At 62.1% G+C, this 42,839-nt stretch carries 41 protein-coding genes and 1 pseudogene; 19 read left to right on the forward strand and 23 right to left on the reverse strand.

What is annotated here, in order from left to right:
- The 8 genes and pseudogenes from FY112_RS19100 to FY112_RS19135 all read left to right on the forward strand — a co-directional run.
- Window positions 1–186, forward strand: a pseudogene (locus tag FY112_RS19100) (sugar ABC transporter ATP-binding protein); the annotation flags it as partial.
- On the forward strand, window positions 183–1,187 hold the full coding sequence (locus FY112_RS19105) for an ABC transporter permease (RefSeq protein WP_017957483.1): 1,005 nt from the start codon (window positions 183–185) through the stop codon (window positions 1,185–1,187). The pseudogene FY112_RS19100 and the gene FY112_RS19105, both read left to right, overlap by 4 nt.
- A gap of 4 nt (window positions 1,188–1,191) precedes the next feature.
- Window positions 1,192–2,271: a phosphotriesterase gene (locus FY112_RS19110; RefSeq protein ID WP_131719467.1), complete on the forward strand. Its 1,080-nt coding sequence runs from the start codon at window positions 1,192–1,194 to the stop codon at window positions 2,269–2,271.
- A gap of 118 nt (window positions 2,272–2,389) precedes the next feature.
- Window positions 2,390–3,163 (forward strand): glutamine amidotransferase, encoded by a 774-nt coding sequence (locus FY112_RS19115; protein WP_151519051.1) that lies wholly within the window; start codon window positions 2,390–2,392, stop codon window positions 3,161–3,163.
- Window positions 3,164–3,196: 33 nt separating this feature from the next.
- The gene (locus FY112_RS19120) at window positions 3,197–4,039 is read left to right on the forward strand and encodes a BtpA/SgcQ family protein (protein ID WP_094088999.1); all 843 of its coding nucleotides are present in this window, start codon (window positions 3,197–3,199) and stop codon (window positions 4,037–4,039) included.
- 2 nt (window positions 4,040–4,041) lie between these two features.
- Entirely contained in the window at window positions 4,042–4,689 is a 648-nt protein-coding gene (locus FY112_RS19125; RefSeq protein ID WP_094089000.1) for a TenA family protein, read from the forward strand.
- A 23-nt stretch (window positions 4,690–4,712) separates the two neighbouring features.
- Window positions 4,713–5,606, forward strand: a complete 894-nt coding sequence (locus tag FY112_RS19130; protein WP_151519052.1) for a ribokinase — start codon at window positions 4,713–4,715, stop codon at window positions 5,604–5,606.
- 104 nt (window positions 5,607–5,710) lie between these two features.
- Complete coding sequence (locus tag FY112_RS19135) at window positions 5,711–6,544, forward strand: inositol monophosphatase family protein (RefSeq protein WP_017957489.1); 834 nt, start codon at window positions 5,711–5,713, stop codon at window positions 6,542–6,544.
- 28 nt (window positions 6,545–6,572) lie between these two features.
- Here FY112_RS19135 and FY112_RS19140 read toward each other — a convergent pair whose 3' ends face one another.
- Genes FY112_RS19140 through FY112_RS19155 form a run of 4 tightly spaced genes read right to left on the reverse strand, consistent with a single transcriptional unit; the run spans window position 6,573 to window position 10,540 of the window.
- Window positions 6,573–7,649 carry an ABC transporter ATP-binding protein gene (locus FY112_RS19140; RefSeq protein ID WP_017957490.1) on the reverse strand — a complete coding sequence of 359 codons (1,077 nt, stop codon included), beginning with the start codon at window positions 7,647–7,649 and terminating at the stop codon, window positions 6,573–6,575.
- Window positions 7,650–7,680: 31 nt separating this feature from the next.
- The gene (locus tag FY112_RS19145; RefSeq protein WP_017957491.1) at window positions 7,681–8,508 is read right to left on the reverse strand and encodes an ABC transporter permease subunit; all 828 of its coding nucleotides are present in this window, start codon (window positions 8,506–8,508) and stop codon (window positions 7,681–7,683) included.
- Window positions 8,505–9,395: an ABC transporter permease subunit gene (locus FY112_RS19150; RefSeq protein WP_017957492.1), complete on the reverse strand. Its 891-nt coding sequence runs from the start codon at window positions 9,393–9,395 to the stop codon at window positions 8,505–8,507. Before FY112_RS19150 ends, FY112_RS19145 begins: the two co-directional genes overlap by 4 nt.
- Entirely contained in the window at window positions 9,395–10,540 is a 1,146-nt protein-coding gene (locus tag FY112_RS19155) for an extracellular solute-binding protein (RefSeq protein ID WP_017957493.1), read from the reverse strand. The genes FY112_RS19150 and FY112_RS19155 overlap by 1 nt, the downstream gene beginning before the upstream one ends.
- Window positions 10,541–10,727: 187 nt before the next feature.
- Between FY112_RS19155 and msrA the strand changes: the two genes are divergently transcribed.
- Window positions 10,728–11,237 (forward strand): peptide-methionine (S)-S-oxide reductase MsrA, encoded by a 510-nt coding sequence (gene msrA / locus FY112_RS19160; RefSeq protein WP_012760071.1) that lies wholly within the window; start codon window positions 10,728–10,730, stop codon window positions 11,235–11,237.
- A 6-nt stretch (window positions 11,238–11,243) separates the two neighbouring features.
- Here msrA and FY112_RS19165 read toward each other — a convergent pair whose 3' ends face one another.
- On the reverse strand, window positions 11,244–12,116 hold the full coding sequence (locus FY112_RS19165) for a LysR family transcriptional regulator (RefSeq protein ID WP_017957494.1): 873 nt from the start codon (window positions 12,114–12,116) through the stop codon (window positions 11,244–11,246).
- Window positions 12,117–12,212: 96 nt separating this feature from the next.
- Here FY112_RS19165 and FY112_RS19170 point away from each other — a divergent pair, with 96 nt between their 5' ends.
- Window positions 12,213–12,998: an SDR family oxidoreductase gene (locus FY112_RS19170; RefSeq protein WP_151519053.1), complete on the forward strand. Its 786-nt coding sequence runs from the start codon at window positions 12,213–12,215 to the stop codon at window positions 12,996–12,998.
- A 27-nt stretch (window positions 12,999–13,025) separates the two neighbouring features.
- Window positions 13,026–13,724, forward strand: a complete 699-nt coding sequence (locus tag FY112_RS19175; RefSeq protein WP_017957496.1) for a ribonuclease activity regulator RraA — start codon at window positions 13,026–13,028, stop codon at window positions 13,722–13,724.
- 61 nt (window positions 13,725–13,785) lie between these two features.
- On the opposite strand, the gene FY112_RS19180 is transcribed toward FY112_RS19175, so the two are convergent.
- From FY112_RS19180 to FY112_RS19205, 6 genes are read right to left on the reverse strand one after another with little or no spacing between them, the layout of a single operon-like run.
- Entirely contained in the window at window positions 13,786–15,075 is a 1,290-nt protein-coding gene (locus tag FY112_RS19180; RefSeq protein ID WP_017957497.1) for an amidohydrolase family protein, read from the reverse strand.
- Between the two features lie 26 nt (window positions 15,076–15,101).
- Entirely contained in the window at window positions 15,102–16,046 is a 945-nt protein-coding gene (locus FY112_RS19185) for an ABC transporter permease (protein WP_017957498.1), read from the reverse strand.
- Window positions 16,043–17,092, reverse strand: coding sequence for an ABC transporter permease (locus FY112_RS19190; protein ID WP_017957499.1), 1,050 nt, complete (start codon window positions 17,090–17,092; stop codon window positions 16,043–16,045). Before FY112_RS19190 ends, FY112_RS19185 begins: the two co-directional genes overlap by 4 nt.
- Window positions 17,082–18,614 (reverse strand): ABC transporter ATP-binding protein, encoded by a 1,533-nt coding sequence (locus FY112_RS19195; protein ID WP_131643628.1) that lies wholly within the window; start codon window positions 18,612–18,614, stop codon window positions 17,082–17,084. The genes FY112_RS19190 and FY112_RS19195 overlap by 11 nt, the downstream gene beginning before the upstream one ends.
- Window positions 18,611–20,023 (reverse strand): amidase, encoded by a 1,413-nt coding sequence (locus tag FY112_RS19200; RefSeq protein ID WP_131643629.1) that lies wholly within the window; start codon window positions 20,021–20,023, stop codon window positions 18,611–18,613. Before FY112_RS19200 ends, FY112_RS19195 begins: the two co-directional genes overlap by 4 nt.
- An 8-nt stretch (window positions 20,024–20,031) precedes the next feature.
- Window positions 20,032–21,018, reverse strand: coding sequence for a BMP family protein (locus tag FY112_RS19205; protein WP_011649722.1), 987 nt, complete (start codon window positions 21,016–21,018; stop codon window positions 20,032–20,034).
- A 206-nt stretch (window positions 21,019–21,224) separates the two neighbouring features.
- Between FY112_RS19205 and FY112_RS19210 the strand changes: the two genes are divergently transcribed.
- From FY112_RS19210 to FY112_RS19220, 3 genes are read left to right on the forward strand one after another with little or no spacing between them, the layout of a single operon-like run.
- Entirely contained in the window at window positions 21,225–21,854 is a 630-nt protein-coding gene (locus tag FY112_RS19210) for a CDP-alcohol phosphatidyltransferase family protein (RefSeq protein ID WP_131621654.1), read from the forward strand.
- Entirely contained in the window at window positions 21,851–22,471 is a 621-nt protein-coding gene (locus tag FY112_RS19215) for a lysophospholipid acyltransferase family protein (RefSeq protein WP_131629814.1), read from the forward strand. Before FY112_RS19210 ends, FY112_RS19215 begins: the two co-directional genes overlap by 4 nt.
- Window positions 22,468–23,397 carry a phosphatidate cytidylyltransferase gene (locus FY112_RS19220; protein ID WP_131643631.1) on the forward strand — a complete coding sequence of 310 codons (930 nt, stop codon included), beginning with the start codon at window positions 22,468–22,470 and terminating at the stop codon, window positions 23,395–23,397. Before FY112_RS19215 ends, FY112_RS19220 begins: the two co-directional genes overlap by 4 nt.
- 13 nt (window positions 23,398–23,410) lie before the next feature.
- Here FY112_RS19220 and FY112_RS19225 read toward each other — a convergent pair whose 3' ends face one another.
- The 3 genes from FY112_RS19225 to FY112_RS19235 all read right to left on the reverse strand — a co-directional run bounded on the left by FY112_RS19225 (window position 23,411) and on the right by FY112_RS19235 (window position 25,263).
- A complete protein-coding gene (locus FY112_RS19225; RefSeq protein ID WP_062943155.1) occupies window positions 23,411–23,734 on the reverse strand; it encodes a chaperone modulator CbpM in 324 nt (107 codons plus the stop codon).
- 2 nt (window positions 23,735–23,736) lie between these two features.
- Window positions 23,737–24,651, reverse strand: coding sequence for a J domain-containing protein (locus tag FY112_RS19230; protein ID WP_131629812.1), 915 nt, complete (start codon window positions 24,649–24,651; stop codon window positions 23,737–23,739).
- Window positions 24,652–24,795: 144 nt separating this feature from the next.
- Window positions 24,796–25,263 (reverse strand): universal stress protein, encoded by a 468-nt coding sequence (locus FY112_RS19235; protein ID WP_131629811.1) that lies wholly within the window; start codon window positions 25,261–25,263, stop codon window positions 24,796–24,798.
- A 160-nt stretch (window positions 25,264–25,423) separates the two neighbouring features.
- On the opposite strand from FY112_RS19235, the gene FY112_RS19240 reads away from it, so the two are divergent.
- A complete protein-coding gene (locus FY112_RS19240) occupies window positions 25,424–26,326 on the forward strand; it encodes an NAD(P)-dependent oxidoreductase (RefSeq protein ID WP_131629810.1) in 903 nt (300 codons plus the stop codon).
- 193 nt (window positions 26,327–26,519) lie between these two features.
- A complete protein-coding gene (yghU, locus tag FY112_RS19245) occupies window positions 26,520–27,395 on the forward strand; it encodes a glutathione-dependent disulfide-bond oxidoreductase (RefSeq protein ID WP_017957510.1) in 876 nt (291 codons plus the stop codon).
- An 83-nt stretch (window positions 27,396–27,478) separates the two neighbouring features.
- On the opposite strand, the gene FY112_RS19250 is transcribed toward yghU, so the two are convergent.
- The 5 genes from FY112_RS19250 to FY112_RS19270 are packed head-to-tail and all read right to left on the reverse strand — an operon-like array spanning window position 27,479 to window position 33,447.
- On the reverse strand, window positions 27,479–28,993 hold the full coding sequence (locus FY112_RS19250; RefSeq protein ID WP_094089012.1) for an ABC transporter substrate-binding protein: 1,515 nt from the start codon (window positions 28,991–28,993) through the stop codon (window positions 27,479–27,481).
- Between the two features lie 19 nt (window positions 28,994–29,012).
- On the reverse strand, window positions 29,013–30,722 hold the full coding sequence (locus FY112_RS19255) for an ABC transporter ATP-binding protein (RefSeq protein ID WP_151519054.1): 1,710 nt from the start codon (window positions 30,720–30,722) through the stop codon (window positions 29,013–29,015).
- A complete protein-coding gene (locus tag FY112_RS19260) occupies window positions 30,719–31,570 on the reverse strand; it encodes an ABC transporter permease (protein WP_131629808.1) in 852 nt (283 codons plus the stop codon). The genes FY112_RS19255 and FY112_RS19260 overlap by 4 nt, the downstream gene beginning before the upstream one ends.
- Entirely contained in the window at window positions 31,567–32,505 is a 939-nt protein-coding gene (locus FY112_RS19265; RefSeq protein ID WP_017957514.1) for an ABC transporter permease, read from the reverse strand. Before FY112_RS19265 ends, FY112_RS19260 begins: the two co-directional genes overlap by 4 nt.
- Window positions 32,506–32,556: 51 nt before the next feature.
- Window positions 32,557–33,447, reverse strand: a complete 891-nt coding sequence (locus FY112_RS19270; RefSeq protein WP_151519055.1) for a proline iminopeptidase-family hydrolase — start codon at window positions 33,445–33,447, stop codon at window positions 32,557–32,559.
- A gap of 130 nt (window positions 33,448–33,577) precedes the next feature.
- Between FY112_RS19270 and FY112_RS19275 the strand changes: the two genes are divergently transcribed.
- Both FY112_RS19275 and FY112_RS19280 read left to right on the forward strand, forming a co-directional pair.
- Window positions 33,578–34,390 carry a LuxR family transcriptional regulator gene (locus FY112_RS19275; protein ID WP_017957516.1) on the forward strand — a complete coding sequence of 271 codons (813 nt, stop codon included), beginning with the start codon at window positions 33,578–33,580 and terminating at the stop codon, window positions 34,388–34,390.
- Window positions 34,391–34,455: 65 nt separating this feature from the next.
- Window positions 34,456–35,358: a proline iminopeptidase-family hydrolase gene (locus FY112_RS19280; RefSeq protein ID WP_017957517.1), complete on the forward strand. Its 903-nt coding sequence runs from the start codon at window positions 34,456–34,458 to the stop codon at window positions 35,356–35,358.
- A 12-nt stretch (window positions 35,359–35,370) separates the two neighbouring features.
- Here the strand turns inward: FY112_RS19280 and FY112_RS19285 are convergent, their stop codons facing one another.
- Window positions 35,371–36,279, reverse strand: coding sequence for an acetamidase/formamidase family protein (locus tag FY112_RS19285; protein ID WP_151519056.1), 909 nt, complete (start codon window positions 36,277–36,279; stop codon window positions 35,371–35,373).
- Between the two features lie 368 nt (window positions 36,280–36,647).
- Between FY112_RS19285 and FY112_RS19290 the strand changes: the two genes are divergently transcribed.
- The gene (locus tag FY112_RS19290) at window positions 36,648–39,623 is read left to right on the forward strand and encodes an NAD(P)-dependent oxidoreductase (RefSeq protein ID WP_151519057.1); all 2,976 of its coding nucleotides are present in this window, start codon (window positions 36,648–36,650) and stop codon (window positions 39,621–39,623) included.
- A gap of 109 nt (window positions 39,624–39,732) precedes the next feature.
- On the opposite strand, the gene FY112_RS19295 is transcribed toward FY112_RS19290, so the two are convergent.
- The 3 genes from FY112_RS19295 to FY112_RS19305 are packed head-to-tail and all read right to left on the reverse strand — an operon-like array spanning window position 39,733 to window position 42,395.
- Window positions 39,733–40,515: a 3-hydroxybutyrate dehydrogenase gene (locus FY112_RS19295; RefSeq protein WP_017957520.1), complete on the reverse strand. Its 783-nt coding sequence runs from the start codon at window positions 40,513–40,515 to the stop codon at window positions 39,733–39,735.
- A gap of 12 nt (window positions 40,516–40,527) precedes the next feature.
- A complete protein-coding gene (locus FY112_RS19300; protein WP_151519058.1) occupies window positions 40,528–41,268 on the reverse strand; it encodes an acetoacetate decarboxylase in 741 nt (246 codons plus the stop codon).
- Window positions 41,265–42,395, reverse strand: coding sequence for a patatin-like phospholipase family protein (locus FY112_RS19305; RefSeq protein ID WP_151519059.1), 1,131 nt, complete (start codon window positions 42,393–42,395; stop codon window positions 41,265–41,267). The genes FY112_RS19300 and FY112_RS19305 overlap by 4 nt, the downstream gene beginning before the upstream one ends.
- Window positions 42,396–42,839 lie beyond the last annotated feature (444 nt).

Below are 42,839 nucleotides of genomic sequence, written 5' to 3' on the forward strand. Positions count from 1 at the left end.
ATCAACCGCGTCAAGGCGAACGGCGTTTCGGTGATCCTCATCACCCACCGGCTGCAGGACCTTTTCCGGGTCTGCGACCGCATCGCGGTAATGTACGAGGGCACGAAGGTCGCCGAACGGCAGATCGGCAGCACCAATCTCGAAGATCTCGTCAGGCTGATCGTCGGTGAAGGAGCCAGACAATGACGGCTTATACGGAACGCGGCCACGGCTCGCGCGTCGCCGATTTCTTCGGTGAACACGCACAGGTCCTGTCGATCGCCATTTTCTTCCTGGCCTGCATGATCTTCTTCTCGATCGGCAGCGAAACCTTCTTCACGCTCGGCAACATCCTGAACATCATCAGGCAGGCGGCCCCCATCCTGATCGTCGCCATCGCCATGACCTTCGTCATCATCACCGGCGGCATCGATCTTTCGGTCGGCTCGCAGGTCGCGCTCGTCAATGCGGTCGCGGCGATCGTCATGGCGATGGGTGTTCCCTGGCCGTCTGTAGTCATCGGTATGCTCGTGCTCGGCGGCTTCATGGGGCTGGTTCAGGGCTGGTTTACCGCCTATCAGGGCATCCCGGCCTTCATCGTGACACTTGCCGGCCTCTCGATCCTGCGCGGCCTGGCGCTCTATCTGACGCAGGGCTATTCCATTCCGATCAAGGATGCGCCGGGCTTCTTCGCACTCGGCCGGGGCGAAATCTTCAGCTTCCCGATTCCGGCGGTCATTGCCGTCGTCATCGCTATTCTCGGCTACGTCGTCATCACCGCGACCAAATATGGCCGCCAGGTCGTGGCGGTCGGCTCCAATGCAGAGGCGGCGCGGCGCGTCGGCATGCCCGCCAAATGGATCATCGCCTCGGTCTATATCATCTCCGGCGTCGCCTGCGCCGTCGCCGGCCTGCTGATCGCCGCCCGACTCGGCTCCGGCTCGTCTAATGCCGCCGTCGGTTTCGAGCTGCAGGTGATCGCCGCCGTCGTGCTCGGCGGAACGTCGCTGATGGGCGGACGCGGCACCATCCTCGGCACCGTATTGGGAACGCTGACCATCGCCGTCATCGGCAACGGCCTGATCCTGATGCATATATCGCCGTTCTTCACCCAGATCGTCACCGGCGCCATCATCCTCGTCGCCATCTGGCTGAACACGCGCATCTTCACGGCCAATTTCCATTTCCGGCTGGGCAGGAAAGGATGAGGCGATGAGCGAACAGACAGCAGAAAGCCTGTCCGAAGCGCATGTCCGCTCCGGCAAGGTGATGACCGTTACCGGTCCCGTTTCGGCGGATGCACTCGGCGTGACGCTGATGCACGAGCATATCCTCAACGACTGCCGCTGCTGGTGGCATGCGCCGAAGACGCCGGAACGGCAATATCTCGCCGAAAGCTTCGTCTGCATGGAGATCCTCGGCGAACTCAGGCAGGATCCCTTCGTCAACAAGCACAATATCACGCTCGACGACGAACATCTGGCGGTGGCCGAGCTCAAGGATTTCGCCACGGCGGGCGGGCGCACCGTGGTGGAACCGACCTGCAAGGGCATCGGCCGCGATCCGCTGGCGCTCCGGCGTATCTCCGAAGCCTCAGGCCTCAACATCGTGATGGGCGCGGGTTATTATCTCGGCTCCTCGCATCCGGAAGGCGTCGCCACGATGAGCGTCGATGACATCGCGGGCGAAATCGTCCGCGAGGCGAGGGAAGGAGTCGACGGCACCGGCGTCAGGATCGGCCTGATCGGCGAAATCGGCGTCTCCTCGGATTTCACCGCCGAGGAGGAGAAATCGCTGCGCGGTGCCGCACGCGCGCAGATGCTGACCGGTCTTCCGCTGATGGTGCATCTGCCGGGCTGGTTCCGTCTCGGCCACCGCGTGCTCGACGTGGTGGCGGAGGAGGGGGCGGATCTCCGCCACACCGTGCTTTGCCACATGAACCCGTCGCATGACGACATCAGCTATCAGAGCGAGCTGGCCGAGCGCGGCGCCTTCATTGAATACGACATGATCGGCATGGATTTCTTCTATGCCGACCAGCAGGTGCAGTGCCCGAGCGACGAGGAGGCGGCGCGCGCGATCGTGCGTCTCGTCGAGGCCGGTTATCTCGACCGGATTCTTCTGTCGCACGACGTCTTTCTGAAGATGATGCTGACGCATTACGGCGGCAACGGCTACGCCTACATCCTTCGCCACTTCCTTCCCCGTCTTCAGCGGCACGGCCTCGACAGGACGGTTCTCGACGAAATGATGCGCAGCAATCCGCGCCGCGTCTTTCATGCCGGAGGCTAAAGCGCGTCGCGCTTTAGGTCTTTGTTTTTACGCATGTCGTTATCGCAAAACCGCTGCACACTTTTGCGCGACATGCTTTAGCTCCATCCATTCAATCGATCACAGGTAAACGCAGACCATGACCAAGAAAATCCTCCTTGCCGGCGAGAGCTGGGTCAGCTCCGCTACCCATTACAAAGGCTTCGACCAGTTCGGCAGCGTCACCTTCCATCTCGGCGCCGAACCGCTGGTCAAGGCGCTCGCCGGCAGCGCCTTCGAGCTCACCTATATGCCGGCGCATGAGGCAGTGGAGAAATTTCCCTTCGATATGGCCGGGCTCGACGCCTATGACACCATCATTCTCTCCGATATCGGCGCCAACTCGCTGCTGCTGCCACCGGATGTGTGGCTGCATTCGCGCACCGTGCCGAACCGCCTGAAGCTTCTGAAGGCGTGGGTGGAGAAGGGCGGCGGCCTGCTGATGGTCGGCGGCTACTTCTCCTTCCAGGGCATCGACGGCAAGGCTCGCTGGCGGCGCACCCCCGTCGAAGACACGCTGCCCGTCACCTGCCTGCCTTATGACGACCGCGTCGAAATTCCCGAGGGCACCGTTGCTGAGGTCGTGAAGCCGGAGCATCCGACGATGCAGGGTCTCGAAGGCGCCTGGCCGGTGCTTCTCGGCGTCAACGAGGTCGAAGTGCGAGACCGTGCCGATGTCGAGATCGTCGCGCGCCTGCCGGAGGATCAGGGCGGCCATCCGCTGCTCGTCGTCGGCACGCACGGCACTGGGCGGACGGCAGCCTGGACGTCGGATATCGGCCCGCACTGGCTCTCGCCCGCTTTCTGCGAATGGGAAGGCTACGGCCGGCTCTGGAAGAACATCCTCGGCTGGCTCACCGAAAAGCAGGCGTGATTTCAGCGCGGCAGGAATTGGAAAGGGAATGACATGCAGGAAATTTCGGACAGGCCGTCCAACGCCATCAGGGATATCTTCGGCAGGGACAAGGTTCTGATCGGCATGATCCATTGCCCGGCCTTTCCGGGCGCGCCGCGCTACCGGGGGGCTGCGATGGATGCGATCTACGACGCGTGCATGCGCGACGCCGAAGCCTGCGTGGAAGGCGGCCTGCATGGGCTGATCATCGAAAATCACGGCGACGTGCCGTTCTCGAAGCCCGAGGATATCGGCCCCGAGACGACCGGTTTCATGTCCGTCGTCACCGATCGAATCGCGCGGGCGGCCGGCATTCCGCTTGGCGTCAACGTGCTTGCCAACGCGCCGATCCCGGCCTTCGCCATCGCCATGGCCGGCGGCGCCAAATTCATCCGCGTCAATCAATGGGCCAATGCCTATGTCGCCAATGAAGGCTTCATGGAGGGCAGGGCCGCCGAAGCCATGCGTTACCGCTCGCTGCTGAGAGCCGAGCACATCAAGGTTTTTGCCGACAGCCACGTCAAGCATGGCAGCCACGCCATCGTCGCCGACCGCTCGATCCAGGAGCTGACGCGCGACCTCGCCTTCTTCGATGCCGACGGCGTCATCGCCACCGGCGAGCGAACCGGCAATTCGGCAACGATGGAGGCGATCGAGGAGATCGGCGCGGCGACGCACCTGCCGCTGCTCGTCGGCTCCGGCGTCAACAAGGACAATATCGTCGATATTCTGAGCCGCACCAACGGCGTCATCGTCGCCTCTTCGCTGAAGCATGGCGGCGTCTGGTGGAACCCGGTCGACATAGAGCGGGTGCGCGCCTTCCGGGCTGCCGCCGAGCCAGGGCTGGAGGGTTGAGCATGGCGGCAGAAAGCCTTTCAGACCGCATCCTGCGCGAGAACAACGCCGTCTTCCGGACGATGCTGAGCCACCGCTTCGTCGAGGACGTCAAGAACGACAGGCTGAGCAAGGAGGCTTTCGAGCGTTATCTCGTCTATGAAGGCGCCTTCGTCGACAGCGCCATCTCGATCTTCGCCTTTGCCGCGGCGACCGCCGGGACGATGGCGCAGAAGCGCTGGCTGATCGCGGTTCTCGATGCGCTTGCCAACGAGCAGATCACCTATTTCGAGCGTACCTTCGCCAGTCGCGGCATCGATCCCTCGTCCTTCGATACCGGCATCGCCGAGGTCGAGGCCTTTCGCGCCGGCATGTTGGAGATCGCCCGCCAGGGCGGCTTCCTCGATACGGTCGCGGCGATGTTTGCGGCCGAGTGGATGTATTGGACCTGGTGTAGGCAAGCAGCCAGCCGCCCGATCAGCGATCCCCTCTTGAAGGAATGGGTCGACATGCATGTCGATCCGAATTTCGCCGCCCAGGCGCAATGGCTGAAGAATGAACTCGACGTGGCAGGAGAAACGCTGGAAGAGGATGAAAAAGCGCGGCTCAGCGCGATCTTCGGCCGGGCGATGCAGCTCGAGATCGATTTTCACGATGCGCCTTACCTTTAGCCTTACCTTGCGAAAGTGGATGCATGCGCGCCTACATAGTCGGTAACGTCGCCATCGACGAAACCATCGCCGTCTCCGAACTTCCCGTTATCGGCGTCTCCATCCTCGGCAATGCCGGGGGCAGCGATCTCGGCGGCAAGGGCACGAACCAGGCGGTCGTCATGGCCCGCTGCGGCGTTCCGACAACGCTGGTGGCGCCCGTCGGCAGGGATGCGAGGGCCGATACGATACGCCATTACCTCGCGGATGAGCCGCTTCGGAGCGAACTGATCGAAATGGAAGATGCATCGAGCGACGTCTCGATCATCTTCCGGCTGCCGGGCGGCGAGAATGCCATCGTCACGACGACGGAATCGGCGCAAAGCCTGTCCCTCTCCGATGTCAGGCGTATCCTCTCGACGGCCGGCTCCGGCGATCTGATGATGCTGCAGGGCAACCTCTCCGACCGGACGACGCGCGACATTCTCGAGCATGCGAGAGCGATCGGCATGGTCACCGCTTTCAATCCCTCGCCGGTGCGCTCCTATTTCTCCGATCTCTGGGATCTGATCGACATCGCCTTCCTCAACAAGGGCGAGGCGCAGGCCCTGACGGGAACGACGGGCAGGGATGCTGCCGAATATCTGCTGAGCCGAGGCCTGCGTGAAATCGTCCTGACGCTGGGCGGTGACGGCGCGACGCTCGTGAACCGGCACGATAGCATCGAAGTGCCCGCCCACGTCTGCGAGGTTGTGGATACAACGGGCGCAGGCGATACCTTCATGGCCGCAGCACTTGCATCCTGCGCGCTGCGCGGGCAGCGCCTGGACAGGCTAGCCATCGAACACGCAGTTGCAGCCGCAGCCATCACCGTCTCAAGACATGGAACAAGAAAGGCATTTCCGACCATTTCCGAGCTTGAAGCGATCTTGAGATAATCCGCTCGGCATGGGCGCGCTTCATAAAACCATCATTGGCCTCTGCGAAGGGATGGGCTCCTCGCGATTCACTCCGTCATATCAGCAGCATCCGGACTTTTCTCATGACATCTTCCCCGATTTCCGCGCGTCTTTCCCCGACCGCCTCGTCCCGCCTCGTCGTGCTTGCCGAAACGGTATTGAAGGCGGGCGAAACCGCCCGCGGCTCCCTGCGGCGAAGAACGTCGGCAGAAATGCTCGCCAAGGCGCCGCGCGATTATCAGACCGAAATCGATGTCGCCGTCGAGCGGATCATCGTCGACGAGATGGCGAAGGCCTTCCCGGACTATGCCATCCAGGGCGAGGAAGCCGTCGGCAACCGCACGGCGGGTCCGGAAACGCCTGTTATCTACATCGACCCGATCGACGGCACGACCAATTACGCCTGGGGCATTCCGCATTTTGGCATGACGATCTCGATCGTCGAGAGCGGCAGGCTCGTCATGGGCGTCGTCTATGACGCCATGCAGGACGAGCTGTTCAGCGCCGAGATCGGCGGCGGCGCCTATCTGAACGGCGAGCGTATCCGCTGCGCCGATGTCGGCGACATCGAGAATGTGCTTGTCGGCGCCGGCCTGCCGATCCCCGGCCAGGTCACGGCGGTTGCGGAAGAGACCTATTTCGAGGCCGTCAAACGCCTGATGGCGAATACCGCGGGTGTGCGCCGCCTCGGCTCGGCGGCGCTGTCGATCGCCTATGTCGCTTGCGGCCGGCTGGACGGATTCTTCGAAGACGGGCTCGCGATCCATGATTTCGGCGCCTCGGCGCTGCTGGTCGAAGAGGCGGGCGGCATCGTCACCCGTTTTTCCGGCGCTGCGGTTGTCGGAAAGAGCGATATCCTGGCCGCCAGCAAGGCGCTGCATCCCTGGTTGCTCGAAGGCTTCCAGAGTAAGGCGTGAACTGGCGCGCCCGATAGAAGCCGGCTGCCTAGACTGGCAACAACTCGACCTCGGTATCGCCCTTTGCCGGCGTCGACTGATGGACGAGCTCGTTGTCGCGGAAGACGAAAAAGCCGGCGAAACTCGGCTCGACTCTCATCCCGGCCCGGATCCGATCGTCCGGCGCCACCATCGCCTTCAGGCGGCTGCCGTCGGCAAGATCGACATCGACCATCTTATGGGTGCCGAAATCGACGATGCGATGGACTGTCGCAGCATCGACCCGGCCCGAGGAACGGATCGTCAACGCTTCCGGGCGGGCGGCCAGCGTCACTGGCCCATCCTCGACAGGAACCGCAAGCGGGAAGAGCGGATGTTCGCAGACGCCGTTTCTGGTCTGACTCTGGACAAAATTCATCGAGCCGATGAAACCGGCGACGAAGGCCGTCTGCGGCTGCCGGTAGATGGTGCTCGGCGGCGCGATCTGTTCGGTGCACCCGTCGCGCATGACGACGATGCGGTCGGCGAGCGCTAAGGCCTCGTCCTGGCCATGGGTGACGAAGAGCGTGGTGATGCCGAGGCGCTGCTGAATATCGCGCACTTCCTCCCGCAGCCTTTCTCGTAAGTGCTGGTCGAGGCTGGCGAAGGGCTCGTCGAGCAGAAGGATCTTCGGCTCAAGCACCAGCGAGCGGGCAAGCGCGACGCGCTGCTGCTGACCGCCTGACAGTTGCGTCGTCATCCGGCGGCCGTAGTCGGCAAGGCCGACCAACGCAAGCGCATCCTCGACACGCTCACGGATTTCGGATTTCGGCAGCCGGCGGAGCTTCAGGCCGAAGGCGATGTTGTTGAAGACATCCATGTGCGTCCAGAGCGCATGGCTCTGGAATACCATACCGGTCGGGCGTCGCTCGGGCGGCAGCGTCGTCACATCCTTCGCGTCGATGCGGATCGTTCCGCCGCTCGGGCGCTCGAAGCCGCCGATCATCCTGAGAAGCGTCGACTTGCCGGAACCGGATGGGCCAAGCAGGCAGACGAGTTCGCCGTCGCCCACTTCGAGCGAGAAGTCGCGAACGGCAAAGGTGGTCCCGAACAGCTTCGAAACGCCCTCGATCGAAAGATGTGCCATTCTCAAACCCTTCCTTGAACTGGTACGCGCCTCATGCGCCGAAGCCTCGTGCGAATGCGCCGGTGCCGATCACGCGGCGGGCAAACATCAGCGCGATGAAGGACGGCACCCACAGCATGACTGACAGTACGGCGCCGTATTGCACGACGATCTGGTTGTTGATGAAGCTGATCATCAGCACCGGCATGGTGCGGATCTGAGGCGCGCCGATCAGCCAGGCACCTTCGGTCTCGTAGAAGGTGCCGACGAAGGTCAAAAGCAGTGCGGCTGCGATTGTGGGTCCGGCCTGCGGCAGGGTGATCGACCAGAAGACGCGCAGCGGGGTTGCGCCGGCATCGCGCGCCGCCTCTTCCATGCGCCGGTCGACATTCTGGAAGGCTGCGACCGGAATCCAGATCATCAGCATCAGCGTGCCGACAAGCTGGATCAGCACAACGCCCCAGAACGTGCTGATCAGGCCGAGCTGCAGGAAGATACCGGCAATGGCAACGAGCAGGCCGAATTTCGGAAAGGCATGCGATGCGAGAAACGACAGGAACAGGATGTTCCTGCCGGGAAAGCGCATGCGCGCAAAGGCGTAAGCAGCGGGAAGGCAGATCACGGCGGAAAGAATGGTCACCGTCGTCGTCAGCCGCAGGCTGAGGAAGAGAGCGTCCCAGACATCCGGACGCGCCAGCGTCTGGCCCCAGAAACGCAGGCCGAATTGCTGCGGGATTACCGATGGATAACGCCAGACCTCGGTGAAGGCCCATGTTCCGACGACGATCAGCGGCAGCGCGATGAACAGCGTCAGCAGGCACGCGAAGAGCATGCCGATCCAGTCGAAGCGAAGATCCGTTCCCGATCTGCCGGCACTCATGGCTGGGCCTCGCGGTTGCGGGCGATCGACCTGATATAGAAGATACCGAAGACCAGGCAGAAGCCGAAGGTGATGACGGCCTGGGTCATGGCGTTCAGCGGGTCGTTCATGTCGGCGAAGGTGCGCTGCATGAACGGCCCCATCATCTCCGGCGATGCGGAGCCGAGCACATAGGGCAGGGTGAAGGCGGAGAAGATGCCGAGCACGGCGAAGGACGCCGTCACCAGCAGGGAATTGCCCATGCGCGGCAGAATGATAGCGATGAACACCCGGAGCGGGCCTGCGCCGACATCGCGGGCGGCCTCGATGGCGCTGTTCGAAACGGAGGAAAGCCCCGCCGTCAGCATCAGCACCGTCAAGGGAAGATTATCCCAGACGAGGCCGATGACCGGTCCCCACGGCGTCAGATAGGGCGTGCGCAGCTTGGGCAGGCTGACGGCATTCAGCAACAGGTCGACGGTGCCGTTCGGCCCGATCGTCCTGATCAGCGCATAGGCGAGAATGATCGACGGCACGAACATCGGGAAGATCGCAAGAGCCTGCACATAGGCGGCAAGGCGTCCTTGCGAGAACCGGAGATAAAGCGCGATCGGAAGGCCGATCGCCAGAAGCAGAATACCGCAGACGGTGGTGGTCCAGAGCGTCAGCCACAGATTGCCCAGGCTGTAGCCGTCGGTGAAGAAGAAGCGATAGGAGGCAAGCGAGAATTCCGTCGCGCCGTCAGGGCCTCGAACGAAGATCGTGCCGACGACCGCCGAAAAGATCGGAAAGACGATCAGCCATGCGAGCAGGAGGACCGGCAGGGCAACGAGGAGGAGCCCGATAGAGCTCCCCCTGTTGATGGACCGGTGACGGCGCAGAACCGCCGGCGCAGTATCAGTGGACATCAGGTGCGGCTGATGCCCGGAGCAACGTTGCGATACCAGCCGTCAGCGATCGCCTTTTCCCAATCGCCACCCGGGAAGGTCGGGATGGTCGCCGGAATGACGTCGGCATATTTCTTGCGGAGATCGTCGGAGATGTGGTCCCAGGAGACGGCAGGGAAACCGCCGATCCCGGTGATGATCGCTTCCTGCATTTCCTTCGTCAGCATGAATGCGGCAAGCTTCAGGGCCGCATCCTTGTTGGCGCCGTTCGAGAAGACGGTGATGCTGGAGAAGCCGCCGCAAAGGGCAAGATCGCTAAGCTGCACCAAGCCGGTCGTATCAGGCAGTACGCCCTGGGAGATTGCCTGCAGCACCTGGTCCGACCAGACCGGCACCATGGTGACGACGCCCTGGGCGAGCAGCTGGATCGACTGGGTGTTGCCGGCCGTATAGGCGCCCTTGTCATAGAGCGCCGGGGCGAGGTCGTTGAGGATCTTCCAGGCCGGCGTCAGCGTCTCAGTGGCGAAATCGGCGGTGAAATTGTCGATCTTGAACTTCTTCGGATCGCGGCCGTTCGCTTCATGGATCGCGCGGCGGACGAAATTTCCGCCCGAACCGCCCTTGTCGGGACGGTTGTAGATGAACTGGCCCGGATTGGCCTTGATCCAGGTGGTGAGCTGATCCCAGCTCTTCGGCGCATCCTTCGGATCGAGCTTGGTCGTGTCGTAGGCGAGAAGCACCTGCGAACCGCGATAGGGAAGGGAGTAGGGGGTATCGAAGGCAAGCGGGTTTATATGGTCGTAGCCTTCGATGTTCTCGGCGGAGAATTTGACCCAGAGCCCGGCATCGATGCCGCCGGACGGCAGGCGCGGATCGAACTGCTCGAAAAGGTCGGCCTGCGGATCGGTCTTCGTCTTCAGCGCGGCGAGCGCACGGTCGGCGATGGCGCGCAGGCCATTATTGTCGCCGGCATCGGTCACCTTCAGGGCGACACCCGGATGCGCCTTTTCGAAAGCCGGGCGGATGACGTTGTTCCAGAGGTCGACGATGTTGGCATCCGAACCGCTGTAGAGGTCGATCGTGCCGGCCGCAGCCGATGCGAAACGCGGAAGAGCCAGCAGACCGGCTGCAGCCGACGATGTGATCAGAAATTCGCGTCTATTCATAACCCGTCTCCATCAGGTGTCGAGGCTCAGCCTCCGCAGGATTGTCCAAGGCCTTGCTAGCGCCGGCGCGTAACATCGACATGACAGGATCGGGCGTCTCGACGGGGAAATTGCACAGCTGTGCTAATTGCGCCGTGTGGAAATCGGCGGCAGGAGACACTATCTCTTGCGGAAAAGGAGATATCCAATGACCGAAGAACGTGCAGTCCTCGCCGGTGGTTGCTTCTGGGGCATGCAGGACCTCATCCGCCGATACAAGGGCGTGATTTCGACCCGCGTCGGCTATACCGGCGGCGATGTGCCGAATGCCACCTACCGCAACCACGGAACCCATGCCGAGGCGATCGAAATCATCTTCGACCCCGCAAGGATCAGCTATCGGGAAATCCTCGAATTCTTCTTCCAGATCCACGACCCGAGTACGCGCAACCGCCAGGGCAACGACGTTGGCTTGAGCTACCGCTCGGCGATCTTCTACGTGACCCCTGAGCAGGAGCGCGTTGCCAGGGATACGATCGCCGATGTCGATGCATCAGGCCTGTGGCCCGGCAAAGTTGTCACCGAAGTCGTGCCGGTCAGTGATTTCTGGGAGGCCGAGCCCGAACACCAGGATTATCTGGAGCGGATTCCGAACGGCTATACCTGCCATTTCGTCCGGCCCGGCTGGAAACTGCCGGTCCGTCAGAAGATCGCCTGAAATTGATCAGAGCCCCATCGCCGCGCGGCTGGTTTCCAGAAGCGCGGCGACGAGATTTGCCCGTGGCGAGGATCGCGTCACCACGATGCCGACCGTGCGCATATTGGACGAGCGGGGCAGGGGCAGCTTGACGATATCTAATCCCCCCGGCCAGGGCGGCGCCCAATCAGGCACGATCGAGATCCCGAGACCGCGATCTACCATCACCGCGATCGCCTCCAGCGCGTCGAGCTCATAACGCTCGACCGGGCGGATGCCGATCTCGCGCAGATATTCGTCGGCGATGTGACCACCCCATTGGTTGCGGTCGTAGCGGATGAAGGGCAGGGTCTGCAGCAGTTCGAGCGGATCCGCGCCTTCGCAGTCCCGCGGCGCGATCAGCACCAGGGGTTCCTGGCGCAGCTTGTTGAAGGTCAGCGTCTTCTGCATCGGAAATCGCGGTTCGATGATGAAGGCTGCGTCCAGCGTGCCGTTCAGAACCTCGGCATAGAGATCCATCGACGCGCCCGGCTTGAGGAAGATTTCGATCAGTGGATAGTCCTGCGCAAGGCGGTGGAGAATGCCGGGAACGAGACCGGTCAGCGCCGTATTGATCGCCCCGATCCGCATCTCGCCCGAAATCGTAGCGGTACCGGCCATCGCCTTCAGGTCGCGTGTATCGCGCACCAGATCCCGGCAACGTTCGAGAATGGCAAAACCGGCTTCCGTCGGCCGCATCACGCGGCCGGAGCGCACCAGCAGCCGCACCCCGAGCTCGGCCTCCAATGCGCGGATACGCTGGGCAACGGCGGCAGGCGTGAGGTTCAGCCGCTGGGCCGCCTCCGCCAGCGAGTGCCGCTCGGCAACGACAATGAAGGTTTCGAGAAAACGCGTGTCCATCGATAGTTTTTCTATCTCTTGAACCAAGCAGAAGCCATATTTTATTTACGATCCATTGCTCCGAAAGATGGCCCGACCCTATGAGGAGATGGATGAATGGATTTCGGCCTGAAGGACAAGACGGCTCTGGTGCTTGGCGCCGGCGGCGGACTGGCCAGCGCGATAGCCGCCAAGCTTGCGCGCGAAGGCGCTAGAATTGCCGCGGCGGATATCGATCTCACCGCTGCTGAGAAGATCGCGGCTGCGATCGAATCCGAAGGCGGCAAGGCGCTGGCACTGCAATGGGATCTTTCCGATCTCGGTTCGATCGATGCGCATGTCGCTGCAATCGAACGGCAGTTCGGACCGGTCGACATCCTCGTCAACAATACCGGCGGCCCACCGCCGACCACCGTCTCCGGCCAGGATCCGACGGTGTGGAACCAGTATTTCCAAAGCATGGTGCTCTCAGTCATCGCCATTACCGATCGTGTGCTGCCCCAGATGCGGGCGCGCAAATGGGGGCGCATCGTCACCTCGACCTCGTCGGGCGTGGTCGCGCCGATCCCCAATCTCGGCATCTCCAACGCGTTGCGCCTGTCATTGGTCGGCTGGTCGAAAACTCTGGCGCGCGAGGTCGGGCGCGACGGCATCACCGTCAACATCGTCCTGCCGGGCCGGATCGCCACCGGCCGCATCACCTTCCTCGACGAGCAGAAGGCCAAACGCGAAAACCGCTCCATCGATGACGTCGTCACTGAGAGCACCGGCAGCATTCCGCTCGGCCGCTATGGCCGGCCGGAAGAATATGGCAATGTCGTCACCTTCCTGGCGAGCGAGCCTGCCTCCTATCTGACCGGATCGGTGATCCGCGTCGATGGCGGCATGATCCAGAGCATCTGACAGAAACCGAATTGGAACCGAACACCGATGGCCCTCAGCGCTGAAGCGATAGCAATTCTCAAGACCGTCTCGACGGCGACCCTGACGACCGTTCTTCTGAAGAAGGGCCTGCGGAACGTCTGGATCCGCGGCGCCGTTCCCCTGAAGCCCGGCCAGCCGCGCATCGTCGGCCCGGCCTTCACCCTGCGCTTCGTTCCGGCTCGCGAAGATCTGGCGACGCCGGCATCCTGGGCCTCGCCGATCTCAACGCGCGCCGCGATCGAAGCGATGCCGGAAGGCTGTGTCGCCGTCGTCGACGCGATGGGCGTTACCGATGCCGGCATCTTCGGCGATATCCTCTGCGCCCGCATGCAGAAGAGAGGCGTTGCCGCCCTCGTCACCGACGGCGTCGTACGCGACCTTGCCGGCGTGCTTGACACCAATCTGCCGGTCTGGTGCCGTGGCGTCGCAGCACCGCCGTCGGTCGCCGGCCTCACCTTCGTCGCCTGGCAGCAGCCGATCGGCTGCGGCGGCGTGGCTGTTTTCCCTGACGACATTATCGTCGTCGACCAGGACGGCGCGGTGCTGATCCCGGCCGATCTGCTCGAGGTGGTGCTGGCCGAAGCGCCGGAACAGGAGCGCATGGAAGCCTGGATCATGACCAGGATCGATGAGGGCGTACCGCTGCCCGGCCTCTACCCGATGAACGCGGAAACAAAGGCGCTCTACGAGGCTTCGAAGAAATAGGCTCCAGGCCAAGCGGATTGAGGAGGTCGCGGCTTCGCGGCCCTTTTGCTTTCACCGCACCTCAATACCGAGGTGTATAATCCAACCCGCCGTCGATCCGTGCCGGGCGTCCGTCGAGGAAAAGCTCGCCGATGCGCGGCGCCGATCTGGCGATGACTTTGCCGCGGCGGATCACCGCCAGCCGGTTGGGTTTCAGCCGCAGCGCTTCCAGCGTGTCGCTGGCCTGGAGGATGACGAGGTCGGCATTGCATCCCTTTTCCAGGCCGTAGCCCTCAAGCCCCATCGTCTTTGCCGAATTGACCGTCAGCGCGTCGAAGATCTTCTTCTTGTCGTCGATGCCGGCCATCTGCGCGACATGGATCGCCATATGGCCGACCTCCAGCATGTCGCCCGACCCCATCGAATACCAGGGGTCCATGACGCAATCGTGCCCGAAGGAGACATTGAGCCCGGCATCCATCAGCTCGCGCACGCGGGTCATGCCACGGCGCTTCGGATAGGTGTCGTGCCGGCCCTGCAGCATGATGTTGATCAGCGGATTGGGGATGACGTTGATCTCGGCCTCCGCCATCAGCGGGATGAGCTTGGAGACGTAATAATTGTCCATCGAATGCATCGAGGTCAGATGCGAGCCGGCGACGCGTCCCTGCAAGCTGAAGCGGATGGTTTCCGCGGCCAGCGTCTCGATATGGCGCGAGAGCGGATCGTCGGTTTCGTCGCAATGGATGTCGACGGGCAGGCCGCGATCGGCGGCGATGCGGCAGAGCGCCTCGACGGACGCCGTACCTTCCCCCATCGTCCGTTCGAAGTGGGGAATGCCGCCGACGATGTCGACCCCCATGTCGAGGGCGCGGTTGAGCGCGTCGATCGCGCCCGGCGAGCGGTAATAGCCATCCTGGGGGAAGGCGACCAGCTGCAGATCGATATACGGCGCGACCTTCTCCCGAACCTCGATCATCGCCTCGACGGTCACCAGTCTGGGATCGCTGGTATCGACATGGCTGCGGATGAAGAGCAGCCCCTGCGTGACCGCGAGATCGCAATAGCGTAGCGCACGATCGACCAATTCCTCCTTCGTTACGATCGGGCGCAACTCTCCCCAGAGCGCGATACCTTCGAGCAGGGTGCCAGAGACGTTCATGCGCGGCAGCCCGAGCGACAGGGTGGCGTCCATATGGAAATGCGGATCGACAAAGGGCGGACTGGCCAGCCGGTCGGTTGCGTCAATTTCTTCCCCCGCCTGCGCCGGGAGATTGCGCTCGACAGCGATGATCTTGCCGCCCTGGACGCCGATATCGATGCCGGTTCGGCCATCGGGGAGATTTGCATTTCTGACGATCAGATCGAACATCGGAACCTCATTGGATGTGGGCGGTTTCAGCGTTCGCCGCGGCGATAGGGCTGCATCAGTGCCTGCGGAACGCGGGCGCGGCGGGCCATGACGGCAAGGGCGGCAATGGAAAGGATATAGGGGGTCATCAGGAAGAGCTGATAGGGCACGAGCCCGCTCAGCGCGGTTTGCAGCCGAAGCTGAAAGGCATCGAAGAAGGCAAAGAGCAGCGCGCCGAACAGCGCGCGGCCCGGCCGCCAGGAGGCGAAGACGACGAGCGCGATGCAAATCCAGCCACGCCCCTGCACCATGGTCGGGAAAAAGCTGTTGAAGGCCGACAGTGTCAGGAAAGCGCCGCCCATTCCCATCAGCGCGCTTCCCATGATGACCGCGCCATAACGCACCTTCATCGGATTGACGCCCTGGGCTTCCGCCGCATGCGGGTTTTCGCCAGTCATGCGGATTGCAAGGCCGACTGGCGTGCGGAAGATGATGTAGGCCATCAGCAGGGCAATGGCGATCGCGAGATAGGTCGGCGCCGTCTGCGTGAAGAAGGCTGGGCCGATGAACGGCAATGTCGAGAGACCAGGAATGGCGATCGGCTGGAACGGCACGATGGTGGGCGGAGTATTGGCAAGCGGCACGATCAGCCGGAAGACATAATAGCTGAAGCTGGAGGCAAAGAGCGTGACGCCGAGTCCGGAGACATGCTGGGAGAGACCCAACGTCACCGTCAGGCCCGCGTGCAGCAGACCGAAGACGCCGCCGGCCAGCGCCGCAATCAGCAGGCCGGTCCAGAGATCGGCGCCGTGATAGACGGAAAGCCAGCCGATCATCGCGCCGAAGGTCATGATGCCTTCAATGCCGAGATTGAGCACACCAGCCCGTTCGCAAAGCAGTGCGCCGAGCGTGCCGAAAATCAGCGGCGTGGCGATCCGCAGGATTGCCGCCCAGAGCCCGGCGGAAGCGATGATGTCGAACAGCTGCATCATCGCCGGATCCTGTATTGGGTGAAGAACAATGCGATCAGCATCGTCAGCAGCGACAGCGCCACCGTGACATCGGCAATATAGGTGGGGATGCCGAGGCCGCGGCTCATGCCATCCGCACCCACGAACATGGTGGCCGTGAAAATGGCGGCGAAGACGACCCCGAGTGGATTGAGGTTGGCGAGCATGGCGACGACGATGCCGGCATAGCCGAAACCGGGCGACAGGTCGGTCGTCACATAACCCTTGACCCCCATCACCTCGATCGCTCCCGCCAACCCTGCAAGCCCGCCCGAGAGACAGGCGACTTTCACCAGCGTTCTGCCGAGCGGGACGCCGGCAAAGACTGCACCGCCGGGATTGAGGCCCGCGGCGCGCGACTGCATGCCGAACACGGTGCGCGACTGGATGAAATGGACGACGACGGCCAGAGCGATCGCGATCGCAAAGCCGATATGCAGGCGCGAGCGGGCGATCAGCTTCGGCAGCATGGCGTGATCGCTGACCGATTGCGACTGCGGCCAGCCAAAGGCCAGCGGATCCTTGAGAACGCCATCGATCAGCATCGAGACGAAGAGCACGGCGATGAAGTTCAAGAGCAGGCTGGTGACGACTTCATCGACCGAGAAGCGCAGCCTGAGCCAGAGCGGGATCAAGATCAGCACCATGCCGGCAATGGCGCCGACCAGCAGCAGCAGCGGAATGAGGATGGGGGCGGGAAGATTGCCCAGCAGTTTCGAGCTTGCCGCGGCAACGGCGATGGCGCCGAGATAGAACTGGCCCTCGGCACCGATATTCCAGAGCCGCGCCCGGAAAGCAACGGCGGCGGCAAGCCCTGTCAGCATCAGCGGCGTTGCCCGCGTCAGCGTTTCGGTCGCTGACAGCCGCGAGCCGAAGGCCCCGGTCAGGATGCGCCAATAGGCATCGAGAACAGGCGCGCCGGCGATTGATATCAGGATGCCGGCCAGCGCCAGCGCTGCGATGACCGCGATCACAGGCGTGACGATCAGCAGGTAAAGCGGACGGTGCTCGCGGCGCTCAAATCGCATGACCGGCCTCTGGGTTTTCCTGCCATTCGCCGGCCATCATCAGCCCCAGCCTGCGCGCATCGGCGTCTTCAGCCTCGACGGGCGGTGACAGGCGGCCACCGACGATTGCCTGTATGCGATCGGCAAGCGCGATCACCTCGTCGAGGTCTTCCGAGATCAGCAGCACGGCAGTACCCTGCCGGCGGGCTTCGAGCAGGCGTGCGTGCACGGCCGCAACGGCTCCTTCATCGAGGCCGCGCGCGGGCTGCGCGGCAATCAGGATGCGCGGCCGCCGATGCAGGTTGCGGCCGAGAATGAGCTTTTGCATATTGCCGCCGGAGAGCAGCCGGGTCCGGATGGCTGGCCCGCCGCCGCGGACATCGAATCCGTCGATGATCTCCCTGGCAAAGGCCATGCCCGCCTTGCGGTTGACGAGGCCATGGCGCGAAAAGGCAGGCGAGGCGATGCGCTCCAGCACGGCGTTTTCCCAGATCGCCATTTCGCCGATCACGCCCTCTTCGTTGCGGTCCTCGGGAATGCGGCCGATGCCGGCGTCGACAACATCGACGACACTGAAATTGCCGATGGCCTCCCCGAACAGCAGAAGGTCGCCACCGCTACGCGACAGCGTGCCGGAGAGAAGATGCGCCAACGCCGCCTGGCCATTGCCGGAAACGCCGATGATGCCGAGGATCTCGCCCTGGTGCAGCCGGAAGCTAATCGATTTCAGCCGATCGACGCCGTCGATACGTACCGTCACATCGGCCGCTTCCAGGGCGACGGCCCCCGGTGTCGACGGCTCGCGCACGGGCCGCGTCACGCGACGGCCGACCATCAGCTCGGCGAGTTCCGCCTTGCTGGTTTCCGACGCTTTGCGTTCGGCAACCATCTTGCCGCCGCGCAGCACGACGATGCGGTCGGCCGCTGCCATCACCTCGTCGAGTTTGTGGGAGATGAAGATCAGCGACAGGCCCTGGCGGGCCATTTCCCTTAGCGTTGTGAACAGCCGTTCGGCCTCGATATTGGTCAGCACTGCTGTCGGCTCGTCGAGGATCAGGATGCGGGCATCGTTATAGAGCGCCTTGAGGATCTCGACGCGCTGCTGTTCGCCGACCGACAGGTCGCCAAGACGGGCATCCGGATCGACCTTAAGGCCGAAGCGCTCGGAAATTGCCATGAGCTTCTTGCGCGCCGCTGATGTTCCCGAGCGCCAGGACCAAAGTCTTTCGGTGCCGGTCATGACGTTTTCGAGAACGGTCAGATTGGGCGCGAGCGAGAAATGCTGATGCACCATGCCGACACCGGCGCGGATCGCTGCACGTGGCTTGCCCTGCGGTACCTCCATGCCTTCGATCAGAATACGGCCTGCATCGGGCATGTAATGGCCGAAAAGAATGCTCATCAGCGTGGTCTTGCCGGCGCCGTTCTCGCCAAGCAGGGCCACGACCTCACCCCTGGCAAGCGTCATAGAGATATCGTCATTGGCGAGATTGTCGCCGAAGCGCTTGCTGACGCCTGTTATCTCCAGCACAGACCCGGTCATGACGGCAATCCCGCGACTGGAAAACGATGCTGCCATCGGCCTTCGGCCTCCAGGCGCGCGGCAAGCGACAGCAGACGCGGCTCGTGACCCATCGGCGCCATGATCTGCACCGGCAGCGGCATGGCGTGCTCATCCTGTCCGAAAGGCAGTGTCAATGCAGGAAAACCCGAAATATTGGCGAGGCAGGCAAGCGGCGCAAATGCCGTCATCCGCTCGAGATGCAGATCCGTGTCGGCATGATCGGACGGAAAGGAGCCGATCGCAAGAGGTGCGGAGGACAGCATCGGCATCAGGATGCAATCGACCCTGTCGAATAGCGCCCAGAGCTTATGGCTCACCAGGACGGCATCGTTCAACGTGTTCCAGAGCGATGTCGCCGACAGCGCCCGTCCGCACGCGGCGAAGGCCTGCGTCAGTGGCTCAGCCCTGCCTTCATCGAGAGCCGCCGTCTTCATGAGTGCTGCGAGATTGACGGAGACGATATCGGCGAAGGCGCGGCCGCTTGAAGTGACGCTCCATTCGAACTCGGCCCAGTTCAGCGGAACGATCTCGTGTCCGTCGCTCTCCAGTACACGGGCAGCAGCCTCTACGGCTGCGAGCCGAATGCCCTCCGTCGGGTAGGCCGAGCCGGTATCGGCAAGCAGGCCGATCCGCAAACGGCCGTTGTCGCTATCGACAGGGGAGGGGTCCGGAAAAGGTCCTCGTGATTTGCCGCTCAGCCTGTCGAAAATCAGCGCCGTATCCCGCGCCGAACGGCAGACCGCGAGTTCACTCGCAATGCCGGCAAGGTGGTTGCCGAAAGATGGCCCGCCCGGGATGGCGCCGCGTGTCGGCTTCATTCCAACGAGGCCACAGCAGGCGGCGGGCACACGGATCGAACCGCCGGCATCGGTGGCATGCGCAATCGCGACGATCCCGGCGGCGACCGCTGCCGCCGCCCCGCCGGAGGAGCCGCCCGCGGTTCGTGCCGGATCGAGTGGATTGCGACAGATCGGCCCGATCGCCGGTTCGCTGGCGAGCGACAGGCCGAATTCCGGACTCGTCGTCAGGCCGAAGAGGCAAAAGCCGGCGTCGCGGAAACGAGCAGCCAGATCGGAGTCCGCTTCGCCGCCTTTTCTTGCGAAGAGACGGGAACCGGCCGTGACCGGCAGCCCGGCAAAGGGGCCACCAAGATCCTTCGCCAAGGTCGGCACGCCGGCAAAGGGCCTGGCGGCAAAGCGATCGGGCGCGCTCCGCCGTTCCAGGTCACGGTCGTCGGCCGAGGCGAGGCCCATCGCGGCATCGAGATTAGCGATAGCGCCGAGCGGCTCCTGCCGCGCAGCTGCCTCAAGAGAAGCCTGCATCGCCTCTGCAGCGCTCAGATTGCCATTCCTGATCGCTGCCGCCAGGTCGGTCGCATCGCCCTGCATCAGCCGAATTACTTCGGCTCGTCCATCATCTTCGGAACTTCGAAGGTGCCGGCCTTGATCTCCGCCCGCTTGGCTTCCATCGCAGCCTCTGCCTCGGCAGGCGCCACGCCCTTCACGAAGACGATATCGCTGCCGCCTTCCTTCATCAGGCCGTAGGACGTGTAGTTCCTGCCGACCGGCTTTCCGGCAGCGACATCGGCGATCGCAGCGTCCAGGATCGGGCGGAAGTACCACATGGCGTTGGCAAACACCGTATCCGGATAACGTGGCGTATAGTCGATCAGCGAGCCGACCGACTTGATGCCGCGCTCCTTGGCGGCATCGGCAGTACCGATGCGCTCGCCGAACAGGATGTCGGCGCCGGCGTCGATCTGGGCAAGACCGGCTTCACGGGCCTTCGGCGGATCGAAGAAGGTGCCGATGAAGGAGACGAGGTGTTTTGCATCCGGGTTGACCGCCTTGACACCCGCCGCGAACGCATTGATCAGCATGTTGACCTCGGGGATCGGAATGGCGCCGACCGAACCGACGACATTCGACTTGGTCATCTTGCCCGCCAGCATGCCTGCGAGATAGGCGCCGTCATGGTTCCAGGTGCCGAAGACGCCGAAATTGTCGCCGGCCTGCTCGCCGCTCGAACCCAGCACGAAAGCGGTGTCGGGATAGTCGGTCGCGACCTGCCGGGCCTCTTTCTCCACCGCGTAGGCCTCGCCGATGATCAGCTTGTTGCCCTGTTCGGCATATTCGCGCATGGCGCGCGGATAATCGGTGCCGGAGACGCCTTCGGAGAAGACATATTCGATCACGCCTTCCTTGGCCGCGTCCTGCAGCGCCTTGTGCAGACAGGAGTTCCAGGCATTTTCGACCGGCGACGCATGAATGCCGGCAACCTTCAGCGGCGCAGCCGCCCTTGCCAGCGGGGCAAAGCCGCTGACCCCAAGCGCAATGCCCGACGCGATCACTGCCCGGCGTGAAATCAGGATATCTTTGGTCATTGATTGTTCCCCTTTTTTACCATTTGGTTCAAAAATCATAGTAGCGCCCAAAAATGTGTCAAGCAGCGAATGGGCTTAAAAATCAGGCTGTTCAATCTGTTGCGCCTTGCGTTCTGCAGCCATTTTTTCCGAACTGTATGGCGTCGCGGCTTGGCGCGACGCAATTGGCAGGATAAGCAAGGAGGATAGGGGTTGGGGGACATGAAATGGGGGAAGAAGAGGGCGCCTCGCGGCGACCGATCGCGAGCCGGTCGTCGTCCTGGGCCATCGGCCTCAGCGCGTGGCTGGCGCGGAGCGGCGCGACACCAAACGGCATTTCGCTTTTATCGGTCGTATTCGCGGGTATAGGCGCAGCGCTCATCGTTTTCACAACACATCCGATTGCCATGGTTTGTGCCGCGATCTCGGTGCAACTGCGGCTCGTCTGCAATCTGCTGGACGGAATGGTCGCAATCGAAGGCGGCAAGAAAACTAAGAGCGGGCCGCTCTATAATGAATTTCCCGACCGGGTCGCCGACAGCCTGTTTCTCGTCGCGGCCGGCTATGCCTGCGGCTTTGGCTGGCTCGGCTGGCTGGCTGCGCTGCTTGCCGCACTCACCGCCTATATCAGGGTCTTCGGAGGATCGGTCGGACTTCCCCAGGACTTCAGCGGCGTCATGGCCAAGCAGCGCCGCATGGCGGTGCTGACGGCGGGCCTCCTCGCCCAGAGCGTCGAGACGCTGATATCCGGCAGCCGCTGGTCGCTGATCCTGGCATGCGCGGTCATCGCTGCCGGCAGCCTTGTCACCTGCATCACCCGCACGTTGAGGCTGAAACATTCCCTGGAGAGACTATGATCGCGATTATCCGTCGGTTTCTCGTGCTGCTCGTCCGTATCCTGGTCGGCGCCCGAAGCGAGTGGCGGGGCTGCGCGCCCGATCCCAGTCGCCGCATCTATTTCGCCAATCACAACAGCCATATCGATACCGTCGCCGTCATGGCCGCCTTGCCCTGGCCGGTGCGCCGGATGACCCATCCGGTTGCGGCGCGGGACTATTGGGGAACGAGCGCCTTTCGCCGTTTCATCGCAGAGAAAGGCCTGCGCGCCGTCTTGATAGACCGCAAGCCTCCGCCGGACATCGACCCGCTGGCTCCGATAGAGCGCCTGCTTGAGGAGGGGCGCTCAGTCCTGATTTTCCCGGAAGGAACGAGAAGCACCAACGATGAGATCGCCCCGTTCCGCAGCGGCATCTATCGCCTCGCCTGCCGTTTTCCGGATGTCGATCTCGTGCCGATCCATCTCGATAACCTTCAGCGCATCCTGCCTAAGGGAAGCATGCTGATCGTCCCGATCACCTGCACGGCGCGCTTCGGCAAGCCGCTCCGCGTCGAACCAGGCGAGGAAAAGACCGAATTCCTGGCCCGCGCCCGTGCCGCGGTCATTGAGCTTGCAGATGGGGGGCATAGCGCATGACCAGCCTGTTCTCCATCGTGCTGGCCGCGATCCTCGGCCTGCTTGCCGTCGCCTCGGCCATCGGTTTTATCCTTCAGCGGCGCGCGACCGAACCCGGTTCAGTCGCCACCGTCCAAAACCTCAACGCCCGTATTCGCTCCTGGTGGATCATGGTCGCGGTGTTCGGCGGCGCGATCCTGCTCGGCGACACGGCGACGGTCATCCTGTTCGCATTCCTGTCCTTTATGGCGCTTCGCGAATTCTGGACGCTGACACCATCGCGGCGCGGCGATCACCTGGCGCTTTTCCTATCCTTCTTCGTTGTGCTGCCGCTGCATTACGTGCTGCTCGGGACGGAATGGTACGGCCTGTTCGCGATCTTCATCCCGGTCTATGCCTTCCTGATCCTGCCGGCAGTGGCGACATTGACGGGTGACGTCAACGAATTCCTCGCGCGGACCGCCAGAGTCCAATGGGGATTGATGCTGACGGTCTATTCGATCAGCCACGCTCCCGCCCTGCTCATGCTGGAAACCGGCACGCCGTCGGCGCTCCTTCTCGTCTATCTGGTCGTGGTCGTGCAACTCAGCGACGTCTTCCAGTATGTCTGGGGCAAACTCCTCGGAAAGCACCGTTTCTCGCCGAATATCAGCCCGTCGAAGACGATCGAAGGGCTGATCGGAGGCGGCGCCTCGGCTATCCTCGTGGGAACGCTGCTTTATCGCCTGACGCCGTTCTCGCCACTGCAGGCCGCTGCCATCAGCACGGTCATCGTCGTCGCGGGCTTCTTCGGCGGTTTCGTGCTCTCGGCCATCAAGCGGGATCTCAATGCCAAGGACTGGGGCTATGTGATCGAAGGCCATGGCGGCGTGCTCGACCGCCTGGACTCCATCACCTTCGCCGCACCGCTATTCTTCCACATCGTCCGCTATTGGTTCACCACGTAGAAGCTGGTTCTGGCTAAAACCGGTCGATCTCCTCGAGGCTCTCGAACAGCCGGCGCTGAACATCCCGCTCCTGCTTGCCGATGGCGGTCATCAGCTTGCCCATCGTTCCCCGCAGGCCGTGCAACTCGTCGACCAGCTCCATGACGATATCGACGCCGGCTTCGTTGACACCCATGTTTCCCATGAGGTCCAGGATCAGCCGGGCGCGTGCGACGTCGGCGTCGCGAAATTGCCTCTGGCCGCCTGATATCTCCGGGATCAGCCAACCCTGTTCGATCCAGAGGTCGAGCTGAACGATGTCGATTTTCAAGTAAAGACGGAATTCGAGATCATCCATGATCAAGCCTCCATGTTCTTTCTCGGATCGTAGGAGTTTGCCGTCGCCCATTCCTTCATCAAGGCGGTCAGCCGCTCATCCGGGGCGTCGGGCAGCACGATCTTCAGCGAGATGTAGACGTCGCCGTGTCCGCCGCCGCGTTTTGAAACACCTTTGCTCTTGAGACGCAGGACCTTGCCCGTGTTCGAATGAGGCGGCAGCGTCAGATTGACCGCTCCCGACGGCGTCGGAACGCGAACCTTGCCACCAAGCACGGCCTCACTGAGCGAGATCGGCAGTTCCAGGCGGATATCGTCGCCGTCTCGCATAAAGAAGCGGTGCGGGCGCACACGGATTTCGATCAGGGCATCGCCCACCGGCCCACCGCCGATGCCCGGCTCGCCCTTGCCGCGCAACCGCAAGGTCTGGCCGTCGCGCGTCCCCGGCGGGATCTGTACGTCGAGCGCCGGACCATTCGGCATCTTGACCTCCGTCCTGGTGCCGTTGACGGCCTCGAGAAAGTCGACCTCCATGGAAAATTGCCGGTCACGGCCACGACCACGGGTCTGGCCGCCGCCGGCACGACGTGAAAAGAAGCTGGCGAAGATATCGTCGGCATCGCTGAAATCGGCAAAGCCGGCGCTGTTGTGGTAGGGATCGCCAGGCCCGCTCTTCGACGCGTAGTCGCGGTAATAATTGCGCTGCGTCCGCTCGGCGCCCGTGATATCGATCTCGCCGCGGTCGAAGCGTCCGCGTTTTTCCTCATCGCTCAATATCTCGTAGGCCGTTGAAATTTGCTTGAACCGTTCCTCAGCTTTTTTGTCGCCGGGGTTAAGGTCGGGGTGAAGTTTCTTGGCGAGCTTGCGGAACGCGCTTTGAATATCCTTTTGCGTCGCATCGCGTTTCACGCCCAGAAGCTCGTAGGGATCCTGGCTCATACATGTCTCCGGTCGGGCAGCGAATACTGCAGGTTGGCTTGGCAATGATATAGGTTGTCGGGCCGCCGCCGGGGAGGGGAGGCCGGCCGCGCTGGTTGACGTCAATCCGATAAAGCGCCCGCTGTCACGCAAGCTCTGTAGAGCTTAGAACAACGCGGCGTCTTCCGCCGGGGACGCCGAGCTTTCCTGCGCGTGATCGGGGCGTCGATCGATAAGAACCGAGCACCCGGCATGGCGCACGACCTTGTCGACGATCGAGGAGAAGACGTAGTCGGTGATATCGGTCACATGGGATGATACCAGGATAAGATCGGCCGATTTCTCCCTTGCGCTGGAGACGAGCAGGGAGGCGGCAACGCCGATACGAACCTCGATCATCGCCGGAATTCCCAGCTCCTTGCAGAGCGATGCTAGTTTCTTTTCGGCGTCGACGATGGCGGTCGTTTCGAATTCCTCGGGAAGCTCCGTCAGGTGACGGTGCGGGATATTCTCGATGACGTGCATGACAACGATGCTGCCGCCTTCGTCCATCAGCGCAGCAGCCCGGCGCAGAAGGCGGCTGGCCGTTGCGCGGGGACCCATGCCGATGCCGCAGATGATCGTCCGATACATTGAAATCCATATCCTTGAATGCGAATGATAGCACCGATCATATCGGTGTCGACCGTCCCGGCATTGACGAATATCAAGAAAAAGTGCCGCAACGGTAGCGCGCATGAAACCGCCAGCTGCTTCGGAACGAACCTCCGGCTGAATCGTCGCAGTTGACGGCATGGCCATCAGCAACATTTCTGACCCGATGTCGTTACTGATTGAGGTTCACATGCCGAATTTTGCGATTATCGGATCGGGTGCGATGGGAAGTGCTGTCGCCAGGCGGCTGATCGACCACGGCGCCACGGTGCTGACTTACCTCGAGGGCAGGAGCGAGCAGACGATTGCCCGGGCAAAGGCAGCCAGCATGGTCCCGGTCGGCTGCCAGGAGCTGACGAAGGCCGAGCTGATCCTGTCGATCGTTCCACCGGCGGAGGCGATCAAGGTCGCCGACCTCGTCGCGGACATATCGTCGGGGATGCAAGCGCCGCCGCCCTTGATCGACCTCAACGCGATTGCGCCGAAAACGATGCAGGCTTTGGCGGCACGCTTCGAAGGCAGCGGTGTGGAAGTGCTTGATGGGGCGATCATCGGGGGGCCGCCGGTCCCCGGCACATCAGGTCCGACCATCTATATCAGCGGCGATACCGCGGAGCGAAGCAGGCCGCTCGAGGATTGCGGCCTGCGGATCCGCCGGCTCGATGGACCGCTCGGCGCCGCCTCGGCACTGAAGATGTGTTATGCCGGCATCAACAAGGGATTTGTCGGCCTCGGCACCGCCATGCTGCTCGCCGCATCGCGTTCGGGTGCTGCCGAAAGTCTGAAGGCGGAGCTCTCCGAAAGCCTTCCCGACATCGACAGCAAGCTGTCGACATCCATACCCGACATGTATCCGAAAGCCTATCGATGGGTTGCCGAAATGCACGAGATTGCCGATTTCCTCGGAGAAGAGGATCCGGCCGCGACCATCTTCCGCGGCATGGCGGACGTCTTCTCCAGGATGGCCGGCGACGTGGAGGGGAGCCGCGTGCTCGTCGGGCAGTTGGACGAGATCATCGCTTTCTCTGGAACCGAAAACTGATCGCGATGGTCAATCAATCGTCGCAGCAACCGAATATGAGGGGTAGAGCCATGGGCTTGGCCAACATTCTGACGATTGTGTGAAGCCGCTCCGACACCTCTGACAAAACCTTATCGCCTCTGCTATGTCAGGAAAAATGCGGCGGCCAAACTGACGCCGCGCTCTGTCTGACCAATATCAGGAGTTTTGAAAGATGAGCGGTTCTTCCGATTATACACCCCCGAAGGTCTGGACCTGGAACAAGGCGAATGGCGGCCAGTTCGCCAGTATCAACCGCCCGATCGCGGGACCGACGCATGAGAAGGAGCTTCCGATCGGTCGCCATCCGCTGCAGCTCTATTCGCTCGGCACCCCGAACGGCCAGAAGGTCACCATCCTGCTCGAGGAACTGCTGGCCCTTGGCCATGAAGGTGCGGAATATGACGCCTGGCTGATCAAGATCGGCGACGGCGATCAGTTCGGAAGCGGCTTCGTCGCAGTCAATCCCAATTCCAAGATACCGGCTTTGATGGACCGCAGCGGTGCGACACCGATCCGCGTCTTCGAATCCGGTGCGATCCTCACCTATCTCGCCGAAAAATTCGGCGCTTTCCTGCCGACCGAGCCGAGCGCGCGGGCCGAATGCCTATCCTGGCTGTTCTGGCAGATGGGAAGCGCGCCTTATCTCGGCGGCGGCTTCGGCCATTTCTACGCTTATGCGCCGACGAAGATCGAATATGCGATCGACCGCTTCGCCATGGAAGTGAAGCGTCAGCTCGACGTGCTCGATCGTCGCCTGGCCGAAAGCGAATATCTGGCAGGCAGCGAATATACGATCGCCGACATTGCCGTCTGGCCTTGGTATGGCGGGTTGGTGAAGGGCTGGACCTACGGTGCAGCCGAGTTTCTGCAGGTCGAGGACTATAAGAACGTGCTGCGCTGGGCCGACGCCATCCATAGCAGGCCGGCCGTACAACGCGGCCGGATGGTCAACCGCCTCTCCGGCGAGCCCTCTAGCCAGTTGCACGAGCGCCACGACGCCAGCGACTTCGACACCAGGACGCAGGACAAGCTCGCGGCCGCCGAGTAAGCAAGCGCCCCAGCCACGTGCCGCAGCAATCAATGAAGCTCCGCCGCCTTTACGGCGGCGGAGCATCTGCATACTGCCCGAACTCAGTTTTTGACCGTGTCTTCCAGGAAGAAGCGGCCGAGCGGGTTCTGATAGAAGTTCTCGATATTCTTGCGCGAGACGTTGATATAGGGGCTGTAATAAAGGTCGATCCAGTTGACGTCGTCCTTTGCCATCTTCTGCAGATCAACATACATCTGTTCGCGCTTCTTCGGGTCGAGCTCGAGACGGGCCTTCGCCACCAATTCCTTGACCGCCTCGTTTTTGTAGTTGGTCAGATAGTTGTTATTGGAATCGTGGCCGAGAACGAAAGTCGTCTTCTGGTCCGGATCGAGAATGTCGTTCGTCCAGTAGTTGACCGAGATGTCGTAGTCGCCGGCAACCGTCATATCCCATTCCTGGCTTGGATCGACCTTCTGCAGGTTCGCAGTGATGCCGGCCTTGGCAAGCTGTTGCTGCACAAGCACTGCCGTCTGCTCGTCCACTTCGTCGCCGGCGCGGATGAGATAGTTCAGCGTCAAGTTGGAGACACCCGCATCCGCCAGCATCTTCTTGGCCTTCTCGGGATCGTAGGGGCGCTGCAGGTTATCGGCGTAATGGTACAGCGCACCCTTCGGAATATAAGAGTTGGCGACCGTGCCCTGGCCAAAGGTGACGGTATCGACGATCGCCTTCTTGTCGATCGCCATATCGAGCGCCTGGCGCACTTCCTTCTTGCCGAGATCGCCATGCGCATGGTTGATCAGGAGATGATCCTCGCGGGTCGAGGCGTCGATGTCGACATTGAGGTTCGGGTCCTTCTTCAGCTCCTCGACGCGAGAGAACGGCACGAAGATCGCGGTATCCAGCTCGCCGGCCTGAACGTTCAGCATGCGGGTGTTGTCGTCAGGCACCGAGATCCACTCGACGCCGTCGAGCTTGACGCGGTCGGCCTGCCAGAAATTCGGGTTCTTCTTCAGGATGACGCGGTCGCCGCGCCGCCATTCTTCGACCACGAAGGCGCCGGATGCGATCGGCTTTTCGCCATAGGCATCGGCGCCCAGCGATTCCATGCCCTTCTTGGAGATGACCGAGGCATTCGGCAGCGCCAGCGTCGAAAGGAACGGCGCGGACTGGTTCTTGAGCTTGATCGTCAGCGTGTGCGCATCGGTCGCCACGGCCGTGTCGATCACCTTGTAGGAATCGCTCCAGAGCGAGGCCGCGTCATCGCGGATGCGCAGCAGGCTGTAGGCCGCGTCTTCCGCCGTCAGCGGCGAACCGTCGGAAAATTTCGCGTCGCGGATCTTGAACGTGTAGGTCAGCCCGTCATCCGAGGTGGTCCAGCTTTCGGCAAGACCCGGCTCGAGTTTCGTGCCTGTCTTGTCGACGCGGATCAGCACATCGTAGACGTTGGAGAACACCCAGTTGTCGATATTCTGGGCGGTCTTGATCGGATCGAATGTCGTCGAATCCTCGCGGCGGCCGATGGTGAGCACACCCGCGGCCTCGGCATAGCTTGCACTGAGCGTCAGACCGGCGAGCAAGGCTGCAAGCCCGATTGATTTCCACCTGTTTGTCATGAGTTCGTTCCCTTCGTTGTTATGGCATGCGTTTGATTGATTGAATCGGCATCGGATGCGGATCGTCCTTGCCGTCGGCGCCTTGCAGCAGCCGCTTGTCAGGATCGATGTCGGGAATGGCGGCGATCAGCGCCGCCGTATAGGGATGCTTCGGCCGCGCGAAGACCTCTTCGGAGCGGCCTTCCTCGACGATCTCGCCGCGATACATCACGACGACGCGTTCGCAGAGATTGCGGACGATTGCGAGGTCATGAGCGATGAAGATCAGCGTGAGGTTCATCTTCGCCGTGAGCTCGCGGAAGAGCTCGATGATCTGCGCCTGGATGGTGACGTCGAGGGCCGCCACGCATTCGTCGGCGATGATCAGCTTCGGATCGACGGCGAGGGCTCGGGCAATGCCGGCGCGCTGGCACTGGCCGCCGCTCATGCTGCGCGGTTTGCGGCCGGCGAATTCGCATTCGAGGCCGACGAGATCGAGCAGCGCGTCGATCCGCGCCGGAATATCGGCCTTGGCGACCTTGCCCTGCACCTTCAGCACCTCGGCCAGCATTTGCCCGATCGTCAGCCGCGGATTAAGCGCATTATAGGGGTCCTGGAAGACCATCGCCGTCTCGCGCCTGAGCTTCGCCAGGCAGGCGCTTTTCTGCAGCGCCAGATCGAGGCCGTCGAAGGTGACGTGACCCGAGGAAAGCGGTGTGAGGCCGAGCACGGCGCGGGCAAGCGTGCTCTTGCCGCTGCCGGATTCGCCGACGATGCCGACCGTCTCGCCCGGCATGATCTGCAGGCTGACTCCGGCAACGGCGCTGACTGTCTTGGCACTGCCCCCGAACAGGGCGCCGCCGGCTCTGAAACGCACATGGAGATCATCGATTTCGAGCAATGGCCTCGCCGATTGGTTGGCCTCGACAATCTCGAGCAGCGGCGCTGATATCGCGCCCGGTATGGAAGGGTGGCTGTTAATCAGATTGATCGTATAGGGATGCTGCGGCCGCGCCAGGATCGTCCGCTTCGGCCCCTCTTCGATGAGCTTGCCGCCGCGCAGCACGGCGATGCGGTCGCAAGTCTGGGCGACGATACCGAGATCGTGGGTGATCAGAATGATCGACAGGCCGCGCCGATCGCGAATGTCGATCAACAGCCGCAGGATCTGCGCCTGGATAGTCACGTCGAGGGCCGTCGTCGGCTCGTCGGCGATCAGGATCTTCGGATTGCAGGACAACGCCACGCCGATCATCGCCCGCTGCCGCATGCCACCGGAAAATTCGTGCGGATAGCTGTCATACTGGCGCTTCGGATCGGGAAAACCGACCTGCGCCAGGATTTCGGTCGCCGCGGCGCGAGTCTCGCGGGCGCCGAGGCCCTGATGGTAGCGGATGCCCTCGGCGATCTGATCGCCGATCCGCATGACAGGGTCGAGATGGCTGGTCGGGTTCTGGAAGATCATGCCGATCTCGCCGCCGCGCACTTTCAGCATCTCGCCCTCGTCGACCCGCATGAGGTCGCGCCCTTCGAGCAGCACGCTACCGCTTTCGATCTTCAGCAGCGAGGAGGGCAGCAGGCGCACCAGGGAACGGCAGAACAGGCTCTTGCCCGAGCCGCTCTCGCCGACGAGACCGAGGATCTCGCCCTTACCGAGGTCGAGCGATACCGCATCGAGCAGCGTGCGCGGGCCGGAATCGACATGTGCCCTGACGGTGAGATCACGGACGGACAACAGGGAGCCGCTCATTCATGCACCCCCAGCAGTTCACCGAGCGCGTCGCCCAGCATGCTGAAACCGAAGGCGAGGCAGACGATGGAGAGGCCGGGAAACAAAGTGATCCACCATGCCGTGGTGATGAAGCTCTGTCCTTCGGCGACCATGACGCCCCATTCGGCGATCGGCGGCTGGACGCCGAGGCCGAGATAGCTGACGGCAGCGCCGCTCAGCAACACCAGCGTCGCATCGGACATCGAAAAGACAATCGAGCCGGCGATCGCGTTCGGCAACAGGTGGCGGAACATGATGCGCGGGCGGCTGAAGCCAAGGCTGGCGGCAGCAACGGCATAGTCGCTGCCCTTCAGCACCAGCATCTGCGCCCGGATCAGCCGCGCATAGGAAACCCAGCCGACCAGCGCCATGGCGATATAGAAACTGCCAAGACCAGGGCCGAGGATCGCGATAATCGACAGCATCAGCACGAGGAAGGGGAAGGCGAGGATGATATCGACGAGGCGCATGAACAGCGCATCAACGATGCCGCCGAAAAAGCCGGCGATCGTGCCGACCGTCGTGCCGATCAGGAAGGGGAAGATGACGCCGATCAGCGCCATCTGCAGATCGAGGCGCGCGCCCCAGATGACGCGGGAGAGGATATCGCGGCCGAAATTATCGGTGCCGAAGGGATGCAACAATGAAGGCGCCTGCAGGCGCACCTCGGCATTCTGCATGATCGGGTCGTAAGGCGCGACGAGGGGCGCACCGATCGCCAGCAGCACGAAGAACAGCAGCAGGCCGGCACTGAGCACAAGCATCGGCCGCCGGCCGAAGAACCGGCGCCAGCCAGGGGAGGCGGGGGCGATCGCCTCGATGCTCATAGCTTCACCCTCGGATCGACGGCGACAGTGACGATGTCGGCGATGAAATTGATAAGCACGGTGGCACAGGCAAAGACCATGGCGACGCCTTGAACCACCATGTAGTCGCGTGAGAAGATCGCCCTGACGAGCAGCTGTCCCATGCCGGGCAGCGCAAAGACGCTCTCGACAACCACCGTGCCGCCGATCAGCCAGCCGATGTTGACGGCGAGCAGGTTGATGGTCGGCACCAGCGAATTCGGCAGCACATGCCGCCAGAAGACGATGCCTTCGGGCATGCCGCGGGCGCGCGCCGCCGTCGCGACATCCGATTTCAGCTGCTCGATCATCGCCGCCCGCAGGCTGCGCGTCAGCACGGTCGAGAGCGACAGCGCGACCGTCAGGCTCGGCAGCACGAGATGCGACAGCTTTTCCCCGATCGTCGCACCATAGCCCGAGACCGGTAGCACGCCGAGTTCGACGCTGAACAGGATGATCAGCATCAGCCCCAGCCAGAACGGCGGAAAGCCGATGCCGAAGGTCGAGACGATGCGCACCGCATGATCCGGCGCCTGGCCGGCATTGCGCGCGGCGATCGCCGACATCGGCACCGCGATCAGGACCGACAGCACGACGCTCGAGACGACGAGGGCGAGAGTCGGCTCGATGCGGGTGACGATCAGCTTCAGCACGTCGATCTTGTAGAGGATCGACTTGCCCATCTCGCCATTGGCAAGATTCTTGAGAAAATAGACATATTGCAGCCACATCGGCTGATCGAGGCCGTACTGGGCACGGATGCTGGCGAGAGCCGCCGGCGTCGCGCGCGTGCCGAGGATGTTGCGTGCGGGGTCACCGGGGATCAGCCGGACCAGAATGAACGTGATGACGCTGATGCCGAAGATCACGGGCAGGAATTGCAGCGGTCGCGTCAGAACGAATTTATAGCGATGCATGACGGCGATCGCCCCTTTGTCTTCGTCGGGTTCGGTCCGCTTCCTGTTGCATCAGCCTGCCTCGTGCCGTGCGAGAAAATCGAGAAGCGCCGGATAATAATCCTGCGGGTTCTCATAGAACGGCATGTGGCTGGCATTGGCAAATACCTTGAGCTGGGCATTCGGCAGCGCAAGCTTCATCCTGAGCGCACAGGCCGGCGTTAACTCGTCATGCTCTCCCGTTGTGATGAGCACCGGCAGCGTCAGCCGCGGCAGGTGGGGGATACGGTTCCAGTCCTTGAGGTTGCCGATATAGAGAAACTCGTTCGGTCCCTGCATCGTCTCGTAGGGCGCCATGTTCCAATCGTCGAGCGAGCGGCGCACCGGCGCCGGCCATTCCGGCAGACGGCAGACATGGCGGTAGTTGAGGATGGTGACAGCGGCGACATATTCCGGATGATTATAAGTGCCCTGCGCCTCGTGCTTCTGCATCATCGAGACGGTTTCGGGACCGAGCGCTGCGCGCAGCCGTTCCAGTTCCGAGATCAGATGGGGCATGTCGGCGACGGTATCTTCGAGGATCAGCGTCCTGAGGTTTTCGGGATAGGTCAGCGCATATTCGATCGCCAGCCACCCGCCCCAGGAATGGCCGAGCATATGTACCTTGTCGAGCCCTAGCGCCTTGCGCACCGTCTCCGTCTCCTCGACATAACGGCCGATCGTCCAGAGCGAGAGATCGTCCGGCCGGTCGGAGGCGCCGGTGCCGAGTTGATCGAAGGCGACGACGCGATAGCCCTTGTCGATCAGGCAGGAATGCGCTTCGCGCAGGTAATCGCAGGGCAGACCCGGCCCGCCGTTCAGGCAGAAAACCGTCTCGATGCCGGTCCCGAAACTATAGGCAACGACGCTATAGCCATCGACATCGATCTCGAACCGCTCGTCCGGCCGTATTTCACGCCACATTGATCGCTCCGGCAGAAGATTTCGCTTGCTCAATATTTGGGCACGGCTAAATTTTTACCTTAAACCGCATTCAGTGCCAGCTATAAGAAGTGATAGGGTGGGCCGCGATGCCGAACCCCGGGAGCAGCCCATGCTTGACGACCCTATTCTTGACGACATCGCAACGATCAGACGTCAGTTTACAGCGCACGAAACGCTGGACGGCCGGATCGACCAGGCCTTCGAGGCGATGAAGCAGATCGGCTTCGAGGCGCTGATCTACGACTATACGCCGGTGCCCTACGATCTCGACGGCGCGATCATGATACCATCGCTGCTGAAGCTGCGGAATATCTCAGACGATATGCACGATTACTGGTTCAATCGCGGCTATTTCCGTATCGATCCGGTGCAGCAGGTGGCACTGCGCACCTCCGCACCCTTCTTCTGGAACTACGACCCGGACGCCGACACGCTGATCAACCGTTTCATGACCGACGACACGGCGCCGGTGACGCGCTATTTGAGCGAACGCGATATGTCGACCGGCGTCACCGTCCCGGTTCATATGCCACGCGGCGACTATGCCACAGTCACCGGCATCCGTTTCGGCCGGAACAAAGATTTCGAACGGCACGCCCTGCGCTATATCGCCGACTTCAACCTCCTTGCCCATGTTTTCCATGAGACCGCCTATTCGCTTTTCGATACGCGGGCAAAGAGCGTCGGCACGATCCGCCTGACCGAGCGGGAACGCGAGTGCCTGCGCCATTCGGCGGAAGGCTACTCCGCCAAGGAAATCTCCCGCATCATCGACCGTTCCGTACCGACTGTCGTGATGCATCTGAACGCCGCGACTAAGAAACTCGGCGCCCGCAACCGAACCCAGGCCGTGGTGCGCGCCACCCATTACCGCCTGCTCGAAGACCGGCCGACCCATAATTGGCCACCCTATAACTTGTGATAGCTGCCTTCGCCGTCGCCGTCGCGTTATGATTTTTTTCATGACGCCAAGAGATGGAGATACCGGTGGGCAACGTCACGACCAAAGAAGCCTATCTGCCCTTTCGCGGCTATCGCACCTGGTATCGCGTCACCGGTTCGCTGGACAGCGGCAAGCTGCCGCTCGTTGTTGCCCATGGCGGGCCTGGCTGCACGCATGATTATGTCGATTCCTTCAAGGATATCGCCGCCCTCGACGGCCGTCCGGTCATCCATTACGACCAGCTCGGCAATGGCAACTCCACCCGACTTCCGGAAATGGGCCCGGACTTCTGGACGGTCGGTCTGTTCCTCGAGGAGCTGGACGCGCTGCTTTCCCATCTCGGCATCCAGCAGCACTATGCCTTCCTCGGCCAGTCCTGGGGCGGCATGCTTGGTGCCGAACATGCGGTGCGCCGGCCGCAAGGCCTGAAGGCACTTGTTATCGCCAACTCGCCGGCGAACATGCGTACCTGGGTTTCGGAGGCGAACCGGCTGAGGCAGGAACTGCCGAAAGAGGTGCAGGACACACTGCTGAAGCATGAACTGGCGGGAAGCCTCACCGATCCGGACTATATCGCCGCCTCGCGGATCTTCTATGACCGCCATGTCTGCCGTGTGGTGCCGTGGCCGCCTGAAGTGGCGCGGACCTTTGCGATCATGGACGAGGACAACACCGTCTACCGCAACATGAACGGCCCGACGGAATTTCACGTCATCGGTACGATGAAGGACTGGACGATCGAGAACAGGCTCGACCGCATCGAAGCCCCGACGCTGCTGATCTCGGGAAAATACGATGAGGCGACGCCGCTGGTGGTAAGGCCTTATCTCGAGCGCGTTCCCGGCTGCGAATGGGTGCTCTTCGAAAATTCCAGCCACATGCCGCATGTCGAAGAAAAGCAGCTTTGCCTGGCGACCGTTTCCGGTTTCCTGTCCCGGCACGATTGAGGAAGCGGTCGCCTATCGGCGAGGCAGCCATTTCTTGGCGACACGGCAGGCCATCGTATAGGCCGGATCGAAGACGTTGCCGACATCGTAACGCACGACCTGACCGAGCAGATGACTGGCCGCCGTCCTGTCCAGGCCGTAATCCGATCCCAGCCAATTCAACATTTCGCTGGTGGCGTGCTGGAGCGCCTGATCGAGGGGACGGGCGTTGCCGATGGTGAAGATGTCTTCGGCCGTTTCCCCACGCGGCCAGACCAGTCCGGCCTTCTTTTCCACCGTCAGCCGCACGGTGACTTCGAACGTCGTCTCGACGCCGGTTCCGACGATCTCGCCGTCCCCTTGCACGGCATGGCAATCGCCGAGAAAGAACAGGGCGCCGGTAGCCGATACCGGAAAGCGGACCGTGGTGCCGGGGCCGAACAGCCGATAATCCATGTTGCCGCCATACTCGCCGCTGGTCGCCGTCGATATCGCCTGGCCGAGGCTGGGCGCCACACCGAAACAGCCGATCATCGGGGCGAGAGGCAGAACGAAATTTTGACCTGCAACCGGTTCGGAAAGCCGTACCGTCAGGGCTTCGCGGTCGATCGCCCAGATGGCGATATCGCGCGGCGGCAGGTCGCGAACCGCCTCGGGATCGACCACATTGGCGGCGACGACGCTGCGGGTAAAACCCGTTTCCCTGGTCGGGATCATGCTGATGATCTCGACCTTCAGCGCATCTCCGGGCTCGGCACCTTCCACGAAGATCGGGCCGTTCATGGGATTGGGGCCGGATGCCCGCTTGACGCCGTCCTTGCCATGCCCGGCAGCGTCGAGCGTCTCAGTGACGACGGTATCGCCGTCGGCGATGTGCAAGGCCGGCTGAAGAGAGCCGATGACATTGTGAAAGCTCGTCGGAATGAAGCGGTGAGTGGTCATGAAATACAGCTCTCGCTCGTTTTGAATGTATGAGCCTGCGGCTGGAGCGCCGGGCCGAGAGAGTTGCAGACTAGATCAGAGATTGCCTGCAATGCCAATATCCGCGCGGCACCACGCGAAACCGGCAGCCGATGGCGGGTTGTCGAAAGGGTGGCACGAGGGGCGTCGTTGTGATCGCGGCAACCGCATTGGGGAATGCATCACTCATATCCACCCCTGGTGGAGTCGACTCTTGCCGCAGCCCTCGAAGGGGTTTTCGGCCACGCGTTTTGCACAGGAAAGATCATTCAGGCAATGGTCGAAACGCGATACCATAACCACGACCTTGGCCGCCTCGACCACCGTCCTTTCAAACAGATAGGCAGATCATGACAAATATCGAGCAGATGCAGGAACAGCGACTTGAAGCGCTCCGACTGACGAAGTCGGGAGCACCGAGGCTGCCGTCCAATCCGTTTTTCGGCGTCGGTCCGATCACCGATGCGACCACCGACGAAGTGGATAGCCGCCTACGGCGCATCGCTTTCGATACATGGATCGAGAAGTCCTATCGCAAGTTCGACGACAAGGGCAACGATATCGGCGGTTTCACCACCGCCGAAATTTCCCGCAGCATGCATCGCGGCTACCCGGCGGATAAAATTCTGACCGACATGATGCGGGCGATCCACCGCTATTTCCACTTCCCGAAGACGAACCGGATGGCTGTGGGACTCGGCGGCGGCCACAGCGGCTATACCGTCCGCGTCCAGCACCTGATGAACGCCAACGACGCCTCGCAGCGCGTCTACGTCGATACACCGCGCCCGGAAAGCGATCAGTCCCGCGCGGCCGGCTTCTTCCGTCAATCCTGGGCCACACAGTTGATCGAGATGCAACGCTTCGCCGAAAAAGGCTGCGAGAGCCGCATTCATTTTGCCGCCTCCGAAGGTGTGATCCCGACGGCCGCCGAGCTTTCCGCTCTCGGTGTGTCGATCTTCGTCGGCGTCGGCCACGAGACGACCGGCGCCAATGCCTATACCAGCCGCGAGATCCACGAGCTGCTGAACTGGATCAATGGCGATCCGGCAAACCGCCATGCAGTGTTCGACGCGACGTCGATGCTGGGCGCCATGCCTTGGGAGCCCGAGCTGGTCGACGCCGTAATGGCGAAATGCTGCTTGTTCATGCCGTTTCAGAAGGCGATCGGCGGGGTATCGGGGTATTTCGTCGCCTCCTTCACGCCGCATGCCCTGGCGCTCGTGGAGAAGAACCAGCAGGATCCGTCCTGGGCAATCCCGCGCCAGCTCAAGATCGCGCCGCCGATCGACGCGCGGCAGCCGCTTTCCGCCAAGCGATCCGTGGATGCCGGGCCGTTTTACGATGCCGCGGAAGACCGCATGCTCGGCGGCGTCATCAACACCTACAGCGCGCTTGCCTTCGCCGAAACCACCTTCGGCCTCCTGCAGTCCGAGGCGCGGGTTGGCTCGCTGGTCGAGCTCAACAAGCGGTCTGCGGCCAATCGGGCGGTGATCGACGGCTGGGTCGAGTCGCACCCGCTGTTTTCGCTCACCGTCACCGATGCCGAGCGGCGCGGCGCGGCGGTGACGTTGTTAAAGGTGGAGGATGCGGGCATCACCGATCCTGCGATCCATGCCCGCATTATCGCTCGTTCGAAGCAACTGCTCGGCTATGAGGGCTTTACCCATCCGAACGGCGAGTTCGAGCCCGGCCTCGATGCGGCGCGCTACGTCAACGCATTCCCGGGAACGCCCGGCGACTACCGCGCCTGGGTCGGCGGCATCCGCGAGCCGGCCGATATCGTCGCGCTGCTGGAAAACCTGCAATATGCCTATCTACGCGCCAAAATCCTCGTGATCGAGGAGGAACTGGCAAAGCAGGGCGTCACGTTCGCAGCGCCTGTGAAAGCCGGCGCGATGGTCCGCAAGGACGATCCCGAACACGCCTATACGGTGCTGATCGCCGATCTGGTCGGCCTGCGCCGCGGCGCCGATGGGGAGCCCGACGACAGCGAAATCAGGACCTATGTCGAGGAAAAGGGCGGCGTCTTCCATGCCGGCCCGATCGGCGACAGGGCGGCGCTGGAAAAGGGCCGCATCCATTTCTTCTACCAGCCAAATCTCAGCACCGAGGCCGAAATCCTGCCGCAGACGGACAAGGGCCAGTATGACGCGCTGATCGCGGCGGCGACCTTCATCCCGAAGGCTTCCGTCTTCCCGTTCGGCGGCGTGCGCATCGGCGCGGGTACCGGCAATATGGGCTCGGCCTCCTGGGGCGGCGGCAACGGCGAGGGCGGCGAGGCACCTTGGATGAACACGCCCGGCATCAACAGCCGGGCGACTGCCCAGATGGCGATGAAGGCGATCCTCAAGGTTGTTCCCGACCTGCCCGTCGACAGGCTGCATCAGATGGTCGCCAACGGCGACTTTGATACCGGGCGCCAGCTCAAGGATTTCCCGACCGCCAAGCTGGAAGGCCAGAAAATCGCCATTCTCGGCTACGGCAATATCGGCCGCGAAGTCGCCAAGCTCGCCAGGGTTTTCGGCATGAAGGTGGTGATCTACGCGCGCCAGCATCACCAAGGCTGGATCGAGTCGGAAGGCTTCGATTACGCCGCAAGTCCGGTTGAAGCGGCGACCGGCGCCGACGTGCTCTCCGTCCATATCGGTCTCGGCCGGCTGGATGCTGCGACAGGCGTTTACTCCAACGCAGGGGTGGTCGACACGCAGATTCTCGGCGCGATGAACGATGGTGCGGTGCTGGTCAATTACGACCGGGGCGAGGTCGTCGATGCGGCGGCGCTCGACCAGGCGCTGTCATCAGGAAAGATTGCCCATGCGGCAATCGACGCCGATCTCTTCAAGGATGCAGTAACCGGCAAGCTCAGCGGACCGATGGTTCCCTATCTGCCGCTCGAAGAGCGCCATAAGGGCAAGCTGGAACTGCTGCCGCACGCCGCCGCCGATACCGACCATCCTTCTCGGGTGACCGGCGCCAAGCAGGCGGTCGATCAGATCTTCGATGTCATCCGCTTCAAGTCGGTCACCAATCTGAAGGGTGATCTGCCGGACGGATACGTCTCGGCAGGCGGCCGCACACCGGCCGGAATCGGCAGGGTGACGAAACGGGTGGTTAGCGAGATCAGCGGCAATGCGGAACTGCTGGACGAATTGCGGCGGACCTCGGAAAAGGTCGCGGCGATCGTCGGCGCGCTCTCCGTTGTCTCCGACCCGAGCCACCGGAACCGGATCATCGATCGCTATACCGGTCTGCTGGCCGAAAATGCCGGCCGGCAGCGGGCGCTTCTCGAGCAGCTTGGCCTGTACGGACCGGCGGCGGAGTAGGCCGCAGTCGAAGCCGAAGGTCTTCCCATATGCAGGCAACGCGGGATCGACGGCACATTCAACAGCGCTGAGCCTTGACGGACCCAGATGCGATGCCTCAGCGCGACCGTTACTGCATGTACCAGCCATGGCTGACAACCAGTGACTGGCCGGTGAGAGCATTGGTCTCGAAACCGGCAAACAGCAGCGCCACTTCGGCGACATCGTCGACCGTGGTAAACTGTGCATCCACAGTGCCGCCGAGCATTACCTTCTTGATGACCTCGTCTTCGGAAATTCCGAGTTCCTTTGCCTGTTCCGGAATTTGCTTGTCGACGAGCGGCGTCCGGACGAAGCCGGGGCAGATGACGTTGGCGCGCACGCCATCCGGTCCGCCTTCCTTGGCGACCACGCGAGCAAGGCCGAGCAAGCCGTGCTTGGCGGTGACGTAGGCCGATTTCAGCGGCGAAGCCTCATGCGAATGCACCGAGCCCATATAGATGATCGCGCCGCCCTTCTGCGCTTTCATGTGTGGAACGCAAGCCTTGGTAGTGAGGAACGCGCCATCGAGATGGATGGCGAGCATCTTCTTCCAGTCGGAAAAGGCGTAGTCCTCGATCTTGTTGACGATCTGGATGCCGGCATTGGAGACGAGCACGTCCACACGGCCCCACTTGGCTACGACGGCGGCGACGCCGGCGTTCACGGCTTCCTCGCTGGTGACGTCCATCGCAAGACCGATCGCCTCGCCTGGGCCGGCAGCCGTCAGATCCTTGGCCGCCGCTTGCGCCGCATCGAGCTTCAAGTCAGCAATGACGACCTTGGCACCCTCTGAAACGTATTTCTTTGCGATCGCCAGCCCGATACCGCTGGCCGACCCGGTGACGATGCAGACCTTGTCCCTGAGCTTCATGGGTTGGACTCCTTATTTTGCAAGATAATCATGGACCACTTCGCCGAGGCCCAGCGTCAGGTCCGAGAGAATATGGATGGCGGATTTGACCTCAAGCACCGGCAGGTCGGCGACCGGCGCCAGCGCGTGCGGAAACAGCGCCAGGGCGCCCGGTCCTTCCCACGCGCCCTTCACCGTCAGGTCCTCCAAATAGTAGCGCACCAGTTCGCAGATGCGCGGTGTGCAATCGACATGTGGAATAATCTTCAGCATGAAATTCGGCTGCTTCAGGCTTTCGAGGATTTTCGCCTCGTCGAGCGACCGATGCTTGAAGCCCATCGTTGCGGTGGCGACGCGCTGACCGCCATAGTCGAGCGTGCCGACCAGCGCATCCTTGACGGATGTCAGCGATGGCTCGGCCAGTTTCTTCGGAAAGCCCCAGATTTCGCGTCCGCCGGCGATCGGCGCGTCGTCGTTGAGATACATGGAATGCACGTAACCGCCATGTACCCCTTGATAGGTCACCGGGATGACCTGGCCGGATTCGGTATAGTCGCCAAAGCCGGTCGAGTCCGGCATGCGGATGAATTCGTATTTCACCAGCGGCTCATCGAACTGCAGCGGTTCGGGCACGACCCGGCGCAGGGCCTCCGGATCGGTGCGATAGGTGATGATCATATATTCGCGATTGACGAACCGGTAAGGCCCTGGCGGGTAGGATGGACTGGTCAGCGGCATGGCAAAGGCATTGCGCACGACATCTTCAATTTTCATGGTTTTTTCCCACGCAGGCGTTGCTCGGCAAGGTCGAAAATCCGTATCCCATTGGTCGGACGCGTTCGGTCGAGCCAATCTGGATGGTTCAGCGTCTCGACCACATCGTCATGGCCGGCCTTCCAGTGTTCCTCCACGGAGAGCCGCGAAAACTCATAGTCCTTAGATCCGGTTTCATAGGCGGCATGCCGATAGATCAGGTGCACCATGGTCACGGCGCAATCATTGCCGATCTTTTCAAGGAGCCTCGCATCGGGATCGTCCTTCAGCTCAGGCGGCAGCTTTTCAGTCAGCCTCTTGGCCGCCATGCGCACCGACTGAAGCTTGCGGAACTGGTCGGTGTTGAGCCGCGTGCGGCTGGAAAAACGGATTTCCTTCTCGCGGGCACCGACGTCAAAGACATCCTTCGGCAGCACGCCCTTGGCGCTGAACAAATCGACCTGGAAGATGCAGAGATCTGTCTCCAACTCGCTACCACCGAGAATGCGCTGCAGCGGCGTGTTGGAAACGATACCTCCATCCCAATAATAGCGGCCATCGATCTCGACGGGCGCAAAACCCGGCGGCAACGCCCCGGAGGCGGCCACATGTTTGGGCGAAAAAGCGCAATCGCGATTGTCGAAATAATTGAAGTTGCCGCTAACAACATCGACCGCGCCGAGGCTGAGACGGATGGCACCTGAATTGATCAGGTCGAAATCGACGAGACCGGCGAGGGTATCCTGCAGCGGCGCGGTGTCGTAAAGGCTGATCGCGGCCATCGGATCGCCCGGGATGTTCCATGGCGCAAAGACGCGCGGCGTGAAAAAGCCGGGAACGCCGGTCAAAGATCCCAGAAAAGCGGAGGATTCGTTGAACCATTTGCGCATCGCATTGCCATTGCCGAGAAAGTGGCCGGGCAGTCCGGACGAGACCCGATGCCAGAAGGTCCTGAGGTTATCGACACGCTGATCGACGGGGCTTCCGGCAATGATGGCTGAGTTGATCGAGCCGATAGATATCCCGGCCAGCCAGTCGGGGCGGATGCCAGCCTCATGCAAAGCTTCGTAAGCACCGGCCTGGTAGGCACCCAGAGCACCACCGCCCTGAAACACCAGCACGGTTTTCTCTGTCGGAATAGTACTCACGGGACGCTTTTCCTCAAATGCTGCAGCTGCTAACAAATAACACAGAGAAGGCAATCGGGCTGCAAAGGGCAGATTAAGTTTCAGTAATACAGGAAGGCTTCTGAATAATCGTATACTAAGTCATTTCAGAGGCTTGCTAGCCAAATCTGCGCATTCTTCGCAACCATTGAGGCCTTTAGTTAGTCCTGCCGATGGCATCTTGCAATGCAACAAAATGTGACAACCTTGGCTATGCGGCTATGTAGGCTGCGAATTCACCCACGCCAGGCCAATCCTTCATTTCAGGCTTGCTACGCCGTTCGACCAGCGTCGTCAGCTGGTTCAATCGACGAAGTCTCGCTTCGAGATAGGAGCACTCTTATGTTCCATAATATTCGTTATGCCGCCAAGTTGTGTAGGGGCTATTTAGTAATGCGACAGTTGGGCCAGTTAGAGATGCGACAG

It is taken from the genome of Rhizobium sp. PEPV16, from assembly GCF_008919455.1.
Classification (GTDB): domain Bacteria; phylum Pseudomonadota; class Alphaproteobacteria; order Rhizobiales; family Rhizobiaceae; genus Rhizobium; species Rhizobium leguminosarum_Q.

Excerpts from the sequence above, each read along its gene's own strand:
- FY112_RS19260 (WP_131629808.1), bottom strand. The coding sequence starts at position 31,570 with ATGAGCATCGAGGCGATCGCCCCCGCCTCCCCTGGCTGGCGCCGGTTC.
- FY112_RS19175 (WP_017957496.1), top strand. The coding sequence starts at position 13,026 with ATGGCCCTCAGCGCTGAAGCGATAGCAATTCTCAAGACCGTCTCGACG.
- FY112_RS19215 (WP_131629814.1), top strand. The coding sequence starts at position 21,851 with ATGATCGCGATTATCCGTCGGTTTCTCGTGCTGCTCGTCCGTATCCTG.
- FY112_RS19180 (WP_017957497.1), bottom strand. The coding sequence starts at position 15,075 with ATGTTCGATCTGATCGTCAGAAATGCAAATCTCCCCGATGGCCGAACC.
- FY112_RS19200 (WP_131643629.1), bottom strand. The coding sequence starts at position 20,023 with ATGCAGGGCGATGCGACCGACCTGGCGGCAGCGATCAGGAATGGCAAT.
- FY112_RS19190 (WP_017957499.1), bottom strand. The coding sequence starts at position 17,092 with ATGCGATTTGAGCGCCGCGAGCACCGTCCGCTTTACCTGCTGATCGTC.
- FY112_RS19110 (WP_131719467.1), top strand. The coding sequence starts at position 1,192 with ATGAGCGAACAGACAGCAGAAAGCCTGTCCGAAGCGCATGTCCGCTCC.
- FY112_RS19135 (WP_017957489.1), top strand. The coding sequence starts at position 5,711 with ATGACATCTTCCCCGATTTCCGCGCGTCTTTCCCCGACCGCCTCGTCC.
- FY112_RS19285 (WP_151519056.1), bottom strand. The coding sequence starts at position 36,279 with ATGACCACTCACCGCTTCATTCCGACGAGCTTTCACAATGTCATCGGC.
- FY112_RS19275 (WP_017957516.1), top strand. The coding sequence starts at position 33,578 with ATGCTTGACGACCCTATTCTTGACGACATCGCAACGATCAGACGTCAG.
- FY112_RS19295 (WP_017957520.1), bottom strand. The coding sequence starts at position 40,515 with ATGAAGCTCAGGGACAAGGTCTGCATCGTCACCGGGTCGGCCAGCGGT.
- FY112_RS19270 (WP_151519055.1), bottom strand. The coding sequence starts at position 33,447 with ATGTGGCGTGAAATACGGCCGGACGAGCGGTTCGAGATCGATGTCGAT.
- FY112_RS19230 (WP_131629812.1), bottom strand. The coding sequence starts at position 24,651 with ATGAGCCAGGATCCCTACGAGCTTCTGGGCGTGAAACGCGATGCGACG.
- FY112_RS19220 (WP_131643631.1), top strand. The coding sequence starts at position 22,468 with ATGACCAGCCTGTTCTCCATCGTGCTGGCCGCGATCCTCGGCCTGCTT.
- FY112_RS19125 (WP_094089000.1), top strand. The coding sequence starts at position 4,042 with ATGGCGGCAGAAAGCCTTTCAGACCGCATCCTGCGCGAGAACAACGCC.
- FY112_RS19170 (WP_151519053.1), top strand. The coding sequence starts at position 12,213 with ATGGATTTCGGCCTGAAGGACAAGACGGCTCTGGTGCTTGGCGCCGGC.
- FY112_RS19235 (WP_131629811.1), bottom strand. The coding sequence starts at position 25,263 with ATGTATCGGACGATCATCTGCGGCATCGGCATGGGTCCCCGCGCAACG.
- FY112_RS19155 (WP_017957493.1), bottom strand. The coding sequence starts at position 10,540 with ATGAATAGACGCGAATTTCTGATCACATCGTCGGCTGCAGCCGGTCTG.
- FY112_RS19265 (WP_017957514.1), bottom strand. The coding sequence starts at position 32,505 with ATGCATCGCTATAAATTCGTTCTGACGCGACCGCTGCAATTCCTGCCC.
- FY112_RS19205 (WP_011649722.1), bottom strand. The coding sequence starts at position 21,018 with ATGACCAAAGATATCCTGATTTCACGCCGGGCAGTGATCGCGTCGGGC.
- FY112_RS19225 (WP_062943155.1), bottom strand. The coding sequence starts at position 23,734 with ATGGATGATCTCGAATTCCGTCTTTACTTGAAAATCGACATCGTTCAG.
- msrA (WP_012760071.1), top strand. The coding sequence starts at position 10,728 with ATGACCGAAGAACGTGCAGTCCTCGCCGGTGGTTGCTTCTGGGGCATG.
- FY112_RS19195 (WP_131643628.1), bottom strand. The coding sequence starts at position 18,614 with ATGACCGGGTCTGTGCTGGAGATAACAGGCGTCAGCAAGCGCTTCGGC.
- FY112_RS19185 (WP_017957498.1), bottom strand. The coding sequence starts at position 16,046 with ATGATGCAGCTGTTCGACATCATCGCTTCCGCCGGGCTCTGGGCGGCA.
- FY112_RS19255 (WP_151519054.1), bottom strand. The coding sequence starts at position 30,722 with ATGAGCGGCTCCCTGTTGTCCGTCCGTGATCTCACCGTCAGGGCACAT.
- FY112_RS19130 (WP_151519052.1), top strand. The coding sequence starts at position 4,713 with ATGCGCGCCTACATAGTCGGTAACGTCGCCATCGACGAAACCATCGCC.
- FY112_RS19210 (WP_131621654.1), top strand. The coding sequence starts at position 21,225 with ATGGGGGAAGAAGAGGGCGCCTCGCGGCGACCGATCGCGAGCCGGTCG.
- FY112_RS19145 (WP_017957491.1), bottom strand. The coding sequence starts at position 8,508 with ATGAGTGCCGGCAGATCGGGAACGGATCTTCGCTTCGACTGGATCGGC.
- FY112_RS19240 (WP_131629810.1), top strand. The coding sequence starts at position 25,424 with ATGGCCATCAGCAACATTTCTGACCCGATGTCGTTACTGATTGAGGTT.
- FY112_RS19290 (WP_151519057.1), top strand. The coding sequence starts at position 36,648 with ATGACAAATATCGAGCAGATGCAGGAACAGCGACTTGAAGCGCTCCGA.
- FY112_RS19105 (WP_017957483.1), top strand. The coding sequence starts at position 183 with ATGACGGCTTATACGGAACGCGGCCACGGCTCGCGCGTCGCCGATTTC.
- FY112_RS19115 (WP_151519051.1), top strand. The coding sequence starts at position 2,390 with ATGACCAAGAAAATCCTCCTTGCCGGCGAGAGCTGGGTCAGCTCCGCT.
- FY112_RS19165 (WP_017957494.1), bottom strand. The coding sequence starts at position 12,116 with ATGGACACGCGTTTTCTCGAAACCTTCATTGTCGTTGCCGAGCGGCAC.
- FY112_RS19300 (WP_151519058.1), bottom strand. The coding sequence starts at position 41,268 with ATGAAAATTGAAGATGTCGTGCGCAATGCCTTTGCCATGCCGCTGACC.
- yghU (WP_017957510.1), top strand. The coding sequence starts at position 26,520 with ATGAGCGGTTCTTCCGATTATACACCCCCGAAGGTCTGGACCTGGAAC.
- FY112_RS19150 (WP_017957492.1), bottom strand. The coding sequence starts at position 9,395 with ATGTCCACTGATACTGCGCCGGCGGTTCTGCGCCGTCACCGGTCCATC.
- FY112_RS19120 (WP_094088999.1), top strand. The coding sequence starts at position 3,197 with ATGCAGGAAATTTCGGACAGGCCGTCCAACGCCATCAGGGATATCTTC.
- FY112_RS19250 (WP_094089012.1), bottom strand. The coding sequence starts at position 28,993 with ATGACAAACAGGTGGAAATCAATCGGGCTTGCAGCCTTGCTCGCCGGT.
- FY112_RS19140 (WP_017957490.1), bottom strand. The coding sequence starts at position 7,649 with ATGGCACATCTTTCGATCGAGGGCGTTTCGAAGCTGTTCGGGACCACC.